Origin of the sequence: Stenotrophomonas maltophilia group sp. Smal32, from assembly GCF_030237085.1 — a bacterium.
Lineage (GTDB): Bacteria > Pseudomonadota > Gammaproteobacteria > Xanthomonadales > Xanthomonadaceae > Stenotrophomonas > Stenotrophomonas maltophilia_Q.
Genome location: NZ_JASJSI010000012.1, coordinates 1 through 53590 on the forward strand (window position 1 = coordinate 1; position 53590 = coordinate 53590).

Annotated in this window: 53 protein-coding genes and 1 pseudogene; 28 read left to right on the forward strand and 26 right to left on the reverse strand. The window is 65.1% G+C overall.

The annotated features are described in order from the left end of the window. From QRO91_RS04630 to QRO91_RS04645, 5 genes and pseudogenes are all read left to right on the forward strand, one after another. On the forward strand, positions 1 to 253 hold a 253-nt coding region (locus tag QRO91_RS04630), incomplete at its 5' end, for a hypothetical protein (RefSeq protein ID WP_285310296.1). Positions 254 to 257: 4 nt separating this feature from the next. Next, positions 258 to 1274: a TRAFAC clade GTPase domain-containing protein gene (locus tag QRO91_RS04635; protein WP_197650079.1), complete on the forward strand. Its 1017-nt coding sequence runs from the start codon at positions 258 to 260 to the stop codon at positions 1272 to 1274. Further along, a complete protein-coding gene (locus QRO91_RS04640; protein ID WP_197650080.1) occupies positions 1274 to 2137 on the forward strand; it encodes a TRAFAC clade GTPase domain-containing protein in 864 nt (287 codons plus the stop codon). Before QRO91_RS04635 ends, QRO91_RS04640 begins: the two co-directional genes overlap by 1 nt. After that, positions 2137 to 2436: pseudogene (locus QRO91_RS22565) on the forward strand (hypothetical protein); the annotation flags it as partial. The gene QRO91_RS04640 and the pseudogene QRO91_RS22565, both read left to right, overlap by 1 nt. A gap of 123 nt (positions 2437 to 2559) precedes the next feature. Continuing rightward, positions 2560 to 4143 carry a hypothetical protein gene (locus tag QRO91_RS04645; RefSeq protein ID WP_197650081.1) on the forward strand — a complete coding sequence of 528 codons (1584 nt, stop codon included), beginning with the start codon at positions 2560 to 2562 and terminating at the stop codon, positions 4141 to 4143. A 285-nt stretch (positions 4144 to 4428) separates the two neighbouring features. Here the strand turns inward: QRO91_RS04645 and QRO91_RS04650 are convergent, their stop codons facing one another. Beyond that, on the reverse strand, positions 4429 to 4785 hold the full coding sequence (locus QRO91_RS04650) for a hypothetical protein (RefSeq protein WP_197650082.1): 357 nt from the start codon (positions 4783 to 4785) through the stop codon (positions 4429 to 4431). Positions 4786 to 5329: 544 nt separating this feature from the next. Next, positions 5330 to 6247 carry a LysR family transcriptional regulator gene (locus tag QRO91_RS04655; protein WP_197650083.1) on the reverse strand — a complete coding sequence of 306 codons (918 nt, stop codon included), beginning with the start codon at positions 6245 to 6247 and terminating at the stop codon, positions 5330 to 5332. Between the two features lie 96 nt (positions 6248 to 6343). Between QRO91_RS04655 and QRO91_RS04660 the strand changes: the two genes are divergently transcribed. The 3 genes from QRO91_RS04660 (at position 6344) to QRO91_RS04670 (ending at position 8578) form a co-directional block, all read left to right on the forward strand. Next, positions 6344 to 7183 carry a type 1 glutamine amidotransferase domain-containing protein gene (locus QRO91_RS04660; protein ID WP_197650084.1) on the forward strand — a complete coding sequence of 280 codons (840 nt, stop codon included), beginning with the start codon at positions 6344 to 6346 and terminating at the stop codon, positions 7181 to 7183. A gap of 98 nt (positions 7184 to 7281) precedes the next feature. Beyond that, entirely contained in the window at positions 7282 to 8019 is a 738-nt protein-coding gene (locus QRO91_RS04665) for a hypothetical protein (protein ID WP_197650085.1), read from the forward strand. A 79-nt stretch (positions 8020 to 8098) separates the two neighbouring features. Further along, entirely contained in the window at positions 8099 to 8578 is a 480-nt protein-coding gene (locus QRO91_RS04670) for a hypothetical protein (RefSeq protein ID WP_285310297.1), read from the forward strand. A gap of 89 nt (positions 8579 to 8667) precedes the next feature. Here QRO91_RS04670 and QRO91_RS04675 read toward each other — a convergent pair whose 3' ends face one another. Together QRO91_RS04675 and QRO91_RS04680 are read right to left on the reverse strand one after the other, a co-directional pair. Continuing rightward, entirely contained in the window at positions 8668 to 11877 is a 3210-nt protein-coding gene (locus QRO91_RS04675) for a zeta toxin family protein (RefSeq protein ID WP_285310298.1), read from the reverse strand. Then, positions 11874 to 12215, reverse strand: coding sequence for a hypothetical protein (locus QRO91_RS04680; RefSeq protein ID WP_143572903.1), 342 nt, complete (start codon positions 12213 to 12215; stop codon positions 11874 to 11876). Before QRO91_RS04680 ends, QRO91_RS04675 begins: the two co-directional genes overlap by 4 nt. 229 nt (positions 12216 to 12444) lie before the next feature. Here QRO91_RS04680 and QRO91_RS04685 point away from each other — a divergent pair, with 229 nt between their 5' ends. Further along, on the forward strand, positions 12445 to 12924 hold the full coding sequence (locus QRO91_RS04685; protein ID WP_197650086.1) for a tetratricopeptide repeat protein: 480 nt from the start codon (positions 12445 to 12447) through the stop codon (positions 12922 to 12924). Between the two features lie 61 nt (positions 12925 to 12985). Next, entirely contained in the window at positions 12986 to 13768 is a 783-nt protein-coding gene (locus QRO91_RS04690) for a 3-hydroxybutyrate dehydrogenase (RefSeq protein WP_197650120.1), read from the forward strand. On the opposite strand, the gene QRO91_RS04695 is transcribed toward QRO91_RS04690, so the two are convergent. The 7 genes from QRO91_RS04695 to QRO91_RS04725 all read right to left on the reverse strand — a co-directional run bounded on the left by QRO91_RS04695 (position 13765) and on the right by QRO91_RS04725 (position 17663). Further along, positions 13765 to 14529: a hypothetical protein gene (locus tag QRO91_RS04695; protein WP_197650087.1), complete on the reverse strand. Its 765-nt coding sequence runs from the start codon at positions 14527 to 14529 to the stop codon at positions 13765 to 13767. The genes QRO91_RS04690 and QRO91_RS04695 overlap by 4 nt on opposite strands. A gap of 97 nt (positions 14530 to 14626) precedes the next feature. Then, positions 14627 to 15004, reverse strand: a complete 378-nt coding sequence (locus tag QRO91_RS04700; RefSeq protein ID WP_100443603.1) for a DUF4180 domain-containing protein — start codon at positions 15002 to 15004, stop codon at positions 14627 to 14629. Further along, the gene (locus QRO91_RS04705) at positions 14997 to 15863 is read right to left on the reverse strand and encodes an alpha/beta fold hydrolase (protein ID WP_197650088.1); all 867 of its coding nucleotides are present in this window, start codon (positions 15861 to 15863) and stop codon (positions 14997 to 14999) included. The genes QRO91_RS04700 and QRO91_RS04705 overlap by 8 nt, the downstream gene beginning before the upstream one ends. Further along, positions 15860 to 16279: a helix-turn-helix domain-containing protein gene (locus tag QRO91_RS04710; protein ID WP_049429144.1), complete on the reverse strand. Its 420-nt coding sequence runs from the start codon at positions 16277 to 16279 to the stop codon at positions 15860 to 15862. Before QRO91_RS04710 ends, QRO91_RS04705 begins: the two co-directional genes overlap by 4 nt. A gap of 141 nt (positions 16280 to 16420) precedes the next feature. Beyond that, complete coding sequence (locus QRO91_RS04715; RefSeq protein ID WP_049429143.1) at positions 16421 to 16879, reverse strand: SRPBCC family protein; 459 nt, start codon at positions 16877 to 16879, stop codon at positions 16421 to 16423. A gap of 2 nt (positions 16880 to 16881) precedes the next feature. Next, positions 16882 to 17196 carry a helix-turn-helix transcriptional regulator gene (locus QRO91_RS04720; protein ID WP_005416268.1) on the reverse strand — a complete coding sequence of 105 codons (315 nt, stop codon included), beginning with the start codon at positions 17194 to 17196 and terminating at the stop codon, positions 16882 to 16884. An 11-nt stretch (positions 17197 to 17207) separates the two neighbouring features. Then, positions 17208 to 17663: an SRPBCC domain-containing protein gene (locus QRO91_RS04725; protein WP_049429142.1), complete on the reverse strand. Its 456-nt coding sequence runs from the start codon at positions 17661 to 17663 to the stop codon at positions 17208 to 17210. A 206-nt stretch (positions 17664 to 17869) separates the two neighbouring features. Between QRO91_RS04725 and QRO91_RS04730 the strand changes: the two genes are divergently transcribed. The 3 genes from QRO91_RS04730 to QRO91_RS04740 all read left to right on the forward strand — a co-directional run bounded on the left by QRO91_RS04730 (position 17870) and on the right by QRO91_RS04740 (position 20905). After that, positions 17870 to 19639: an oleate hydratase gene (locus tag QRO91_RS04730; protein ID WP_197650089.1), complete on the forward strand. Its 1770-nt coding sequence runs from the start codon at positions 17870 to 17872 to the stop codon at positions 19637 to 19639. Positions 19640 to 19725: 86 nt separating this feature from the next. Then, complete coding sequence (locus QRO91_RS04735) at positions 19726 to 20313, forward strand: TetR/AcrR family transcriptional regulator (protein ID WP_197650090.1); 588 nt, start codon at positions 19726 to 19728, stop codon at positions 20311 to 20313. A gap of 91 nt (positions 20314 to 20404) precedes the next feature. Next, positions 20405 to 20905, forward strand: coding sequence for a membrane protein (locus QRO91_RS04740; RefSeq protein ID WP_049430739.1), 501 nt, complete (start codon positions 20405 to 20407; stop codon positions 20903 to 20905). Positions 20906 to 20916: 11 nt separating this feature from the next. Here the strand turns inward: QRO91_RS04740 and QRO91_RS04745 are convergent, their stop codons facing one another. The 3 genes from QRO91_RS04745 to ftrA form a co-directional block, all read right to left on the reverse strand. Continuing rightward, positions 20917 to 21384, reverse strand: coding sequence for a chemotaxis protein CheW (locus QRO91_RS04745; RefSeq protein ID WP_197650091.1), 468 nt, complete (start codon positions 21382 to 21384; stop codon positions 20917 to 20919). Positions 21385 to 21481: 97 nt separating this feature from the next. Further along, positions 21482 to 21925: a BLUF domain-containing protein gene (locus tag QRO91_RS04750; protein ID WP_049430735.1), complete on the reverse strand. Its 444-nt coding sequence runs from the start codon at positions 21923 to 21925 to the stop codon at positions 21482 to 21484. A 95-nt stretch (positions 21926 to 22020) separates the two neighbouring features. After that, positions 22021 to 23022 carry a transcriptional regulator FtrA gene (ftrA, locus tag QRO91_RS04755; protein WP_049430733.1) on the reverse strand — a complete coding sequence of 334 codons (1002 nt, stop codon included), beginning with the start codon at positions 23020 to 23022 and terminating at the stop codon, positions 22021 to 22023. Positions 23023 to 23360: 338 nt separating this feature from the next. On the opposite strand from ftrA, the gene QRO91_RS04760 reads away from it, so the two are divergent. The 9 genes from QRO91_RS04760 to QRO91_RS04800 all read left to right on the forward strand — a co-directional run bounded on the left by QRO91_RS04760 (position 23361) and on the right by QRO91_RS04800 (position 34019). Beyond that, positions 23361 to 25937 (forward strand): TonB-dependent siderophore receptor, encoded by a 2577-nt coding sequence (locus tag QRO91_RS04760; RefSeq protein ID WP_197650092.1) that lies wholly within the window; start codon positions 23361 to 23363, stop codon positions 25935 to 25937. A gap of 117 nt (positions 25938 to 26054) precedes the next feature. Further along, the gene (msuE, locus tag QRO91_RS04765) at positions 26055 to 26636 is read left to right on the forward strand and encodes an FMN reductase (RefSeq protein WP_197650093.1); all 582 of its coding nucleotides are present in this window, start codon (positions 26055 to 26057) and stop codon (positions 26634 to 26636) included. A 157-nt stretch (positions 26637 to 26793) separates the two neighbouring features. Next, on the forward strand, positions 26794 to 27156 hold the full coding sequence (locus tag QRO91_RS04770; protein WP_005416277.1) for a DUF3088 family protein: 363 nt from the start codon (positions 26794 to 26796) through the stop codon (positions 27154 to 27156). Positions 27157 to 27170: 14 nt separating this feature from the next. Beyond that, positions 27171 to 28148 carry an MsnO8 family LLM class oxidoreductase gene (locus tag QRO91_RS04775; RefSeq protein WP_197632280.1) on the forward strand — a complete coding sequence of 326 codons (978 nt, stop codon included), beginning with the start codon at positions 27171 to 27173 and terminating at the stop codon, positions 28146 to 28148. 18 nt (positions 28149 to 28166) lie between these two features. After that, the gene (locus QRO91_RS04780; protein ID WP_197619548.1) at positions 28167 to 29510 is read left to right on the forward strand and encodes an LLM class flavin-dependent oxidoreductase; all 1344 of its coding nucleotides are present in this window, start codon (positions 28167 to 28169) and stop codon (positions 29508 to 29510) included. Positions 29511 to 29514: 4 nt separating this feature from the next. Beyond that, on the forward strand, positions 29515 to 30735 hold the full coding sequence (locus QRO91_RS04785) for an amidohydrolase (RefSeq protein ID WP_197632279.1): 1221 nt from the start codon (positions 29515 to 29517) through the stop codon (positions 30733 to 30735). Continuing rightward, positions 30732 to 31283: a GNAT family N-acetyltransferase gene (locus QRO91_RS04790; protein WP_197632278.1), complete on the forward strand. Its 552-nt coding sequence runs from the start codon at positions 30732 to 30734 to the stop codon at positions 31281 to 31283. The genes QRO91_RS04785 and QRO91_RS04790 overlap by 4 nt, the downstream gene beginning before the upstream one ends. Next, positions 31280 to 33025, forward strand: coding sequence for an amino acid ABC transporter permease/ATP-binding protein (locus tag QRO91_RS04795; RefSeq protein ID WP_197650094.1), 1746 nt, complete (start codon positions 31280 to 31282; stop codon positions 33023 to 33025). The genes QRO91_RS04790 and QRO91_RS04795 overlap by 4 nt, the downstream gene beginning before the upstream one ends. 16 nt (positions 33026 to 33041) lie before the next feature. After that, positions 33042 to 34019, forward strand: coding sequence for an ABC transporter substrate-binding protein (locus tag QRO91_RS04800; protein WP_197650095.1), 978 nt, complete (start codon positions 33042 to 33044; stop codon positions 34017 to 34019). Between the two features lie 150 nt (positions 34020 to 34169). On the opposite strand, the gene QRO91_RS04805 is transcribed toward QRO91_RS04800, so the two are convergent. Then, positions 34170 to 37289: a discoidin domain-containing protein gene (locus tag QRO91_RS04805; RefSeq protein ID WP_197650096.1), complete on the reverse strand. Its 3120-nt coding sequence runs from the start codon at positions 37287 to 37289 to the stop codon at positions 34170 to 34172. Positions 37290 to 37514: 225 nt separating this feature from the next. Between QRO91_RS04805 and QRO91_RS04810 the strand changes: the two genes are divergently transcribed. Continuing rightward, on the forward strand, positions 37515 to 37811 hold the full coding sequence (locus QRO91_RS04810; protein ID WP_197632274.1) for a hypothetical protein: 297 nt from the start codon (positions 37515 to 37517) through the stop codon (positions 37809 to 37811). Between the two features lie 83 nt (positions 37812 to 37894). Here the strand turns inward: QRO91_RS04810 and QRO91_RS04815 are convergent, their stop codons facing one another. Beyond that, the gene (locus QRO91_RS04815; RefSeq protein ID WP_197650097.1) at positions 37895 to 38971 is read right to left on the reverse strand and encodes an MBL fold metallo-hydrolase; all 1077 of its coding nucleotides are present in this window, start codon (positions 38969 to 38971) and stop codon (positions 37895 to 37897) included. Positions 38972 to 39075: 104 nt separating this feature from the next. Here QRO91_RS04815 and QRO91_RS04820 point away from each other — a divergent pair, with 104 nt between their 5' ends. Beyond that, a complete protein-coding gene (locus QRO91_RS04820; RefSeq protein ID WP_049430713.1) occupies positions 39076 to 39687 on the forward strand; it encodes a TetR/AcrR family transcriptional regulator in 612 nt (203 codons plus the stop codon). Here the strand turns inward: QRO91_RS04820 and QRO91_RS04825 are convergent. Together QRO91_RS04825 and QRO91_RS04830 are read right to left on the reverse strand one after the other, a co-directional pair. After that, a complete protein-coding gene (locus tag QRO91_RS04825) occupies positions 39684 to 41630 on the reverse strand; it encodes an EAL domain-containing protein (RefSeq protein ID WP_049430711.1) in 1947 nt (648 codons plus the stop codon). The two genes, QRO91_RS04820 and QRO91_RS04825, sit on opposite strands and share 4 nt — an antisense overlap. Positions 41631 to 41725: 95 nt before the next feature. Next, positions 41726 to 42442: an SDR family oxidoreductase gene (locus QRO91_RS04830; protein WP_197619566.1), complete on the reverse strand. Its 717-nt coding sequence runs from the start codon at positions 42440 to 42442 to the stop codon at positions 41726 to 41728. Positions 42443 to 42662: 220 nt separating this feature from the next. Between QRO91_RS04830 and QRO91_RS04835 the strand changes: the two genes are divergently transcribed. Next, positions 42663 to 43466 carry an APH(3')-II family aminoglycoside O-phosphotransferase gene (locus tag QRO91_RS04835; protein ID WP_197650098.1) on the forward strand — a complete coding sequence of 268 codons (804 nt, stop codon included), beginning with the start codon at positions 42663 to 42665 and terminating at the stop codon, positions 43464 to 43466. On the opposite strand, the gene QRO91_RS04840 is transcribed toward QRO91_RS04835, so the two are convergent. Next, positions 43439 to 43864, reverse strand: coding sequence for a DoxX family protein (locus tag QRO91_RS04840; protein WP_197650099.1), 426 nt, complete (start codon positions 43862 to 43864; stop codon positions 43439 to 43441). The genes QRO91_RS04835 and QRO91_RS04840 overlap by 28 nt on opposite strands. A 143-nt stretch (positions 43865 to 44007) precedes the next feature. Between QRO91_RS04840 and QRO91_RS04845 the strand changes: the two genes are divergently transcribed. The 3 genes from QRO91_RS04845 (at position 44008) to QRO91_RS04855 (ending at position 46736) form a co-directional block, all read left to right on the forward strand. Beyond that, positions 44008 to 44598: a TetR/AcrR family transcriptional regulator gene (locus QRO91_RS04845; RefSeq protein WP_197650100.1), complete on the forward strand. Its 591-nt coding sequence runs from the start codon at positions 44008 to 44010 to the stop codon at positions 44596 to 44598. After that, the gene (locus tag QRO91_RS04850; RefSeq protein ID WP_197619570.1) at positions 44595 to 45629 is read left to right on the forward strand and encodes a DUF418 domain-containing protein; all 1035 of its coding nucleotides are present in this window, start codon (positions 44595 to 44597) and stop codon (positions 45627 to 45629) included. Before QRO91_RS04845 ends, QRO91_RS04850 begins: the two co-directional genes overlap by 4 nt. A gap of 99 nt (positions 45630 to 45728) precedes the next feature. Next, positions 45729 to 46736: an aminoglycoside phosphotransferase family protein gene (locus QRO91_RS04855; RefSeq protein WP_100443601.1), complete on the forward strand. Its 1008-nt coding sequence runs from the start codon at positions 45729 to 45731 to the stop codon at positions 46734 to 46736. Between the two features lie 181 nt (positions 46737 to 46917). Here QRO91_RS04855 and QRO91_RS04860 read toward each other — a convergent pair whose 3' ends face one another. The 7 genes from QRO91_RS04860 to QRO91_RS04890 all read right to left on the reverse strand — a co-directional run bounded on the left by QRO91_RS04860 (position 46918) and on the right by QRO91_RS04890 (position 53574). Next, positions 46918 to 47805, reverse strand: coding sequence for a DMT family transporter (locus QRO91_RS04860; RefSeq protein WP_049431043.1), 888 nt, complete (start codon positions 47803 to 47805; stop codon positions 46918 to 46920). Positions 47806 to 47837: 32 nt separating this feature from the next. Beyond that, complete coding sequence (gene murB / locus QRO91_RS04865; RefSeq protein ID WP_197619572.1) at positions 47838 to 48899, reverse strand: UDP-N-acetylmuramate dehydrogenase; 1062 nt, start codon at positions 48897 to 48899, stop codon at positions 47838 to 47840. A gap of 8 nt (positions 48900 to 48907) precedes the next feature. Then, positions 48908 to 49963, reverse strand: coding sequence for a quinone-dependent dihydroorotate dehydrogenase (locus QRO91_RS04870; RefSeq protein ID WP_099552874.1), 1056 nt, complete (start codon positions 49961 to 49963; stop codon positions 48908 to 48910). Positions 49964 to 49971: 8 nt separating this feature from the next. Then, positions 49972 to 50742 (reverse strand): class I SAM-dependent methyltransferase, encoded by a 771-nt coding sequence (locus tag QRO91_RS04875; protein ID WP_197650102.1) that lies wholly within the window; start codon positions 50740 to 50742, stop codon positions 49972 to 49974. Positions 50743 to 50747: 5 nt separating this feature from the next. Further along, positions 50748 to 51032 (reverse strand): DUF4190 domain-containing protein, encoded by a 285-nt coding sequence (locus tag QRO91_RS04880; RefSeq protein ID WP_049431031.1) that lies wholly within the window; start codon positions 51030 to 51032, stop codon positions 50748 to 50750. 159 nt (positions 51033 to 51191) lie between these two features. Then, a complete protein-coding gene (locus QRO91_RS04885) occupies positions 51192 to 52001 on the reverse strand; it encodes an SDR family NAD(P)-dependent oxidoreductase (protein ID WP_049431028.1) in 810 nt (269 codons plus the stop codon). 40 nt (positions 52002 to 52041) lie between these two features. After that, positions 52042 to 53574, reverse strand: coding sequence for an aldehyde dehydrogenase family protein (locus tag QRO91_RS04890; protein WP_005413146.1), 1533 nt, complete (start codon positions 53572 to 53574; stop codon positions 52042 to 52044). Positions 53575 to 53590 lie beyond the last annotated feature (16 nt).

Below are 53590 nucleotides of genomic sequence, written 5' to 3' on the forward strand. Positions count from 1 at the left end.
GGTCAGACTCATCGACGCTGTCAATACCGTGGACGCTGCATGGGCGAAGTCGGTATCTACTTCGCAGCTCGTATCACCTGCAACGACGCCGATCCATTTCGCACTGGAGCAGCGCTCTGAGATGGGTTCCACAGATGCATGGCAGGCCGGTTGGTCGAGTCTTACTGGGCTCTCACTGGAGGCTCAGCTTCCGTCTTCCAAGCTGGCAGAGCTTTTCTATCGTGAGCACATCTTCCTGAACGTGGAGTCCTGAGAAAATGTCGGGGCAAACTGCACGCTGCGCCAATGCCGAGTGCAAATTTGACGAGGATGGGCGCTGCGTTGAAGGCTTTGCGCTGGATGAGTGTCCTCACGTGTCGATGCTGGATGTTGAGGCTATTAAGGAAGTCTATGAGCCGGACTCTCGACGCGAAGAAGCGAAGGTCCTTCCACTCCCCCTTGGTGAGACGCTTGCCCGCACTGATGCTTCTAGTCTGCAGCGGCGGAGATCATCATGCGCTGTCGGCATCGTCGCGCCAAATGACGCCGGCAAGACGAGCTTAATTGCGAGCGTCTACGATCTTCTCCAGAGTGGCCCGATCGACGGCTTTGGTTTTGCGGGATCTTCGACATTGGTCGGCTTCGAGAAGGTATGCCACAACGCTCGAACCTCTTCGCGAAGAGACATGCCGCATATGGAGCGTACCAGTGCGGGCGCAGATGCAACGTTCTTTCATCTCGATCTCCGGCCCAAGGAGGGCGAGCTTGTATCGCTCTTCATCGCTGACCGCTCGGGCGAAGACTATCTGGCGGTAGCCGATGATCTTGGGCGTTCTTCGGGTCTCTTTGAACTTCGGCGCGCCGACGTGCTGACAGTACTTGTGAACGGTGAGCATCTCGCCTCTTCCGCGCATCGTCACGAGACAATGGCAATCACCTCGCAGATGGTTGGTGCACTTGTTGAGGCTGGTGCGGTTCGACGCGGGTGTCGGTTGGCTGTTGTCCTTACTAAGCAGGATATCGTGTTGGCATCAGCCCATTCGGCGCGGGTTAGTGGCGACTTCACCAATCTCTTCGATGGAATCATGGAAGACTACAACGCCTACTTCGGTGAGATTGAGTCATTTGTCATCGCGGCGTCTCCGCGGAACATTGTGGATGTCCAGAGAGGGTTGGGCGTAGACAGGCTCCTTCGTTTTTGGCTGCGCCCTGCCGTGAGCCCGCCACCGGCAGACCCGAGTCGGAACCAGAGCACTCGCTTGATGGACCTTCTCGACATCGTGGAGGCAAAGTAATGAACGAGGCGGCTTCTGACGTCGCGATTATTGGTCTGCCTGGATCGGGAAAGACCACTCTACTGGCCGCCGTATGGCACATGGTGCGGGAGAAAGGCGCCTCAACTAGTCTGACCTTCGCGGGCCTGAACCAAGGAAACTACGAACATTTGAATTCGCTCGCCAAACGATGGCGGTCGGGAAAGCGTCAGCAGCGGACCCAGCTTGCCGGCACAAGGTCCGTTAGCATGCGATTAAGTGACGGCGCCGGACGTATCGTCGAAGTTTCATTTCCTGACTCCCCGGGCGAAGAGTTTAGTCGCATGTGGGAGCGGCGGGAGTTAGATGAAATGATGCGTGCGACTTTGCTCGCACCAGCCATCGTGCTCGTCGTAAATGGGGACATGATCCGCTTCCCCGTGTGGATCGCCGAGCAGAACGCGATTCAGGCTAGGATTGGCCTTGCGCCTGAAGCAGCCGAGGCAGTCGACTGGAGGGCGGAACTTGCCCCGACGCAAGTCCAAGTCGTGGAGCTCCTTCAATTTCTTATGTCGGGTACCTTAGATGTCGGAGCTCGCAAGCTAGCCGTTCTAATTACCGCGTGGGATGTAGTGGAAGGAGAGGGCATGGAACCCGAGGAGGTGCTGAGTGTTCACTTGCCGCTTCTCGACCAATATCTGAGAAACGCTCGTGATCCGTGGACCTGGCGGGTGTGGGGATTGAGCGCGCAAGGGGGAGTATATGAGGACGCCGACTCTAATGAGGTATTGCCTGAAACCGAGGCTCTGCGTGAGCTCGGCAGGCCTTCTGACAGGATAAAGGTGACTGATGGGAAGGTAGCCAGCACCGATATCACGGCTCCATTGGACTGGCTGATCCGATAATGTCACGGAAGATTCACCAAGTTCTCCACGGCTACAGTGACGGACACAGGATGATCGCCGGCTCGATGTCACTGTCTAGTGCTGAAGCTCGCACTATGGTTGTGATGAGCGATCTCTCAGGTGCCGGCGTTCGGCCTGGGCCATCGGGCTATCTTACGGGCTACCCGCTGGACGGAAGCGGTCGTTACGTGCTGGCCAGGACTTGGGCTGCCCCAGAGATGCCGCGACCTGGCTGCGTCTGGACGCATTCGCTCATAGTCGAGAATACCGATCTCGCGACGCTCACCTCGAGTGACGACCTACTCGCGGCGTTTCGGCGCCCATCGAAGTTGGATTCTAAGGAAGGCTACGCGGCACCAATTGAATTGCCTGCAGGGCCGCTCCGGCCGCCGAAAGTACGCGGTCATCGCGCTCGAACTATCTTGAACGCCGTCTACGCTGCTTCTACACAGCAAGTAATAGCTATTGCAGAAGACACCGCCGAGGATGAAGATCTCCTCTTCGCGATATGGATGCAGCAATGGCCAAGACTGCGTCGAACTTTTGGCTTTTGCACGTTGGCCGGTATGGATCGCTCCAGCAAGGGAGTTCGACTTGACGTCCAGCTTGTCCCAGATCTCGATCGCAGCGCGAGATCTCGTTTTCCGGGAGCGGTTCTGCCGCAGGATATCGAATGCGAAAACGCGCTGGCTGTGCTCGTTCGTGATCTTGAAGGATTGGATGAGACGAAGTTGCGCGAGTTCCTGAGAAGGGCGGGCGGCGATGTTGATGGTGGCCGCCAGGCAATGCTCCCTCTCTGTCGCTTGCACAGCGCCCTTTTCTCAGGGGACCGCCCCGACCTCATAGCGGCGATCGATGCTCTTGATGGACTCGGCAAGAGTCAAGCCCGGTCCGTTCGCTCGATGGTGGTCAAGTACGCAATTGAAGAGATTGACCAGCTTGATGAGAAGGTCTTCGACTTTGTAGTTGAGGCGATGAAGGAAGGTGCGGTATCGAGGGACGCGCATGTGTCTGTTAATGCCTTCACCTCTCTCTGGCGCAGGTCACCAAGCAGATTCTTCACCATTATTGATGCGAAGGTCGATCTCACTGAGCAATTGATGGATTTACTACTTTCGATGACTGCGGAGGACCTTATCCTGGGCTTAGAGTCCAATCCGGAGCTCAGTTCGCGAGTAGCTTCCGTGCGGCCGGATTTAATGGAGAGCGCAGATTTCTGGCGTGGTAAACAGGCAGATTTGGATCTTCTTGAGCGAATTGGGGACGATCAGGTTCCTCTGGTAGTCCCTGCGCTGATCGAGGCCGGCATCGAGGCTGCCCCTTCGATCATGATCTCACGCATGAACAGCGGGACGCTGGCTTCCATTATCGGACGGATAAGCGGGCCATTGCTTGAGGTGTGGTTGAGAGAGCTCGCGAGCGATCCAGACAGAGTGGCGACAGTGCTGTCTTCGGGTGGAATATCGCGGCGTGAGGTGCTGGTAGCGCTTGCGAAGTTTCTTAATCCCGATTCTGTGCCGAACGAGCTCGGTGAAGATCCTTGGGTTATGGCAACGCGGGGCGCTCGCGGTCGCCTTGACCAAATCGAGGAAGACTTCTTCTCAGCTTTTCTCATGTCGAGAGCTCTCGGCCCCAGCTCTCGCTCCCGCTCCGAGCTTGTTCATCAATCCTATGAAGCTGTCTATCGTGCATTGGAGCGAGGGCGGCTGCCTTGGGAGGCAGAGAGGCTGGTGACCGATCGGTTAAACTGGGGGGGCTTGTTTGGCTGGAGCAATTGCTCGCGTTTGAGGGACACCGTTGTCGATCTGTTCGTCAGCAATCACCTAGATCCTGGTGTATTTGGGCGACTGGCAGACGAGGGACGCCTCGCGTTGTCGCTGATTGATGAGGCTGCCCGAAGTCCGCGCGGTCGACGATATCTGGACGAAGTCCGTAGTGCGCTAAAGGATGCGCAGGAAAAGGCGTTCAGGGCTCGGGCGGATTACATTTCAAAGAAACTAAACTAGTCTTCCGTTTCTGAGCGCGTAGCGCGGAATAGTTAAGGGGTATGCAGACGTTCGAAATTATTCGCGATCTGCAGAATAGAGGTTGGTTTCCGTAACGATCGCCGGCTGAGTGGGATGTCGAAGTCGTTGGCTGCAAGGGTAGGAAGCCTATGCGGTGCGGGCCGACGATGGAGAAAAACCATTGTGGATTTGCTGTTCGAGGTGTATTGGGCCGCCTAGCGTACGCGAATAGCTTATGTGGGGAAGGGCGGTGGTCAGTCGCCCTGTCTCGTGGGGCTTGCAGCCCTAGTCCGGCCTAACCTCCCGACACGCCCACTCAACCAGCCCCCGGCAAGCTAGGAACAGCCCATCGACCACCCCCTCATCCAAATGCCGCTCTGGCTCCGCTGCCACCCTGCAGCGGTCGGCGGCGTGCAGTAGTTCCAGCACTGTCAGCAGCCCCACCAACGCGCGCTCGGTCTTCGCAAGGCTCACGCGGCGGCCGGGTGACACATCGGTTTCTGGCCAGGGCAGCCCGTCGGCGCCCTCACCCGCGCGAATGCGCTTGAGGATGCCGAGCAGGGAGTTCAGGTCGGGCAGGGGAGTGTCGTCGTTGATGGGTTCAACAACGGTGTACGAAGAGAAGGTGTCGGATTCGTGCATGGCGTCGGCTTCCGTGGCTGTGCTTAACAGCGCCACCGCGAAGAGGTGGCGGACGGTGCGGGTTCCAAACCGGGACAGACAGTTGTCAATAACCGGCGGGTCCGAAGACCCCCACGCACCGCCCGCCATAAAGGCCGACGGATTGCCCGCCGGCACCGGTTAAGGACGGTGCCGACGGGCAAGCGTAAACAACTATCTGTCTCGGGTTTGGACGCCCGCTGCCACCCGTTGTCGGTGGCACGTCATGGTGTTTACGCAGCCGCTTCGAATGCCAATAGAAATTCGCGAAGGAATCGCGGAATCCGAGAGCGAAGAACTATTGTTGCACGCACCATTCATGCAGCACGCGACGCGAGCAGACGCATTCGCGCAGCTACTCTGCTGATGGCGAATCAAAGTGGCGCAATCGCCCACGCCACAAGCGAATAGGGCGACAGCCTTCTTTGCAACAGTTCTTAGTGAGCCTTGCCAAGCAACGGCGCGCGACCAGCCGCACACCCCGAAAATCGGTTCAATCCCGACAACGCCAGCGAGCCTTGGGGCTTCAGCCAGCGCGATCCTCACCCGCATTCCCCACCAACAACTCAATCATCGCCCGCGCCGCCGCCGACTGCCGCCGATGCGGCGCATAGATCACCGAGAACGGCCGCGACCGCCCCCGCAGCTGCGGTAGCACTTCCACCAGCTCCCCGCGCTGCAACCGCTCGCGCACGATGAACTCATAGCTCTGGCAGATGCCAATACCCTGTTCGGCCAGCGACACCACGCCCAGCACATCGTCGGAGGTCTCGATGGAGGAGCGCGGCAGCCAGTCCACGTCGTGACCGCCGTCGCGGAAGATCCACGGCGCAAGTCGCCCAGTTCGCGGCATCACGAACGGCAGGCACAGGTGCCGCTGCAGGTCGTCCAGCGTCTGCGGCGTACCCCGGCGCTGCAGGTACTCCGGCGCGGCCACCAGCAGCAGTGGGGCGTCCTCCAACTTGCGCGCCACCAGCCCGCTGTCCGGCAGCTGGCCCAGGCGGATGGCCAGGTCGAAGCCTTCGGCCACCAGGTCCACGTTGCGGTTGGTGATGTTCAGTTCCACCTGCACCTGCGGGTACTGCTGCGCAAAGCGCGCCAGCACGGGCGGCAGCCGGTAGTGGCCATAGGTGGTGGGCACGCTCAGGCGCACGCGGCCGGCCAGCGCACCATCCTGGGCCAGTACGTCGCGCTCGGCGTCGTCCAGCAGGCCGAAGGCGGTGCGCACCTGTTCCAGATAGAGCCGCCCGGCGTCGGTCAGACCCACGCGCCGGGTGGTCCGCTGCAGCAGTTGCCGGCCCAGCCGCGCTTCCAGGCGGGTGACCGCGCGGCTCAGCACCGAGGGCGTGGTGGACAGCGCCACCGCGCCGGCCGTGAACGAGCCGTGCTCGACCACCGCCAGGAACACCTCCACATCGCCCAGGTAGTCGAACTTGCGGCTCATTTGGCTCTCCGGGGAACAGATGTTTTGCGATGCGGCCAATTTATCGCCGCTGGGGCGATGAATAAAGTGGCGGCCATTCCCCGATAGGAGCTCCCCATGAACCTGATGACCCGGCTGGCCGCAGCGCTGGCCCTGACCCTGGCCGCCAGCGGCGCGCATGCCGCCAACGTGCTGGTGGTGCTGTCCGACGAAAACCACCTGGACCTGAAGGACGGCAAGGTGCTGTCCACCGGCTTCTATCTCAACGAGTTGATGCAGCCGGTCAAGCTGCTGCTGGACGCGGGCCACGAAGTGACCTTCGCCACGCCGCAGGGGCGGGCGCCGACCGTGGACGCGTCCTCGGTGACGCCGGCCTACTTCGGCAACGATGCCGCGCAGCTGCAACTGCACAAGGAACTGCTGGAGAAACTGGCGCTGACCTCGCCGACGGCCTCGCCGGTGGTCAGCCTGGCGCGCATTGAGCAGCAGGGCTACGCGCGGTTCGATGCGGTCTACATTCCCGGTGGCCACGCGCCGATGCAGGACCTGCTGAAGAGCCCGGCGCTGGGCCGGCTGCTGGCCGACTTCCACCAGCGCAACAAGACCACGGCGCTGGTCTGCCACGGGCCGATCGCGCTGCTGTCCACGCTGCCGGATGCGGGTGGTTTTGTGGAGAAACTGGAAGCGGGGGTGACGCCGGCTACGCCGAAGTGGATCTACAGCGGCTACCAGATGACGGTGATCAGCAACCAGGAAGAAGAGCAGGCCAAGCCAATGTTGGGTGGCGGTGAGATGAAGTTCTACCCGCAGACCGCGTTGCAGCGGGCGGGTGCGAAGTTCAGCAGCAACACCACGCCGTGGACCGGGCATGTGGTGGTGGACCGCGAGCTGATTACCGGGCAGAACCCGGCCTCGGCGTTGGAGGTGGGGCAGCGGTTGGTGGAGCGGTTGAAGTAGGGCGGGTTCTGCACCGCATGCGGCGCCGTGGCACCATGGCGGACTGGTTTCGTCCTTCGGGGCGGGGCCGGTTTTCCAGGGAAGCCAATCACTACGACATGCGAACGTCCATCCGCTTCATTCTCTCCGCCCTGTGCCTTGGCCTGCTGTCTGGCTGCGCCAGCGGGCCGGACTACCACCATTCCAATCGCGAGATTACCGGCGCGTTCGTGGCCAACGACGGCAAGCTGTACCTGCTGCCGGTCTATGACGAGCCGATGCGCTTCGACGCCGCGCCGTTCCGTGATTACCGCGCCTTGATGGACAGCCCGCTGCGCGAGGCGGTGGTCTGCGCGCAGCTGTACTTCCGTGAGGACTGGCGCGTGCCGGCCGACAGGACCAAGGTGCATGGCAGCTACGCGCTGCTGCTGCGGCCGGAGCAGGTGACGCCGGAACAGGCGGCGCAGTTCAAGCTGGAGCGGTTGGAGATCAGCCCGCGGGTGGCCAAGGCCATCGCTGCGTTGACGCGCCAGCCGTACATCCTTGAAGCCCGGACCCGCTACGAACTGGCGGCCAACCCGGACTGCAATCTTTCCAGGCAGGGCGGTAGCTACTACAGCGCGCTGTTCGAGAGTGACGGCGAACGGGTGACGTTGCCGGATGCCGCGGTGCTGGCCGCGAAGGCGAAGCTGCCGCAGTCGATCACCGCACGGGCTGAGCGGATCCGGCCGGACGATACGGACAAGCCGGGGGTTGGAACGGCGGCCGGGAAGGTGCTGGGTGCAGCGTTGGTGCCGGTGGCGGTTCCGGTGTTTGTGTTGAGCCTGCCGTTTTTGGGGCCGGATCATTGGAAGTGAAAGGGCGTTGAGGGAGAGTCATCCACGCACGGCGTGGATCTACTTGGGCATCGCCTGAACGTTCATCCTGGAGGTCTGTGTGCCAAGCACGCTGGAAACTGTTTTGAAGACTTTAGGCTTCATTGTCGTTGCGGCGCTTCCGTTGTTGACCCTTTGGTTCATCCTTCGGCGAATGTCAGCTAGCGCGCGTTCTGCGTTGGGATCAGAGCTGCGATTGAGTTCCCCTCGCCGGATTTCCGGCACGTCCATGACCCTGGTGATGGTGGATGGAAAAGAGGATCGGGAGCACTATTTCTTTGATACAGAATCCTTCTACCTGCGGCGTGGGCCGGTGCCTACGGCCGTTCCGCTCTCGCAGATCACCTCAGTCACACGAACGTCCGACAGGATCTACGGGCGCTATGTCTGGCAGGTGTGCTTCAGCAAGGCATCGGGCAGAAAGTGCGTTACGTTCACCAACAACCTGACGCTGTTCAACCGCGATTTCCTGCTCTTCCTGGAGGCGGTGCGGAAGGCCAATCCGCTGGCGACCGTTGAGCGGGCGGGTCTGTTCTTCTGATTGTGCGGCGATATCAGTGGCGCCGATTGGCAAACAGAGGGGCCAGGAGGGTGGGTTGTTGTGAATGATCTCGCACGTGTCTGACCCACTCAGCCCATGCTGGCGGCGCGGATCTGGATATCCTGCTGCACGCGCTGATCTTCCAGTTGCTGCTCAAGCTGGTTGGCGATGGCGCGCTGCTGCGCTTCGCGGCTGACGGCGTCGAACTGCTGCATGGATTCTTCCACCGTGGTCTGCGCAGCCAGTTCGGTCGGCATTGCTGCGCGCTGGTGTGCCGGGTCGCTGGGCTCGCCCTGCACCACGAACAGGGTGTGACCGGCCGGTTTGTCTGCCGTGGCGTTGCTCAGCAGTACGTGGTCCACGCGATCCAGATCGTTGTCCTTGGCCAACACCAGCAGGCTGGCAGTCATGCGCTCGCTGGCTTCGTCGAAGGTGCGGCCGTGCTTTGCATCCAACGTGGCTACGCCTTCGCGCACCTGCTGGTAGAGGGCGTGATCGGGATGCTCAGGCTGGGTAGGCAGCAGGGGTGCGGGCGGCGCTTCGGGTTCTTGCTGGGCCGTTGCGCTTGAGGGTGGTGCCTGCGGTGCTTCCACGGGTGGTGGCGCGTAAGGAAGCTCGTGCTCCGAAACCTTGGGCGCGGCGTCTGTTATCAGCGGGGGCGCAGCGGGCTCGGCTGCTGCGAGGGTGGCTGGAACGTCTGACTCCGGCTGGATCTGCGCTGGCGTCGCTTCGGCTTCGTGGAGGCGAGCAGCAACCGGCGCGGCTTCAGCCACTTCGGTCTGGATCGGCGGGGCCGGGGAGTGGGTGTGAGCCGCAACGGGCTCCTGCGCAGGAGCGGGATGCCCGACATCCGACGTAGGTAACGCACTCACTTCTGGCTGCGCGGGAGATCGCTCAGCGGAGGGAATGCCGGGTGACGGCACAGGGGCTGCCGGCATCGGGTGCGCAGGAGGATTTGCCTCGGTATGCGCTTGCCGCTCGCTTGACTCATCCGGTGCAGGTTGCGTTGCAGCGGCCGCGATCGGCTCCCGTCGTGGTGCTTCGCGGCGAGCCGGTTCCTGCACGGATTCCACACGATCCGAAGGCGTCGGCGCTGCAGGCGCAGGAGCGCGATGCTCCTGTACCAAGGGTGATGTGTTGGGCGACAGTGCAGCGCGTTCAACGCTGTGCGCATCGATCACGGCTTGTGGCGTCAGCCGTTCTTCGGCGTGCTCGCCGCGAACCTCAGCCACGGCAGCGGCGGCAACCTGCTGCGCTTGCGGTGCAGCGACACCCAGTCGATTGGCTTCCTGCATGGCCTGGTCACGGGCTTCGCGTTCGTTGACGGTCAGTGCCTCGATACTGCGTTCGTGGGCGCCGGGTACCGGCGCCTCCATCTGTTGGATGGCGCGGATCTGCGGATAGGTTCGGTTCAACTCGTCGCGGATGTTGCCCTCGGCGAGCGAATCGTAGATCCAGCCGTCATGCAGCCATTCGCCGTCGCCCTGTTGCTGATAGGTGCGTCCATCGGATGCCAGTACGTGATCGGGATGGTCTTGGGCCCAGATCACTTCATCCGGAATAGCTCCGTACTGGGACCAGCCTTGGGCGGTGTAGGCCTGCTCGTACTGCTTGGCAAAGGCCGCCGAGCTACGGGCGGCGTTGAAGGCCATGATGCCCTGTGCGGCGTCATCAAGCTGGGCAGCCTTGGTGGCGTCGGCTACTTCGACCGTGGTGTTCTTGATGCCGTGTTCGAGGACCTGATGGACGACCTCGCGCCGCCATTCGCCGGTTTCTGGATTGCGCTCCCAGGAGCGTGGCAGTGCGCTGGGCGTATCGCTGGCATCGCCGGCGATGCTGAAGGGATTGATCGGTTGATCCGGCGCGGACAGCCGCAGCCCGACGGCCCGGCTTGAGGCCTGGTAGTTCAGTTGCTGGGTCAATTCGGCGTCGGCCGTGAGCAGTGTAGACGCGCCGTAGATCGGGCGATCGGCCAGGGTGCCGACGGTGCCGATGATCTCCCGCTCGCTGTGCGTCCAGCCCTTTTCGGGATGCGCCGGGTCAAACGTCCAGACCCTACCGGTGCTGTCTGCCTGGTTGTTGATCTGGTACTTCTCGATCCAGTCGACGATCTCACTGCCACCCCAGGCGCCTAACCCGCCACCAATGATGCCGGTGACAATGGCACCAGGGCCGGATTCGATGCCCAGCAGCGTACCGACCTTGGCGCCCACCACTGCGCCGGTCCAACCGCCGACGCTGCGTGCTCCGAAGTCCAGCAGCGCGGCTTCCGCGCCCGTCCGGTTGTCGCGTGCGTACAGGTCGGCGATCCTTGTTCCTTCCGTCGCGGCTTCAACGACCGTCGCTGCGGCGCCACCGATGACGGCGCCCCGCACCATGTTTGGACGCACGCGGATGGTGTGGTCGATGACGCGTGCTTCCTGGATGTTGGGTGTAATGCCTTCAACAACCTTGAGCGTTGCGCGCTCATCGAAAACGGCTGCCGCTGTTGGTGGACTGACCTTGTCGTTGAGGGGCAGGGTGTCCCCAAGCTCGGCGTGCCAGCGGCCTTGTGCGCGCCAGCCATCGCGCAATGATTGGGTGATTCGAGGGTCTTTCAGCCGAGCTTCGCGTTCGGCTTCCAGTGCTGCGCCCGGCAGGCGGGTATCGGCATAACTGTCGTAGACCTGAGCGCCTTCGCGTCCGTAGAGCCGAATCTGGATGCCGGTCTCGGCCTGGACCTTGTCCAGATTGCCGGGCCGGGCATCGTAAACGTGTTTGCGTACATCTTCGGGGACGTAGCGGCCGAAGCCTTCGTCGTCCAGCTTGTCAGTAAACCTTCGGTCGACACCAAGCTCGCTTTCCAACCGATGTGCGACAACTCCCCGAATCTCCACTTCGTAGCCCTTGGCCTGGAGATTCTTGATCAGATTAACTGCGGCGTCGCCATTTCCTAGTGTCGTATCGAGGATGAGATTCCTGTGGCCCTCGACTGCCAGGGATCGCAGCTCTTTTGCCCATTGGCTGGCATCGCTGTGAGTATGCCCTGACCAGGTGTATGGGTGCTGCTGGACAAGCTGCGGAGCGTCACGGTGCATCTCCCGCAGCGCGTCGGGATCGATGGGAATGGCATCACCAGCAAGCTCTCGAATCGCAGCACCGGCAACCCCGCTCTTACCTGCGCCTGGCTGTCCAGCGAGTACAATTGCCTTGGGGCGCTCCTGAGGAGTGGTACTGTCCAGACCACTATGGGGAAGCACCTTTTCCGCAAACACCTGCGCATGCGCCTGGGGCGCGAGGCTCCAATCGGCTGAACTCAACGCTCTAGCTCCTGAAAATAGGAGTACATCGACTCATCTCCTATCCATTGGCTTTGTAGGCGCGCCCTAAGCATTAACCGTTCTTTTTCAAGTGCATTGGCAATATCCTGGGGATTCCCAGCCGCTTCGGCAGCGGCAAGCTCACTCCGTGCCTCCATGATGAACGTTCCGAGCCTGCCTTCCAATGCAGAGATCGCGTCGTCGAACGGCATTAAAGGAATCTGTCGTGATCGTTCGGCTGATCGATTCAGTACTTCCTGCAGTCGTTCGATATGTTCCGGATAGTCCTTGAGCATTTCCCGGAGTTTGGCTGGAACGGGCGGAGAGGAAAGGGTCAAGATTGTCACCTTTTGGGCAGATCCACGTAGATTCGAGAGTATCCCCACATGCCCTGGTGGGTCCAATGCTATTTGCGACAACGTATAAGCAAATGGGTTGTGTCGATTTGGCCCACGAGTCAGATCATTGGGTCGCCATTCCTCGTGGGCTGGAGGAATGTACGGCATTGCGCATGCATAATCCCAATGGGGCGAACGGATGCCCGCGAATAGGAAGGACACCTGCGCCATGACGAACATGCCAACCCAGCTCACGACCGACTTCGATGCGGTGCTCGACCGTGGTGACATTGCCCAGGCGCGGCGGCTGTTGGCCCCGCAGCTTGCACGCGGGTGCGCCGAAGCGTTGTTCCTCTCTTCTTCGATGCCTGTGGGGGAGGACGACGCACATGCCGAGGCTGACAGCTTTGCGACCCTCAAGCGAGCCGCAGAGAAGGGCTATATCCCGGCAATCTATGCGGTAGGGCTGTGCCTGCTGACCGGTGACCGCGTCGAGCAGGATGTCATGCGGGCGGCCGCGCATTTTGAGCGCGCATCGGAGGCCGGCTATCCGTCGGCCATGTACGAGTTTGGCCTGGCGTTGTTCCATGGCAAGGGAGTCGCCAGCGACGTGCCGCGTGCGGTGTACCTGATCCGCGCTTCGGCGCAGGGCGGGAATGAGTACGCCAGGGAGTTCCTGTTGGCGTATTCATTGGACGTTGACGCGTAGGAAGTGGGTGCGGCGGACGGTGACGCTACACTGGTGGCCCATGCCCGATGGAAGCTCCCCCATGTTCTCTGGAAAGGTTGCGGTGGTTACCGGTTCCACTAGTGGTATCGGTCTTGGCATTGCGACCGCGCTGGCGCGGCAAGGTGCCGATATCGTGCTGAACGGCTTCGGCGATGCGGCGGAAATCGAACGCATCCGTTCCAAACTGGAAGCCGAGTTCGGCGTGCGCGTGGCGCATGACGGCGCCGATCTTTCCCGTGGCGAGGCAGTGCGCTGGATGATTGAGCTTGCCGTCGCGACGATGGGGCGCATCGACATCCTGGTAAATAACGCAGGCATCCAGCACACGGCGTCGATCGAGGAGTTCCCGGTCGAGAAGTGGGATGCGATCCTGGCGCTGAATCTGTCGGCGGTGTTCCATGCCACGGCAGCGGCCTTGCCCCACATGAAGCGGCAGGGCGCCGGCCGCATCATCAACATTGCATCGGTACACGGGCTGGTAGGCTCGGTGAACAAGTCGGCCTATGTGGCAGCCAAGCATGGCGTGATCGGGTTCACCAAGGTGACCGCGCTGGAGAATGCGGGCACCGGCATTACCGCCAATGCGATCTGCCCGGGCTGGGTGCGAACGGCGCTGGTCGAGCAGCAGATCACCGCGTTGGCCGAGCGCGAGGGCACGGATCAGGAAACCGCCGCGCGCGCGCTGTTGGCCGAGAAGCAGCCGTCGTTGCAGTTTGTGACGCCCGAGCAGCTGGGCGGGATGGTGGTGTTCCTGGCCTCGGACGCTGCGGCACAGATTACCGGCACGGCGCTGCCGGTGGATGGGGGCTGGACGGCGCGCTAGTTTGCCGGCTGCGCTTTGCGCTGCAACATCGGCAGTGCCACCAGTGTGGCGAGAATGGTGAACAGCACCAGCGACGAGCCTACCGTGCCGAAGCCCAGGCCGCCCTTTTCCAGCGGCTTGGTGAGCAGGTCGCCGAAGGTGGCGCCGAACGGGCGGGTGAGCACGAAGGCGATCCAGAACAGGATGACCCGGTTGATGCCCTTGATGCGGCTGGCCAGTGCGGTGAGCGCGATGAGGCTGCCGATCAGCAGTGCGCCGCCGGTGAAGCCCAGCCCGGAATCGTCGGCGAGGAAGTCACCCAGCGCGGTGCCCAGCGTGTTGGAGAACAGCACGGCGGTCCAGTAGAAGCCTTCGGCGCGGCGCGATGCGATGTTGCTGACCGAGATCGACTTCTCCGACACGCGCCAGGCCAGCAACACCAGCGCCAAGCAGCCGGCCAGCAGGCTGGCGCCGGTGGCGTAGCCCAGGCCAAGCGTGCGGTCTAGCAGGTCGGAGATGGTGGTTCCAGCGGTGCTGGTCGCCAGCACCACCGACCAGAACAGCACAGGATGGAAGCGCCGTGCCGACAACTGCATGCCCAGCAGGCCGGCAAAGATCGTCAGCAGGATGGCCGAGCTGGTCACGTAGCCCAGGTTGAGCGTCATCGACAGCAGATCGCCCGCAGTCTCGCCGAGGGTGGTGGCGGCAATCTTCATCACCCAGAAGCCAAGGGTGACCGCCGCCACTTTGCTGTGCAGGGAATCTGCGTCTGAAGCACTCATCGAACGTCGCCTGGGGAGCCTGCCGGCGATGCTGTGGCGGGCGCCGTCGGAGTGCAGTCGGAACCGGGTTCGGTGAGGGTGAGCGTGGGGTTGGCGTTCAGCCCGCGCTGGCGGGGGCCGAAAGGCGAGCCAGCAGAGCATCCCAATCGGCCACGAAGCAGCCATCGCGACCACGGTTGCATTCGGTGATCCACGCGTCCAGCGATTCACTCTGTGCGCGGTAGCCGCTGACATCGCCCAGCACGGCGAAGCGCAGGCGGTAGTTCACCAGCATCTGCAGCCATTGCCCGGCCGTGCCGGAGCGCAGCTCGAAGAAGTCTGCCGAAAGGCGCTGCACCGGCACGGCAATCCACTCGGCCTGATGCCCAAGGGCGTCGCCGACCAGATCGCGCAGGCCGTTGGCATCGAGTGCGGGGCCCTGCGGCTCGATGCGCAGGAGGCGGGTGGTGCCGATGTGTTCAATGGAATCATTCATGCTGGAGGTTCTGCAGTTGACGCAGCCGGGCGAGGATGTCTTCGCGCAGGCCGGGGATGTAGTGATAGGCGTCTGCGAGCAGGGTGACATCCGCCGTCGGGACGAGCCGTTTCATGCGTTCGGCGGCGGCAGGGGTGTCGATGAGGGCATCACGCGCGCCCATGACAAGGGCTACCGGCGGATGCAACGCAGCCAGCCGCTCGTCGCTGATGGGGGGAATGCGCAGCGGACGTGGCCGAACCTCGGCACGGATCAATGCCAACAGGTCGAGCAGCGGCTGCGCACGTGCAGGTGCATGTAGTGGCGCGGGACCCATGACCGCACGGCGAAGGCGCTCGCGTCCCCATCGGCCAAGCAGCAACAGTGGCAGCGCCTTGAGCAGGAATGCACGCTGGCGCCCGATACCCGAGGGGCTGAACAGGACCAGTGCGTTGACCCGGGCAGGCCTTCGCAGCGCGTAGTCCAGTGCCAGGAAGCCGCCGAACGACAGGCCCACGAATGCTGCACTTTCCACGCCGAGTGCGTCGAGGACATCATCCAGCCATTGCGCATGCGCATCGCTGTCCAGCGCAGGTTGCGTGCCTTCGCTGAGGCCCGGTTCGCCAATGATGTCGACGGCATGCACGCGGTAGTGCTCGCTCCAACGTTCAGCATCGAACATCCAGCTGGCGGCATTGCTGAGGGTGCCATGCAGCAGCACCAGGGCAGGGCCGTGTTCCGGGCCGCAGCTGACCACAAATGTGGAACCGGCACGGGTGGCGAGATGGTGCGATTCGTGTGGTCCCGGCCAGTCCGAAAGCACCTGGCGGTAGGCGGCAAGTACGTGCTGCGTGGGAATGCCGGGGCGCTGCCGCTTCATGCGCTGCGGTCCTGCAGCAGACGCTGCAGGCTGACCAGCAGCGCCGTGGAACCTGCCAGGCCACCGATCACGATCAGCTTGAGCACATCGTGCTCAGGCGAATAGATCGTCTCCATGCGCAGCGGCTCATCGTCGGCCTCGCGGCCGGTGACGCGCGCATGCAGGGCACGGGCCAGGTCGGCGGCACGTGTCGCACCGCATCCGGGAATGTCCACCACGGTGGTGAGCTGTGGGCACGCAGCGGAGGGCTCACGCACGGTGCCGGTGAACACGTCGAGGTCTTCGGCGGTGATGCGATAGGACTTGCCGATGCGGGTCGCGCGCAGTTGGCCGCTACGGATATGCCGCAGGACGGTTTTGGGGTGCAGGCTGAGCTGCTGGGCAGCCTGATCGACGGTTAGCAACGCGGGGGACATAACGGAACTCGAGAACCATGTGCTCCCTATTGTTCCATGAAATGCAATTATTGGGAGCGATTTGGCGTTTTGCAGAGGCGGCGACAAGGGGGGGCTCTCCTCCCCCTCTGTGCCGCTCGCGCGGGCCAACCCTCCCGACGACTACGCCGGCTTCGCAAACACATCCAGCCCCTTGCCCGTCTCCAACAACGACTTCAGGCTGGACAGCACGATCGGCCAGCCCTGGCGGATGCCGGTATCCATGCCGCTGCCCGGTTCCAGCTCCTCATGGGTAACCGTCAGCCGCACCATGTCCTGGTAGGGCACGATCTCGAAGGTCACCCGGCTGTAGGCGTCCGGGTTGTCGGCCTGCGAGGCGGCGGCCCAGGTGATGACCAGCCGCGAGGGCGGGGTGCGCTCCACCACTTCGCCGACCAGCTCGACCGAGCGCGTTTCGTTGGCGCGCACATGCTGCCAGCGCGAGCCGGGCTTCCAGTCCGAGACGTTTTCATGGCCCCAGTAGCGGCTGGCGATCTCGGGCCTGGTGATGGCCTCGAACACCTTCTGTGGCGTGGAGGCGATATAGATCACGTGGATGAAGCGGGTGGTCTCTGCGGACATCGTCATTCTCCTTCCAGTTCTCGTTTCAGGTCATGCAGCAGGCTCAGGCGCTGCTGCTCGAACTTGCGTACCCAGCGCTCGTAGACTTCATGCAGCGGCACCGGGTTGATGAAGTGCAGCTTCTCGCGGCCACGGCGCACGGTGCTGATCAGGTTGGCGTCTTCCAGCAGGCCCAGGTGTTGGGTGACCGATTGCCGGGCCATGTCCAGGTGTTCGCACAGCTGGCCCAGGGTCTGGCCGTTGTCCTCGCAGAGCAGGTCCAGCAGCGTTCTGCGCGTGGGGTCGGCCAGGGCCTTGAACACCTTGTCTGCATTCATGCGGGGCGTCTTCAGTTCCAGTTGTCGATCCTGATGTCGTGTGGGTTGGGCTGGCCCTTGCCGGTTTCCAGCAGGGCTTTGAGGCTCATCAAGAAGACCGCCCACTTGGTGCTGCAGTGGGAGGTGAACTCGACGCGTTCCTTCCAGCCTTCGTGGGTGAACAGCACGATGCAGTAGTCGCCTTCCTGTTTCAGTGCGAAACGCGCATGCGTGCCGATCCATTCGGCAGGGCCGGCCAAGAACTTCCAGAGCACGAGTTCGCCGGGAACGAGCTGTTCCAGCTGCATTTCCATGGCGCCTATTTCCTGGCCGTTGTTGGTGAAACGGACCTTCACCGTGCCGCCGACGTTGCGGTCGCCGTGGGTGTCTTCGGCCCACCAAGCGGCGACGCCTTCGGGGGTCGCCAGGGCCTGGTACACCTGGCTTGCAGGGGCCTTGATGCCGACCCGATGTGCGATATCCACCATTGCAGATTCCTCGCGATGGGCGGGCAGGTGCCGTCCTTGGGAGGAATATATGCAGGCAAATGCCTGCATGTCAATCATCGGTGTGGAGGGGATCTGCCAGGCATGGTCTGGCACTACTGCGTCACTGGGTCGCAGGCGGGCTGAAGCATGAGGGACACGGGTTCGGCGCTAGAGTGGGGTGGACCCCCTCCAGGAAGGAGCAGTGCATGTACTACAGCAGTGGCAACTACGAAGCCTTCGCGCGCCCGCGCAAGCCGGCCGGTGTGGATGGCAAGAGCGCCTGGTTTGTGGGCTCGGGCCTGGCTTCGCTGGCCGGTGCGGCGTTCCTGGTACGCGACGGGCGCATGGCCGGTGAGCGCATCACCATCCTGGAGCAGCAGCAGATTGCCGGCGGCGCGCTGGATGGCCTGAAGGTGCCGGAAAAGGGTTTCGTGATCCGTGGTGGCCGCGAGATGGAGAACCATTTCGAGTGCCTGTGGGACCTGTTCCGCTCGATCCCCTCGCTGGAGATCGACGACGCCAGCGTGCTGGACGAGTTCTACTGGTTGAACAAGGACGACCCGAACTATTCGTTGCAGCGCGCCACCATCAACCGCGGCGAGGATGCGCACACCGACGGCCTGTTCACGCTGACCGAGCAGGCGCAGAAGGACATCATCGCGCTGTTCCTGGCTACCCGGCAGGAGATGGAGAACAAGCGCATCAACGAAGTGCTGGGCCGTGATTTCCTGGACAGCAACTTCTGGCTGTACTGGCGCACGATGTTCGCGTTCGAGGAATGGCATTCGGCGCTGGAGATGAAGCTGTACCTGCATCGCTTCATCCATCACATTGGCGGCCTGCCGGACTTCTCGACGCTGAAGTTCACCAAGTACAACCAGTACGAATCGCTGGTGCTGCCGCTGGTGAAGTGGCTGCAGGACCATGGCGTGGTGTTCCAGTACGGCACCGAGGTGACCGACGTCGACTTCGATCTGCAGCCGGGCCGCAAGCAGGCCACGCGCATCCACTGGATGCGTGATGGTGTAGCCGGTGGCGTGGATCTGGGCGCGGACGATCTTCTGTTCATGACCATCGGCTCGCTGACCGAGAACTCGGACAATGGCGACCACCACACTGCGGCACGCCTGAATGAAGGCCCGGCGCCGGCCTGGGACCTGTGGCGGCGCATTGCCGCGAAGGATGCAGCGTTCGGGCGCCCGGACGTGTTCGGCGCGCACATTCCGGAAACCAAGTGGGAATCGGCGACGGTGACCACGCTGGATGCGCGCATTCCGGCCTACATCCAGAAGATCGCCAAGCGCGATCCCTTCAGCGGCAAGGTGGTGACCGGCGGCATCGTCAGCGTGCGCGACTCGCGCTGGCTGATGAGCTGGACGGTGAACCGGCAGCCACATTTCAAGAACCAGCCCAAGGACCAGATCGTGGTCTGGGTGTATTCGCTGTTCGTGGATACGCCCGGCGACTACGTGAACAAGCCGATGCAGGACTGCACCGGGGAGGAGATCACCCGCGAGTGGCTGTACCACCTGGGCGTGCCGGTGGACGAAATCGACGAGCTGGCCGCGACCGGTGCCAAGACGGTTCCGGTGATGATGCCGTACATCACCGCGTTCTTCATGCCGCGCCAGGCCGGTGATCGCCCGGACGTGGTGCCGGAAGGTGCGGTGAACTTCGCCTTCATTGGCCAGTTCGCCGAATCGAAGCAGCGCGACTGCATTTTCACCACCGAGTATTCGGTGCGCACGCCGATGGAGGCGGTGTACACACTGCTGGATATCGAACGCGGCGTGCCGGAGGTGTTCAATTCCACCTACGACGTGCGCTCGCTGCTGGCGGCGACCGGACGCCTGCGTGATGGCAAGGAACTGGACATTCCCGGGCCAGCGTTCCTGCGCAACCTGCTGATGAACAAGCTGGACAAGACCCAGATCGGCGGGCTGCTTCGCGAGTTCAAGCTGGTGCAGGAAGACTGAGCGGGGTGTGGGTAGCGCCGGGTCGTGTCCGGCGAGTCCAGCAGCAGGGAGTTGACAGCGTGTCAACCTACTAGTAGGTTAGTGACATGAAAGAGTCGCTCTCGCCCAAGGCCCAGGAGATCCTGGCCCACGCCCGTTCGCTGCTGGAGGCCGGCGGCTACAACGGCTTCAGCTACGCCGACGTCTCGGCGCGGGTGAACATCAGCAAGGCCAGCATCCACCACCATTTCCCCAGCAAGGCGGATCTGGTGCGCACGGTGGTTGAGCTGTACCGGGCCGAGGCGCGTGAGGGCCTGGCGTTGCTGGACCGGCAGCTGGGCGATCCGCTGCAGGAGCTCAACGCTTATGTGGACTACTGGTCGAGCTGTATCGCCGGTGGCACGTCCTCGTTCTGCATCTGCGCGATGCTGGCGGCAGAGGCACCGATGATCCCTGCGGAGATTGCCGAAGAAGTACGCGGGCATTTCGAGGACTTGAGCGGGTGGTTGGCGCTTACGCTGGAAAAGGGCGTTGCCGTGGGCCAACTGCAATTGCAGGGCTCGGCGGCCGATGAGGCCAGGGCGTTCATGTCATCGGTGCATGGCGCAATGTTGGCGGCGCGCGGCTTCGGTGACGCGGCGACGTTTGCTGCGCTGGCACGGCTGGCCATTGCGCGGGTGAGCGCGGCTGCCTGAGAGTGTGTGGTGGGCCTGCGGCAACGTAGGCCCTTTTTTTGAATCAAAGGCCTACCTACTAGTAGGTTCAAATACTCCCTGGAGATGTTCCATGTCGCACTCTCTGTCCACGCTGGGCTTGATCCACACGGCCGTCAGTCTGGTACCGGCTATCGCCGGCCTTTATGCCCTCATTCGCCATCGCGCCATCGACCCCGCCACACGCTCGGGCAAGCTGTACCTTTTGGGATTGGTGCTGTCGGTCGCTACGTCATTGACCGTCTCCAGCACGGGGGGGCTCAATCCAGGCCATGCGTTCGGCGTGATCGTGCTGCTGGTGGCGTTCGGCGGCGTGCAGGCCGCCCGGCTGCGCTGGCTGGGTCGCGCAGCGCGCTACGTGTCGACATTTGCGCTGTCTTTCAGCTTCCTGCTGTCGCTGGTGCCAGGCGTGAATGAAACGCTGACACGTTTGCCGGTGAACCATCCCATTGCGGCTGCGCCGATGGCGCCGGTGGTGCTGCACACGTTGCTGGGATTGGCGGTGGTGTTTGTGATCGGCTTTGCCGCGCAGTGCTGGCGCATGCGGTTTCAAACGGTTCGCAGGCGCCCTTGAGCAGAGGCGCCTCAGTCCCGCACCGCGAGCGCAGCCAGCAGCGACTGCGGTTCGATCAGCGAAGCCGAACGTGTGGCATCCACCCGAACGTGCCGGCTGCAGAAGTTGAACGGTCGACTCTGGGCCGGCGAGGCTGCGTCTGGAGATGCGTCCGGTGTTTCGATCTCGAGCACTTCATCTACCGCCAGCGCCAGGGTTGCAGTGCCGGCGGTGATCAGCAGCATGGCTGGGCTGCCGCAATCGAATGCCGGTTGCCCGCTGAGCCTGCGCAGGTCGGCCACCGGCAACGGCTGCCCTCGTACCTCCAGGTTCCGCCTGCCATGTGGGTCTGCAGGGCCGAAGGTCTCGGGGCCGCGTATTTCCACGGCCACCTGTACGTCGATCGCGAACAGGGCCGTGCCTGCACGCAGGACGACGACCTCGAACAACTCGGCGGGCGAGGCACGTGTTTCCGTTGAAGGTTGAGCGGGTACAGGCATGCTGTGGATCTGGCAGGAACGATGGGTAACGCGGCTTGAATGATGACGTGTGCTCGGAGCACGCGGCCGCGTGGGAGTACGCGCGCAAGGCGGCGGTTCATCTGGATCCGACGGACGCATGGTGCGCACTGAGCGGGCCGATGCGCGGAAAGTGCGGACGCAGCAGGCCGACGAGCTGATCCATGCCCGGAACGGCATGGCCAAATTCGTCCCATCGCGCATTGACCAGGCCGGACACCATGATCTGCCCGGTGTCGATGCGGGTCATGGCCCAATAGGGAACAGCACGCGCGCTGATGGCCATGTCCAGTACCGGTACGACGGCAGCATGCGAGCGACTGTCATGGATGCGGCGCTTGACCGCCTCCAGGCCGTCGGGCGGGCCTTCGACGTACTGGAAAAACCGCTGCCCGTCGACGAGCAGTGCTCCGGTGACGTCCACCCGGCGATTGAACGCGGCAGAGCCCGAGACGATCTGGCGGAGGGTTTCATCGGAAAGCCCAGCCGATATGTGGCTGGAGTAAGCAAATGCGTGGAGCATGGAAGGGGCTTCGTGTGACGCCCATCACTATACGTGGGTCTCTACCGTCCGCCGTGAGCCTTTTCTCACGTAGCGCTGGGGAGCGCTGAGTTGGATCAGCAGCCCACCAACCGATCCGCGCCAATACCGCTGCGATGCTGGCTGCGGTACTCGGTGGGGCTCGCGTCGACCTGGCCACGGAAGTGGCGACGGAACGATTCCTGTGAACCAAAGCCGGCCTGCTCGGCGATCCACTGCAGCGGCCGGTCGGTGGTCTCCAGCAGCTCGCGGGCAAAGGCCACGCGTTCGCGGATCAGCCAGTCGATGGGTGACAGGCCGGTGGCTTCCAGGAACTGCCGCTGCAGTGTGCGCTGGCTGAGCGCGGCCTGCTCGGCAAGACTGCCCAGCGAGTGCGGCTCGCGCAGGTTGCGGCGCATCCATTCCATCAGTTTTGCCAGACGCGAGGGCTCGCCATTGGGAATGGCCCGGCTGACGCGCTGGCTGCGGCCGGCATCACGCCACGGTGCCAGCACCAGCCGCTCGGCCACCAGGTTGGCTACCCGTGCGCCGTAATCCTTGCGCACCATGTGCAGCATCATGTCCATGCCGGTGGCCGAACCTGCGGAGGTGATGATGCTGCCGGTGTCCACGTACAACACATCCTCGCGTACGTCGATGCGCGGGAAGTCACGCGCCAGCGCTTCGGTGAGGCGCCAGTGGGTGGTGGCCTGGCGGCCGTCGAGCAGCCCGGCCCAGGCCAGCACGAAGGCACCGGAGCAGATCGAGGCGATGCGCGCGCCACGTGCGTGGGCACGGATGAGGGCTTCGAGCAACGCCTGTGGTGGACGCTCGCTGGGCTCACGCCAGCCGGGAATGACGATGATGTCAGCGTCATCAACTGTGCTCAGATCGTAGGGAAGCTGCACCTGCGTGCCGCCGAGCATGCGCAATGCGCCGGGCTCGCCTGCGCAGAGCTGGGTGCGGTACCAGGCCACGCCGAGTTCCGGCCGCACGGGTGCGAACAGGCCAACCGCACAGCCGAATTCGAACAGCCCCTGGCCGTGGCAGGCGACGATGGCGACGAGCGGTGCGGCGGGATCGGCAGGTGGGCTGGGCATGGCCTGATGCTACGGGCGGTGATGCGCGGTGCGGAGTGGTGTACGGGCATGAGGTGATGCCGGGCAGGCATATGGAGCGGTCGTTCCCCTCTTGTAGAGCCGAGCCCACGCTCGGCTCAATACCGGCAGGGGGGATGCATCTGACGCCGTCACGAAGAGCAGCCGAGCGTGGGCTCGGCTCTACAGACAGCAGTGCACCGGCAATGCCGCCTAACGTCATTACCAGCAGTCATGTGGGTGGCCGGATGTTACGGCTGGGTGACGCGTTCATGCCTGTCGCGGTGGGTGAACAGGCCCTTGAATGGAAGCGTGTTTCCGGCCTACCCCCACGAGCCCCCATGCCTGCCGCCCACACTCCTGTCCTGAGCTCTCTTGCCGTCCTGATCGCGGCCACCCTGGCCACGTCGCCCAGCCATGCCGCTGAAGCCGATACGGATCCTGCCACCACGGCAGCAACCGCCAATGTCGCGGCATCCACGTTGGATGCCGTGGTGGTGACCGGCTCGCGCACCAGCACGCGTACGGTGAAGAACAGCTCCACGCCGATCGATGTGATCTCGGCCGAAGACCTCACCGCCACCGGCCAGGCCAACCTGCTGGAAGCACTGCAACGCGCGCTGCCGTCGCTCAGCCAGATCGGTGGCTACCAGAGCGACCAGGAGAGCCTGATCCGTGGCTACCAGCTGCGCAACCTGTCGCCGGGCTACACGCTGGTGCTGGTGAACGGCAAGCGCCGCAATGCCAGTGCCTATGTCAGTGGCGCCAACGGCGGTGGCTTCCCCGGCCATGCCTGGGCCGATCTGGCGTTGATTCCAGTCTCGGCCATCGACCATGTGGAAGTGCTTCGCGATGGTGCGTCGGCCATCTATGGTTCGGATGCAATCACCGGCGTGGTCAACGTGATCCTCAAGTCGCAGGCACAGGGTGGCGAACTGGCTGTGGAAAGCGGGCAGAGCACCGACGGGGATGGATCGCGCACCAGCGTGCGTGCCAACGTGGGCCTGCCGTGGGGCGCCGATGGCTTCGTCAACCTGTCCGGCGAGACCACGCGGCAGCACCACGCGATCCGTACCCGCCGCTACATCGATGGCTATCTGAGCTATCCGGCGGTAGATGCCAACGGCAATCTGGTCGCGCTGCGACCGAACAACCGGTTGCCGACCGGCGCATCGCCGAACCCGGCAGAAGCCGGCCGCAATGCCGAGGCCAACACGATCCTCAGTTCCCCGTCGTACGCGCTGAAGGCGTTTGCGGTGAACGTGGGCCATGGGCTGGGCGAGAGCGCACAGTTCTATGCCAATGCCACCGCCAGCGATCGCACCGCGCAGGCGATCCAGAACTTCCGCCTGCCGGCGACCATCTTCACCACCTACAAGGCCCCCGGCGTACTGAGCGTGTTTCCCGATGGCTTCCTGCCGGTGCTGGAAACCAAGGAGAAGCAGTACACGGGTACCGCGGGCGTGAAGGGACAGATTGCGGGATGGGACTACGACGCCAGCCTGACCGGCAACCGCAGCACGGTGCGTACCTACACCCGCAATTCGGTGAACTACTCGCTGCCGTACCCCGGTTCGCCCACCGACTTCTACGACGGCAAGCTGGACTACCAGCAGGGCATCGCCAACCTGGACCTGCGGCGCGGGTTCGAGGTGGCGGCGTTCGCCTCGCCCCTGGAAGTGAGCGCGGGCGCGGAGTACCAGCACGAAAAATACGAACGCGGGGCAGGGCAGTGGGAGTCGTACACTGGCTTCGGTGCGGCTGCCTTCGTCGGCTACTCCACCGCCGATGCGGTGAAGGCCACCCGCAACAGCAAGGCGGTGTACGTGGGTGCAGCCACCAACATCACCTCGCGCTGGTACCTGGATGCCGCCGCGCGCTGGGAAGACCATTCCGACTTCGGCAGCGTTTCCACGGGCCGCCTGACCACGCGCTTCGACTTCACCGATGCGCTGGGTGTGCGGGCCACGGTCAGCAACGGTTTCCATGCGCCCAGCCTGGGCGCGCAGTACTACCAGGCAACCGGCAGCTGCCCGTGCGGCACCACGCTGGTGGCACAGGTGTCTTCGCCGGCGGCGGTCGCACTGGGTGCCACGCCGCTGAAGCCTGAGAAGGCTACCAATTACAGCCTCGGCGTGACCTGGGACCCGAGCCCGGCCTTCCACCTGGCCGTGGATGCGTACCAGATCGATATCCGTGGCCAGCTCGGGCAGTCCAGCCAGATCGGCTACAACGCACAGGATCCGGCGCGCATCACCGACAACAGCGGCACGGTGCTGAGCGCGGTGCAGAAGAACACCATCGATGCACTGCTGGGTTCGGCCGGCATCAGCATCCTGCCGGGTGATGCGTTCTACGCGAGCTACTTCACCAACGTGGGCAACACCCGCACACGCGGCGTCGAATTGACCCTGGAAGCGAACCAGGAGACTGCGTGGGGCAAGCTGCGCTGGAGCTACGCGGCCAACGTGGGCCGCACCACCATCCAGAAGGTCAGCGACATTCCGGCGGCGCTGCAGGGGCTGCCGAACATCAACCTGCTGACAAAGAGCAGCGAGTACGCGCTGCGCTTCCGTACGCCGAGCTACACGCAGGTGGCCGGGCTGGGGTGGCAGAACGGGCGCTGGCGTTCGAATGTGGACTTCACGTATTACGGCCCGATCAAGCGCCTGAACAACGGCGTGGAGTACAAGCAGCCGCCGGTGCTGGTGACCAATCTTTCTGGTGCCGTGGAGCTGGGTGCGGGCTGGAGTGCAGCCCTGGGCATCAACAACGTGTTCGACAAGCGCACGCGCAAGGTGCCGGAGTACGCGCGCAGTGCCACCGATGTGGCCAGCATCGAAACGACCTGGGACAACGGCGATGTGCTGGGCAACGTTGGGGCGTACTGGTATGGGCGGGTCAGTTACCGGTTCTGACCTGGAGCAGTCGAGCATGGCTCGACTCTACAAGGGCGGGAAGCAGCCGAGCATGGCTCGGCTCTACAAAAGGCGAAAGGCGGCCGGACGTAGTCCGGCATCATCGAGGAGCAGTTCATGTCTTCTGCATTGAAGGTGGTTGCATTAGTGGGGTCGCCGACCAGTTCGGCGACGTCGCGGACGTTGCTGCTGGTGCGGCATCTGCTGGAGTCGTTGCAGCAGCGGGTGCATGCGAGTGTGGATCTGGTGGAGCTGGCGCCGATCGCGCGCTCGCTGGGGCAGTCGTTGTCGCGCGATGAAGCGGAGCCCGCCGTGGAGCAGGCGCTGCAGACGATCGAGGCGGCCGAACTGTTGGTGGTGGCTGCACCGGTCTATCGGGGGGCGTATCCGGGGCTGTTCAAGCACCTGGTCGATTTCATCGGGCTGGAAGCGCTGGTGGATACGCCGGTCTTGCTGGCGGCAACCGGCGGCAGCGAGCGCCACGCACTGGTGATCGATCATCAGCTGCGGCCGTTGTTCAGCTTCCTGCAGGCGCACACGCTGCCAATCGGGGTGTACGCCACGCCGGCCGACTTCGATGGCGAGCGTATCAACAGTGCGGCCCTGCAGGCACGCATCGCGCTGGCGACCGAGCGCGCGGCCGGGCATCTGGCTGTGCAGGCGCTGGCGGTACCGGCGCCGCTGCGACGGATCGCCTGACGGCATAACCGGCGGCGCTTTGCTTATGGCCAAGGCGCATCTGCATGGCCGGATCTGACCGCCGATTGTCGCCTGGCATCGCCGTCCCGGCGGCCGTCATCTCTAGCATCGATATCGAAGCGGCATCGCATTGCCGCCCCCCGATGAGGACGCCCCCGTGAGTCTGGACGCAACCGACAAGCCCATCCTGTTCCTGCTCGACCGTGAGTTCGAGGACGGACAGATTCCCGGCCAGCGCTTCTTCTGCCGGCACAGCCTGCTGCTGGAAGGGGCGCTGTCGAGCATCGACGGTCTGGACGCGCAGCTGGACGTGCGCCGCATCGGCTTCGCGCGGCCGCGCCGCGAGGTGATCGCCGAGATTGGCGAGCAGGACCAGTCGCTGCCCAAGCTGGTGCTGCCGCAGGGCGTGCGCAGCGAGCTGGCCAGCGGCGCGCACCAGGATCGCCAGTACATCTCCGGTGCCGAGCCGATCTTGGCCGCGCTGAACGGATTGCTCGGCATTCCCGTGGCCCACCCCTGAGCGAGGACGCGACGATGAGCTATCAGATCAGCGTGTTGGACAAGAGCCCGGTGGCCGAGGGCGCCTCGCCGGAGCAAGCGCTGCGCAACAGCCTGCAGCTGGCGCAGCGCGCCGAACAGCTGGGCTACCACCGCTACTGGTTTGCCGAGCACCATGCCACGCCGACGTTGGCGAGTCCCGCACCGGAGGTGATTGCGGCGTGGGTGCTGGCGCAGACCCGGCGCATCCGTATCGGCAGCGGCGGGGTGATGCTGCGCCACTACGCGCCGTACAAGGTGGCGGAGAACTTCAACCTGCTGGCAGCGTTGGCGCCAGGGCGCGTGGATCTGGGCGTGGGCAAGGCGCCGGGCGGCCTGCCAGCGTCGACTGCCGCGCTGGCGGCCGGGCGCCCGGCGTTCGCCGACTTCGACCAGCAGCTGCGCGACCTTGAGGGCTATCTGTCCGGCGCTGAAGCCGATGTGCTGGCGCGTCCGGTTCCGCAGCAGGCGCCGGAGCGCTTCCTGCTCGGTGCGAGCCCGCAGAGTGCGCAGCAGGCGGCCGAGCTGGGCTGGCGCTTCGTCTACGCCGCGCACTTCGATGGCGACCCGAAGCACATCGAGGCCGCGTTCGATGCCTACCGCAGCGTCTCCTCGCAGCCCCCTCTGTTGGCGACGGTGGCCTTCGCCGCACCTACGGCCGAAGCGGCTGCGCGGCACATCGGTGCGCTACGCGTCTACAAGCTGCACCTTGGTCCCGGGCAGGCGGTGAACCTGCCCAGCCCCGAGGCGGCTGCCGAGTACGCACGCCAGGTGGGCGTGGCGGACTTCCGCATCGAGGAAACGCGCCCCAGCGTGCTGTCCGGCGATGCGCAGCATGTGCGTGACGAACTGGACGCGCTGCACCGGCGCTTCGGCGTGGGTGAGTTCATTCTCGATGCGCCGGTGGCCGACCTCGACGCACGCCTGACATCCCTTGAACTGCTGTCGCCCGCGCCACGCGCGGCGGTGGCCTGACCTGCAGGAGCGATCCCCATGAGCACCACCCCGCGCCACATTCCGTTCGGCATCATGCTGCAGGGCCCTGGCAGCCACATGCATGCCTGGAAGCATCCATCCAATCCGGCCGATGCCAGCGTCAACCTGCAGTTCTACATCGACATCGCGCGCACCGCCGAGAACAACGGAATCGCCTTTGGCTTCGTGGCCGATGGGCTGTACATCAACGAGAAGTCGATCCCGCATTTCCTCAACCGCTTCGAGCCGATCTCGCTGCTCTCGGCACTGGCCACGGCAACGAAGAAGATTGGCCTGGCCGGCACGCTGTCGACCTCCTACAGCGACCCGTTCACCGTGGCCCGGCAGTTTGCCTCGCTGGATCTTCTCAGCGGCGGCCGCGCCGGTTGGAACGTGGTGACCTCACCGCTGGAAGGCTCCGGCCGCAACTACGGCCGCCCGCATCCGGAGCACGCTCTGCGCTACCAGATCGCCGATGAGTATCTGGACGTGGTGCAGGGGCTGTGGGATTCGTGGGATGACGATGCCTTCGTGCGCGAGCGTGACAGTGGCACGTTCTTCGCACCGGAGAAGTTCCGCCGCCTCGATCACAAGGGCCGCTTCTTCCAGGTGGAAGGCCCGCTCAACATCCAGCGTTCGCCACAGGGCCAGCCGGTGATCTTCCAGGCGGGTTCTTCCGATGATGGCATTGCGTTGGCCGGCAAGTACGCCGATGCGGTGTTCACCCATTCGCCGTCGCTGGAAGAGACCCGTGCATTCACCCAGAAGGTGAAGAACTCGGCGATCGCGCACGGTCGCAGCGGCAATGACGTGAAGATCTTCCCGGGCATCGGTCCCATCGTCGGCCGTACTGCCGAGGAGGCCGAAGCCAAATACCAGGCGATTGCCGCGTTGGCGACGCTGGAAGATGCGCTGGCCTACCTCGGGCGCTTCTTCGATCACCATGATTTCAGCCAGTACGACCCGGATGCACCGTTCCCGGCGCTTGGCGACATCGGCAGCAATTCGTTCCGCTCCACCACCGACCGCATCAAGCAGGACGCGCGCGAGAAGGGACTGAGCCTGCGCCAGGTGGCGCTGGAAGCGGTCAGCCCACGGCCAAACTTCATCGGCACACCGGAGCATGTGGCCGATGAGCTGATCCGCTGGTTCGATGCCGGTGCCAGCGATGGCTTCATTCTCGGCTTCGCCGCACAGCGCGAAGGCCTGGACGATTTCGTGACCCAGGTGCTGCCGATCCTGCAGGCGCGCGGTTACCACCAGCGCGAGCTGGAAGGACAGACCCTGCGCGGGCATCTGGGGCTGCCGTACAAGGCCAGCCGCTATTCGACCGATGCCGAACCGGCGCGGAAGGTAGGGTAGGGCGATGAGCGGAGAAAGCGCGGTAGCGCCGGGCCACGCCCGGCGGACTTCCCCAACAACCGGCGTGCTGCCTGAGATCGCAGCACGCGCCGAGGCCGCCATCGCGATCCGCCATGACCTGCATCGGCACCCTGAGCTGGCCTTCGAGGAGCATCGCACCAGCGCCCGCGTGGCCGAACTGCTGCAGCAGTGGGGTTATGAGGTGACCACCGGGCTCGGTGGCACCGGCGTGGTCGGCACGCTGCAGCGCGGGCAGGGCAGCCGTCGCCTCGGCCTGCGCGCCGACATCGACGCACTGCCGATCCATGAGGACTCCGGCCTGGCCTATGCCAGCCAGACCGAGGGCCTGATGCATGCCTGCGGTCATGATGGCCACACCGCCATCCTGCTGTCGGCGGCGCACTATCTCGCCCATCACGGCCGCATCGACGGCACCCTGCAGCTGGTGTTCCAGCCCGCCGAGGAAACCGGCTCGGGTGCATCGAAGATGATTGCCGACGGCCTGTTCGAGCGCTTCCCGGTGGATGCGATCTATGGCCTGCACAACTGGCCGGGCGTGCCGGTGGGCCACTTCGGTTTCGTCGATGGCCCGGCGATGGCGTCGGTGGATTGGGCACGGCTGAAGGTGATCGGCAAGGGTGGCCATGGCGCCGAGCCACAGGGCAGCGTCGATCCGATCCTGGTGGCGGCGCACATCATCACCGCGCTGCAGAGCGTGGTGTCGCGCAATGTCGATCCGCGGCAGATGGGCGTGGTCACCGTCGGTTCGATCCACGGCGGGCAGGCCGCCAATGTGATTCCAGACGTGGTCGAGCTGAAGCTGACCGTGCGCGCCTATCTACCGGAGGTGCGCGATACCCTGCGGCGCCGGGTCACCGAGATTGCCGAGCAGACCGCCGCCGCGTTTGGTGCGCGCGCCGAGATCGAATTCCCGCGCGGCTTCCCCAGCGTGATCAATCACCCGCAGCAGACCGCCTACATCCGCGAGGTGGCGGTGCAGGGCTTCGGTGCCGAACAGGTGGTGCCCGAATTCGCGCCACGCACCGCCAGCGAGGATTTCGCCTTCCTGCTGCAGGCGCGGCCCGGCAGCTTCGTGTTCGTGGGTAACGGTGACAGCGCCCCGCTGCACAGCCCGCGCTATGTGTTCAACGATGCGGCCATCGCACCCGCCGCCAGCCTGTGGGCGCGGCTGGCCGAAGACTATCTGGTGAAGGACGCGACATGAGCAGCAACGAACGCTTCCTCTATACCTCGGTGGATGATCCGCTGGCGCGGCCTTTGTTCGATGGCCTGGAGCAGGAGTACGACAGCCGCTACGCCGACGTGCGCCGCCGCATCGGCGGCAGCGCACGCGAGGAGCTGCAGCGCTATCCGGCGCAGGCCTTCGCCGCACCGGTAGGGGCGTTCGTGCTGCTGCTGCGTGATGGCGCTGCCATCTCGGGTGGCGCCTTCATGCCGCATCGTGATCCGGATACCGCCGAGTTCAAGCGTATCTGGACGCTGCCTGGGCTGCGCCGCCAGGGCATCGCGCGGCGCGTGCTGCAGGAGCTGGAAGACCAGGCGGCACGCCAGGGCTATCGGCGGGTGTTCCTGACCACCGGCTTCCGCCAGCCCGAGGCGGTCGGCCTGTACCTGAGCCATGGCTACACCGCGCTGTTCGATCTGGACGCGGATCCGGAAACCATCGCGCACCTCCCGTTCGAGAAGCTTCTTGGGCAACCGACGCCAGTGCTTTCGCCGTCCCAGACAGTGCTGCACGGAGCCCACGCATGAGTACGCCGTCGTCTGCGCTTGAGGGGATCACTGCGCGACCTGCGCCAGCGCCCGCGTTGAAGATCGTGCCGGCGCGCCATCCGCTGCAGGTGGTTGGCACTGTGCTGGCACTTGCGCTGATCCTGATCGGCCTTCAATCGGTGTTGGGCAATCCGCGTTGGGGCTGGGGCACCTTTGCCGAATGGTTCTTCGCACGCCCAGTGCTCGAGGGCCTGGGCCGCACGCTGCTGCTGACCGCGCTTGGCACCGGACTTGGTTTCGCATTGGGTACTTTGCTGGCGTTGGCCCGTGTGTCCGGCTCGCCGCTGCTGTCGGCGGTGTCGTGGGGCTACGTGTGGCTGTTCCGCTCGATCCCGCTGCTGGTGCTGTTGTTGCTGCTGAACAACCTGGGCTACCTGTACAGCACCATCGAGCTGGGCGTGCCGTTCACCGGCATCAGCCTGTTCTCGTACCCGACCACGCAACTGATCGGCGTGTTCACGGCAGCAGTACTGGGCCTGACCTTGAACCAGGCCGCGTTCTCGGCCGAGGTGATTCGCGGCGGCATTCTCTCGGTCGACCATGGGCAGTACGAGGCGGCCGCCGCGCTTGGCCTGCCGCGTGGCCGCCAGGTGCGCCGCATCATCCTGCCGCAGGCGATGCGTTCGATCCTGCCGGCGGCGTTCAACGATGTGATCGGCTTGGCCAAGAGCACCTCGGTGGTCTACGTGCTGGCGCTGCCGGAGCTGTTCTACACCGTGCAGGTGATCTATCGGCGCAACCTGGAAGTGGTGCCGCTGCTGATGGTGGCCACGGTCTGGTACCTGGTGATCCTGACCGTGTTGTCGCTGCTGCAGCGGCGCGTGGAACAGCGCTTCGCGCGCGGCCAGCTGCAGCGCGAGCGCTCGGTGTCGCGGGTGTCGTCACCGGTGCGGACATCCAGTGATGCTGCGCCGCGCGTGGCCAACCGCCCGCGCATCGCCACCCAGGTGGAAGCGGGCGAGGGTGCGGCGGTATCGCTGCATGGCGTGGGCAAGGTGTTCGGCGAGCAGCCGGTGCTGGAAGACGTGAACCTGGACCTGCGCGCTGGCAGCGTGACGGTACTGATCGGCCCGTCCGGTGCCGGGAAATCCACGCTGCTGCGGTTGATCAACCACCTGGAACGCGCGGACAGTGGTTACGTGACTGTCGGCGGCCAGCTGATCGGTTACCGCCGCGACGGTGACACCCTGTACGAACTGCCCGAGCGTGAGATCCGCCGTCGGCGTGCCGAGGTGGGCATGGTGTTCCAGGGCTTCAACCTGTTCCCGCACCTGACCGCGCTGGAGAACATCATCGAGGCGCCGATCGCCGTGCGCGGCGTACCGCGCGCGCAGGCCGAAGAGCAGGCGCGCACGCTGCTGGAGCGGGTCGGCCTGGCCGACAAGGCCGATGCGTTCCCACGCCAGCTGTCGGGCGGCCAGCAACAGCGCATCGCGATCGCCCGTGCCCTGGCGCTGCAGCCGAAGGTGCTGTTGTTCGACGAACCCACCTCGGCGCTGGACCCGGAACTGGTGGCGGAAGTGCTCAGTGTGATCGAAGAGTTGGCCCGCTCCGGCACCACGCTGGTGATCGTCACCCATGAGCTGAGCTTCGCCCGCCGAGTGGCCGACCACGTGGTGATGATGGACCAGGGCCGGGTGATCGAGCAGGGCACGCCCGAGGCGTTATTCGAGCGCCCGCGCCAGCAACGCACGGCCGATTTCCTGGCCAAGACCCTATAGCCCTGGAAGGAACACCATGAGCCCTGCAGCACCGCGTCGCCCCTCGCGCAGCACCCTGTTGATCGTGGGCGTGCTGGTCATCGGCATCGCCGGCATCGTCTATTCGCGCGTACGCCAGACACCGGAGGCTGCGGCGGTGGCCGCGAGCAGCCTGGCCGGTGCGAACACGGCCGCGCTGAAGGGTACGTTTGACCCGAAGGCTCAGGCGTTGATCCCGGCCGACTATCGCTTCGTCACCCCCGGCACATTCACCGTTGCCACTCATCCGGGGCAGCTGCCGCTGGCCGACTATGGTGCCGACAGCAAGGACGTGGTCGGCATCGAGCCGGACATCGCGCGGCTGATCGCCGATGGGCTGGGCCTGAAGCTGGTGATCGTGCCGGTGGCATGGGCCGATTGGCCACTCGGGCTGGAGTCGGGCAAGTACGATGCAGTGCTGTCGAACGTGACGGTCACCGAGGAGCGCAAGAAGAAGTTCGATTTCTCCAGCTATCGTTACGACCTGCTGGGCATCTACACGCGCACGGATGGGCCGATCCAGAAGATCGAGAAGCCGGCGGACGTGGCGGGGCTGAAGGTGGTGGTGGGTGCCAGCACGAACCAGGACCAGATCCTGCGCCAGTGGGACCAGCAGAACATCGCCGCGGGCCTGAAACCGGTGGAGTACCAGTACTTCGACGACGCGGTGGTCGGCCGTTTGGCGGTGATCACCGGCCGCGCCGATGTCTCGTTCGAGCCCAATGCCACCGGCGCGTACTCGGCACGCGATGGCAAGGTTCGGCGCGTGGGCCTGTTCCCCGGTGGCTGGCCGAACGCCGCGGCGATCTCGGTGACCACGCGCAAGGGCAGTGGCTTGGCCGAGGCGGTGACGCAGGCGCTGAACACCCAGATCGGCAGCGGCACCTATGCGCAGGCGCTGAAGCGCTGGAATGTGGCCGAGGAAGCGGTGCCGCAGTCGCAGACCAATCCACCGGGGTTGCCGACGCTGCAATGACGCCGGGCGTGGCCCGGCGCTACCTCCGTCTTTGTAGAGCCGAGCCATGCTCGGATGCGGTTCGCGCGGTTCGCGGCAGAAGCATCCACGCATGGCGTGGATCTACTGGCGGAATCTGCCTTCTGTAGAGCCGAGCCATGCTCGGCTGCTCTACCAACGCGCCTCCAGTGCCCGAAACGGCTTCGCCAACCGCACACCCTCGGCATCGAAGTCGGAAACGCTACGTCCATCCACACGCACCGTTTTCGGCATCGTGCGCGCCGGCCACCAGACCTTCACCGCCGTCCCGTTGCGCAGCCCCTCGCCAAGCGCCACCGTCAGCACGCCGTCGCGCTGCCGCGCCTGCATCTGCAACGTGCCATACGCGGTCGGCAGGCGTTCCACCGCCAAGCCATCGCCCGCCACCCACGACGGCGGCGTGCCTGGCAGCAGCGACAGCGCATCATTGTCTTCGCGCATCAGCATGCCGAACAGCGTGCGGCCGTACTCGGCGCCGATCCAGGTATGGGGCATATCGCCGAGATAGCGCGGGAACCGCAGCCGCGAATGCACCACTTCGGCCAGCACCTGCCACTCAAGCGGGCGCCGATCGTGCAGAAGCCCCTGCAGCAGCTCGTCGGCCACCTGTGGCTGGCCAAGGTGCACGTAGCTCAGCACGTTGCGGATCTCGTATGGCGTGTAGGCGTACAGCGCGCCGGGCTGGCTGCGCTTGCGCACGTCATCGAGATAGCGGGCGAAGGTGGTGCGCAGCGCTTCGGCGGGCAGCACGCTCTGTGCGCCGGTCGGATCCAGCGCGATCGATACCCCGGTGGGATCGCCATCGCCCAGGTCGGCCGAGGAGGGAATGAAGTCGATGCCCTTCCACGCCATCGTCGCCCGGATCGAGGCGTGCAGCGCGTCGTAAAGCAGTTTGTACTGTTCCCGTGCCCACATCGCAGTCTCGTGGTCGCCCAGCGATTCAGCCAGCCACGCGCCGTCGTGCCAGCCCTTCAGTCCCCAGTAGTCATCCCAGTAGCTGTGGGTGGGCGAGGGATAGCCCTCGTGGCTGATCGATGGCGCAAGAATGCCGGCGAAGCGCTCCGGCGCTGGCTGGTCGGCCATGTAGCCGGGCACCAGCGTGCGCTCGCGCAGTTCCTGCAGAAAACGCAGCGCCGCCTTCACTTTCGGCAGATAGGCACGCACCGACCCGGGCCCGCCGTCGAGGCGCGCGACATCGGCCACCAGCGCGACGTACTGGCCCTGGCTGTCGTACTCGATGTCCGAGCCGAAGCCGGTATTGACGCTGCCATCGTCGTTGAGGATGGGCGAGACCAGGCCGTTGGCATGCACTCCGTGTTTGCTGTACCAGGCCAGGTAGTCACGCGCTACGCGGGCTTCGCCCATGCGCAGCAGCACCGCCGAGGTGGCCATGCCGTCGCGGATGAAGGAACGGTTGTAGTTGCGCGGGCCAGGCTGCATGGCTGGGCCGGTCTGGTTGATCAGCATGTAGGCGGCCTGCGCGCGCAGCATGTCCACCAGTGAGGGATCGGGCAGGCGCAGGCCGACCTGGCCCAGCCGTGCCTGCCAGTCCGCAGAGGCCTGTGTGGCCAGGGTGTCGAATGCCGTGTTGGCGTCGCGCGGCAGCGAGGCCAGATCGAGCGGTGGTGCCTCGGGCAGCACACCCTTGGTATCGGCGGCGGCAGTACCCAGCGGGAAGGCAACCACGACGGCATCACTGGCACCCGGATCCAGCGAGATACGGTAGTCCATAGCGGCGGCGGCAAGACCCTGCTCATCGCGTGCCTGCTGGGTGGAAGGCAGCTTCCCAACGGCGAGGGCCGAGGTGATTTCCGTGGCCCCCTCCTTGCCGAAGGGCGCCGCACCAGACGCCCATACCGGCGTGAGCGAATACAACAACGTGCGGCCATTGATGCGCACGGCCTGACGGTCTACAGCAACGTCGCGGATCGGCGACAGGCCACCGTTCTGCCACGGCGGATTCATCTGCATCGGGCGCACGACCAGGCTGAGCGTGCCTTCGATCCTGGCGCTGCCCGTGTTGTGCAGGCGATGCCGCAACAACGTTACCGGCTGGCCATCACGTTCGATGGCGAACACTTCGCTGCGCAGTTCCAGCCCAGGCTGCGGCGACCAGGTGGCGGAGGGCATCGGCTTCCAGCCATCACGCAAAGCATGCTGCACGTTCTGCCCGGCGGCACCTGCAGTGCTCCCACTGGCGCTGCGCCAGATCGGCTGCACCAGCGGCGCGCCCTTGAACGCTTCCAGGTTGCCGTACTCGTCGAAGATCGATTTCTGTCGCCCGGCATGCACCCCAACAGCGGTCCAGTAGGTCTGCTGCATCTGCAGCGAGGCCGGGAACAACGCGCGTTGCGCACCGCTGGCGGCAATCTGGTACTGCTTCATCGGCGTCATCACCGCCTTCGGCCCGAGCAGGCGCAGGCGTGCCACCGTTGGTGCAGGACCCTCCACGCTCAGGCGGAATGCACGCACGGATTGCGCGGTATCGGCGGCGAGCCAGCTCTGCTTGTGATCTGCCGCCTGCGCATCGTGGGCCAGTTCCTGCCAGCGGCCTTGGGCGTCCTGTGCCTGCAGGCGGGCCGCACCGCGCGCGCCGTCGGCCCATTCCACTGCCAGGCCAGCCGTGGATTGCGTGCGCGGCAGCGTGATGTCGAGCGTGTGGCTGCCACCTTTCCCGGTCGGCAAGGCGACCGGACTGCCGCCTTGCCAGAGTGCGGCTGCCTGCGTCGCATCGACACCGCCGATGCGCGCGCTGAGTGTGCTGTCCAGTGGCTCCATCTCGAAGATCGACACGCCCCAGTCGGAGGTGCGCCGTGGACTGGCCAGCCGCAGGTAGCGTGCCTGGCGTGGTGCGAAGTACAGCGTTTCAACGTCGCCCAGCGAATCGGCCATGGTGTACGCGGTCTGCCACTGCGTGCCATCCAGCGAGGTCTGCAGTGAATAGCCTTCCGGATTGGAGACATCCCAGGTGAGGCGCGCGCCGGCCAGCAGGGTGGGCGCGCCCAGGTCGATCTGGAACCAGTGGCCGGGGCTGAAGGCGCCGCCGGTGACGGTCTTCGGGTCGCCGTCGATCAGGTGGCTGATCGCCATCGCCGGCACCTGCTGCGAGGAACTGCTGGCCTGCCATTGACTGCGGGGGGGAAGGGTCTGTGCCTGTGCGGCAGCGGCGAGGGCGGCCAACAGCAGGGTGGCGGCAGATTGCCACGGGAAGGCTGAGCGGGAGACCTTGGAGCGTTCGGCGCGCAACGTCATTACGGACAGCCTCGCAGGTTCGACCGGTATCGGGCGAGCGCTACGCTAGCAAGGTATGTAATCGGTTACATGACGCGCTGCAATAGGTTGCGGATGATCCCCGGTCGCCTCCTTCGTGGGCTTGAGTCACGATTCATCGATGGGACTGACGCATGTGGCTCTGGACGCCTGCCGGCTAGGTCATACGCTGATTGATAGCGACCTCAGGTCTGAAATGGATTGATGATGGAATTCAGCTTCACGCTGATGTATCGGGTGCCCGATACCGGAGAAGATCTCAGTGCATTTGAGCGATGTCTTGCAGAGTCGGGATGTGACGATGCATTGCTGGGCAGCGGTTTGCCGGGCATCTTGGCGTTGCGATTCTGGCGAGAGGGAACGGCCGCAAACGATGTCGCGCGTGACACATGCGCGCAGGTCCAGAAGGCGCTCCCGGAAGCCGAGTTGATAGCGGTGCATTCTGATGTCAGCAATGCTGCCAGCGTCTCTACCTGCAGTTTCGCCAGAGCTGAGCCTGCTTGACTTCCACTGAACACGTTTCAGAAGCAGCCGAGCATGGCTCGGCTCTACAGGGCCTTGGGATACATGACGCCCCGTCACGCCGGTTACAACTCCACCGTCTCCCACCAGCGCGTACCCGCCTGCGGCGCCTGCATGTCCAGTGCTTCGCCCATCATCGGCGTAGCCACCGGCACGTTCTTCGCGGCCGCCAATGCGGTGATGCGCTCGAACGGCTGCTGCCACGCGTGCAGGGCCAGGTCGAAGGTGCCGTTGTGGATCGGCAGCAGCCACTTGCCGCGCAGGTCCAGGTGCGCCTGCAGGGTCTGTTCCGGCTGCATGTGCACGAACGCCCATCGCGGGTCGTACGCACCGGTTTCGATCATGGTCAGATCGAACGGGCCATACTTTTCGCCGATGGCCTTGAAGCCGTCGAAGTAGCCGGTGTCGCCGCTGAAGAAGATGCGGAAGTCGCCGTCCTGGATCACCCACGACGCCCACAGGCTGCGGTCGCTGTCGCCCAGCCCGCGGCCGGAAAAATGCTGGCCCGGGGTGGCGGTCAGGCGCAGGCCGTTGGCTTCGGTGGATTGCCACCAGTCCAGCTGTTCGACCTTGGCGGCGTCCACGCCCCAGGCGATCAGCTGGTCACCCACGCCGAGCGGTGCGATGAAGCGCGCGGTCTTGCCGGCCAACTGCATCACGGCGGCGTGGTCGAGGTGGTCGTAGTGGTTGTGCGAGAGGATCACGCCGGCAATCGGCGGCAGCTCGTCGATGCTGATCGGCGGCGCATGGAAGCGGGCCGGTCCCATCCACTGGACCGGCGAGGCGCGCTCGGAAAACACCGGGTCGGTCAGCCAGTACTGGCCGCGAAGCTTCAACAGGATCGTGGAATGGCCGATGCGGAACAGGCTGCGGTCCGGCGCAGCGTCCAGCGTGGCACGGTCCAGCGGCTGCACCGGGATCGGATGATTGGGCACGGTGCCCTTGGGCTTGTTGAACAGGAAGGTCCACCAGATCTCCAGGCCGTCGCGCAGGCCCATTGCCGGCTTCGGCAGGGCGTTGCGGAACTTGCCGTCGCGGTACTGCGGCGAGTCGGGGAAGTCGGGGAGGGACCAGGACTTGCAGAAGGTGTAGGCGGTCACGGCGAGGATTCCAAGCAGGAAGACAAGGAGCAGGCGCTTCATGGGTGACGTCCGCTGAATACACTGCACAGTGTAGTTTCCGTTTTTTGAAAAGTACACTGACGGGTGTAAAATGTCGGTGTCCGTTCAGCTATCCGGTTTCCGCCATGCCCCGTGCCCCGCAACGCCTGACCGACCGCAAACGCGAAGCCATCGTGCGCGCGGCGGTGGAGGAGTTCCGTGCCTCGGGCTACGAGGCGACCAGCATGGACCGCATCGCCGAGGTGGCCGGGGTCTCCAAGCGCACCGTCTACAACCACTTCCCGAGCAAGGAAGCGCTGTTCTCGATGATCCTGGAGGAGCTGTGGGAACGCAGCGTAGCCAGTGATACGTTGCCGTACCGGCCTGACCAGACGCTGCAGGCGCAGCTGCTGCAGTTGGTAGGGCAGAAGCTGGAACTGCTCAGCGATGCCAACTTCATCGATCTGGCGCGGGTGGCGATGGCCGAGATCATCCATTCGCCGGAGCGCGCGCAGGCCATCGTCTGTCGCATGGGCGAGAAGGAAAGCGGCGAGAGTGCCTGGATCCGCGCGGCCATCGCCGATGGCCGGCTGCGCGAGGTTGATCCGGAATTTGCTGGCCACCAGCTGCACGGCCTGGTGAAGAGCTTCGCGTTCTGGCCGCAGGTGACGATGGGGCAGGCGCCGTTGAATGCGCATGAGCGTGCACGCGTGGCCGAGTCGGCGGTGGCGATGTTCCTGGGCTTCTACGCAGTCTAGTTGGCGGCGAAACGGCGGAACTCGTCGGCCGGCAGCGCTGCCGAGTACAGATAGCCCTGGCCGACATCCACGCCAAGTGCACGTAGTTGTTGTTCCTGCGCCAGGGTCTCGGTGCCCTCGGCCACGACAACCGCACCGCAGCGGTGCGCGACTTCGACGATGAAGCGCACGATCGACTGCGACTTGGCGTCGGACAGCGTGGCGATCAGCGCCTGTTCGATCTTGACCTCGGCAATGGCCAGCTGCGAAAGCAGGATCAGGGTTGAATAGCCGGCGCCGAAATCATCCAGCGACAAGGTGACCTCGGCCGCCAGCAACTGCGCGATGTTGGCATCGACCACGTCGCGCTCGACGATCTCGGTCCATTCGACAATCTCCAGGCGCAGCATCTCACCAGGCACATCGTGCAGCTGCAGCAGTTCCTGCAGGCGCTGGCCAAAGCCGGGCTGGCGCAGGGACTCGGCGGAAACGTTGACGGCAACGGTCAACGCTGTGGCATCACGCCGGCACTGCTGCAGGAAATGGATGGCCGACTGCAGCGTGGCCCATTCCAGTTCGGCCAACCGCCCATGCCGACGCAGCAGGGAGATCACGCGCATCGGTGCGATCATCCTGCCCTCGGTATCGCGCATGCGCAGCAGTGCTTCGGCGCCGACCAGCCGGCGATCCTGCAGGCGATGCTTGGGCTGGTAGCACAGCGGCGCATCCCCCTGCTGCAACCAGCGTTCGAGTGAGCTCTCGATCAGGGCGTCGATCTCGCTGTCGCGCTGGATCGGGTCATCAAAGAACACCACGCCCGATTCGATCGCGCTGAGCGCCAGGGTGATCGCGCGGAACGGCAGGTGGCCGTCGTCTTCAGGGGTTGGGGGCTTGAGCTCCACCACCGCGCAGCGGAACAACGGGCGGAAGCCCGGCCAGTCACGGCCGACCCGGTCAGCCAGGTTGCTGGCCAGCTCGGTGATCTGTGGTTGCGTGCGCAGTTCGGGCAGGGTCAGGTCGCGTACCAGGATCGCCAGCGCGGCGTCGCCGAACTGATGGATCTCCAGCTGTCCGGTCGGCAGCGCGGGCAGCAACCGATGCACCTCGTCGGTGGTGTCGCGCTGCCACAGGCCGTTGTCCTGCAGAGGACCATAGCGCAGGCGCAGATCGCGCAGGTTGCCCATCTCGGCCACGATCAGGCAGGCCTTGCCGATGCCGTCGTTGTCGCGCCAGAAGTGCTGCAGGCGTTCGCCGAGCGCGCGCATGTTGGGCAGGCCACTGATCGGATCGATACGCAGCCAGGCCTGTTCGCGTTGGCGCTGCACGTCGATCTGCGCATCGTTGTAGACCAGTGCGAACACCGCGCCCAGCATCAGCAGTGACAGCGGCAGCGCCAGCAGGCGCTGGATCGCCAGCTCTTCCACCGGCAGCAGGTCGGCGCCGATGATCGCCACGCCCAGGGCCAGGCCGAACGCGGTGACGGCGATGCGTACGCCCCAGGCCTGCAGGATCATGCGCAGCGAGAGTTCATTGAGCATGCGCGGGTGCAGGCGCCTGCGCAGCCAGACGCCTGCCAACATCTGCAGTGCGGCCTCCAGGCCAGCAGGCAGGAAGTACAGCGTGCCTGCGAACTGGTAGCGGGCCAGCAGGCTGGCGCCGAGGCAGGCCAGGCCGCCGCGCCAGCCGCCAAGCAGGCCACTGACCAGCAGGATGTCGAAGCCCAGATGGAGCTTGACCACCCCTTGCGTATAGCGGGCCACGAACCACGAGTTGAACAGGTAGATCAGGCCCAGCGCTACGCCTACGTACAGGCGGCGGCCTTCAATGGCGTGGCCGGCGCGACGGGTGGCGATCAGCAGCACGCCGATCATGCCGATCACCGCCGTGGCCTGCAGCAGGTACAGCGGCAGGCTGGGCAGGGCGCTGTCCAGGACCTGGGCCGCAACCCGTGAAAGCGCATCCATAGCAGGTTCCCGCCTGTGACCGACGGCCAGTGAGGAGCAGGGTAAACCACGGCCGCCTGTGCGGCCACCGCGAGTGCGCTGCGCTGCCCCTGGGGTCAGTAGCGCGGGTCGGCGATGGCGGGCAGTACCAGTTCACGTACGAAGCCGGACGGCGACAGCTGCAGCAGCGCACGCACCATGGTCACCACGTCGTGCACCGGCACCAGTTCGCCATCGCCGCGCGCTGCCGCCGCTGCCACGGGAACCGACAGTGCATCGTCGGTATTGAGATAACCCAGCTGCAGGCTGGTCACCGCCAGGCGTCGATCACGGAAGCCTTCGCGCAATGCGTCGGCGATGCCGTTGAGTGCGAATTTCGAAGCGCCGAACGCCACTTCCGGGCGGCCGCTGCGTGGCAGGGCCGAGGTTGAGCCGGTCAGCACCAGTTGCGGGCGCGATGCCTGCAGCACGCGAGGCAGCAGGCGGCGCAGCAGCATCAGGGTGGCGGTGACGTTGACGTCGATCAGCTGTGCGAGGGCACTGTCGGATTCATCGAGGAAGGCGTAATCGTCGCTGAAGGCGTTCGCTTCCCAGATGCCCAGATTGTGGATCAGCACGTCGATATCGGCTGGTGCCTGCGTCGCGATATGGTCGGCGGCCAGGGTTGGTTGGGCCAGGTCGGCTTCGATCCACTGTAGGGTGACGCCCGCAGGGCATTGGATGTCGCGCGGGCGACTGCGGGAGACGCCGACAACGGTATCGCCGGGTTGGCACAGGCCTTCAACGAATGCCCGCCCCAAGCCCCTGCTGGCGCCGATGACCATCAACTTCATGCTGCTTCCTTGTCGTTGGGAGTTGCAGCGGCCGCTGCTGCCTGTACGGGGCCGGCTACTGTGGACGGCGCGCGGCAATTCGTCCATTGCGTGCGCGTCGGCGTACTCATTCCGTTCAGCACGGTGCCACGCCAGGCGCACCTTTGCAGGGATGGGCGCGAACCGGAAGGGTGCGCGACAATCGGCAGTGCCATCCACCTGCCTGGGTCGTTGAATGCACATGGACGAAAACGAAGCGGTCCCCTGCGGGATGCAGCTGCCGCAGGCATGGCAGGAAATGCTGACCGACGCACACATCGAACGGCAGTCGATCGGTGTGTCGCGTGCCGACGTCGCCCGCGTCCATCGATCGGGCCAGGCGGATGCCTTCCTGAAATCGGAAGTGATCGATGCCTTCAGTGAACTGGGTGATGAGATCGCCCGGCTGCGTTGGCTGCAGGCGCAGGGGCAGTCGGCGCCGACGGTGATTGCCACGACCGAGGAGGGCGGTCGGCGCTGGTTGTTGATGAGCGCGCTGCCCGGCCGCGACCTGGCCTCCTCGCCGGAGCTCGCGCCGAGGCAGGTGGCAGAACTGCTGGCTGACGCACTGCGTGGGCTGCATGCCGTGCCTGTAGCCAACTGCCCGTTCGACCAGCGGTTGGCATCGCGCCTGCAGGCCGCACAGGTACGCGTCGAGGCGAGGCTGGTCGATGCCGATGACTTCGACGACGAGCGGCTGGGCCAGAGCCCGCAGCAGGTTTTCGCCGAGCTGCGCGCTACCCGGCCCGCTCATGAAGACCTGGTGGTCAGTCATGGCGATGCCTGCCTGCCCAACCTGATGGTGGCCGATGGGCGGTTCACCGGCTTCATCGATTGTGGCCGATTGGGCGTGGCCGACCGCTATCAGGACCTGGCCCTGGCCGCGCGCAGCCTGGTCCACAATTCCGGTGAGACCCGCTGTGTCGCCACGCTGTTCCGGCGCTACGGTGCGGTCCCTGATGAGCGGCGGCTTGCATTCTATCGGTTGCTTGACGAGTTCTTCTGAGACCGCGCACGGCTGGCGATGGCTGCGCAGATCAGGCCACCCACCACGCTCAGGTGTTCCAGCGCGAAGAACAGGGCCAGTTGCTGTTCTGCACCTTGCTTGGCCCAGAAGGTGTGCACGATGACGATGGTCAACAGCATGAACACCGCAAGTGCGCCGCTGCCCAGCCACAGCAGGCGATCGAGCAGCAGGCACAGTGAGCCGCCCAGCAGCACCATGGCGCTGGCGATGTTGAACAGCGCAGGTCGGTGCAGCCCGGCCGCCTGCATCTCGGCGACGCTGTTGTCCCACGCCATCAGTTTGGCCAGGCCCGAGGACAGGAACACCACGGCCAACAGCAGGCGGGCGAGGAACCACAGCGCGCGGCTGTCGAGCAGGGTGGAGATCATCCGTGGCATGCAGCAGCTCCGGGTTGAGCGTTGGGCAGGGCGGGCAGCATCGGGCCTCAACAGCGGTTGAGGTCAAGGCTGCCTGAACGAAGCCCGGTGGTGGCCGGGCTACCCTCTTCAAAAGGGACGAACGTTCGTTCACTATTTGTGACATGAGCAGAATCGACCGCAATGAGCAGCGCATGATCCTGATCCTGCAGGCGGCACTGCAGTGCTTCCTCGCAAAGGGATTTCACCAGACCAGCATGCGTGACATCGCGCAGGCGGCCGGCGTCAGCCTGGGCAATCTCTACAACCACTTTCCGGGCAAGGAAGCGATCATCCTCGCAGTGGCGGTGGCCGAGAGCGAAGAACTGGCACCGTTGCTGCAGCGACTGGTCGCGTCCAATGGCGAGCGTGCACAGGTACTGGTTTTCCTTCAGGACTTCCACGCACTGTGCCGCCAGCCGGAATGGGCGACGCTTGCCGTCGAAGTGCTGGCCGAGAGCGCACGCAATCCGGCCGTGGCCGAGGCATTTGCGGCCAATCGCAGGCAATTGCAGGCGACGCTGGCCGAAGCCCTGCAGCAGGTGGCTCAGCGCGAGCGGCGGCGTCCCGTGCTGGCAGCGGCACTGCAGGCGCAGGTGCTGCTGGATGCCATCGAAAGCGATGCACTACGTCGGGGGCTGGGCGAAGCCGATGGCACCGATGGGGCATCGCTGGATCTTGGCCTGCTCGCGCGGCTGCTCGGGGCACGCGCATGAGCGCCGATGACCGGCGCTTGCACGGCCTGGATCTGGCCCGCTATCTGGCGCTGGCCGGCATGGTGCTGGTCAACTTCCGCCTGGCGATGGCCTTGCCGGCGGAGGGTGAGGGTTGGTTGGCAGGATTCTTCCATCTGCTGGAAGGCAAGGCGTCGGCGACCTTCGTCACCCTGGCCGGTCTTGGCCTGGTGCTGGCTACGCAGCGGCAGCAATGGTGGCCAGCCAGCGTGCAGACCTGGCGGCGCGCGCTGTTCCTCCTGGTGCTGGGCCTGCTCAATCTGACCGTGTTCCCCGCCGACATCCTGCATTACTACGCGGTGTACTTCGCGCTGGCCGTGGTGTGGCTGCGCGCCTCCCCGCAGGTATTGCTGGCCAGCATTGTTGGCCTTGCCGCCTGTTCGTTCTGGGCGCTGCTGCACTGGGACTACAGCCAGGGATGGAACTGGCAGACGCTGGAGTACGCCGGCCTCTGGCAATGGCCAGGTGCCGCGCGCAACCTGCTGTTCAATGGCTTCCATCCGCTGCTGCCCTGGCTGTGCTTCTTCCTGCTGGGCATGTTGCTGGCGCGGCTGCAGTTGTCGCAACCGCGGGTGCAGCGTGCACTGCTGGTGCTGGGCGTGCTGTTGATCGGTGCCGGCCAGGGCGTGCAGCATCTTGCGCAGGGAACGCCATGGCAGGCGTGGCTGGGTACGCAACCGATGCCGCCGGGCCCCGCCTACGTGCTTACCGGTGCGGGCGCGGCCTGCAGTGTCATCGCCGCCTGCCTGTGGCTGGCACGGGTACATCCGGGCGACTGGCTGGAGCCGTTCACGGCGGCAGGGCGCATGACCCTCACGCTCTATGTCGGCCACATCCTGCTGGGCATGGGAACACTGGAAAGCCTTGGCCTGCTTGATGGGCGTGCTTCGCTTGCGTCGGTGCTGTTGTGGGCGCTGTTGTTCCTGATGCTGGCGACAGGCGCGGCGTGGCTGTGGTCGTGGCGGTTCGCACGCGGTCCGCTGGAAGCGATGATGCGGCGCATCGCGGGCTAGTCCTTTGGTCGCGCCGAGGTGATGTTGTGACGGACATGTCTGTGTCGCGGCGATCGCATCTGCGATAGTGGCGGCAGGTATTACTTTCCGCTTGCATCCATGTCATTCGCTTCGGCGCAGCATCTCGGCGAAGTCCTGCAACAATCCTATGGCATTACCGCCACCGCCGTGGTGCCGCGCCCGGTGGGCGCCGACGCCAATGCCAGCGTGTATCGTGTGGACGCGCGCCACGGGCAATGGTGGCTGAAATGCCGCACGTACCAGGTTGATCCGGCGGTATGGGACAGCCTGCACTGGCTGCGCGGTACGCTGGGCATCGATGAAATCGTTGCCCCGTGGCCGGCGTTGACCGGTGGCGCGTCGGTGCAGCGTTGGGGATTGCAGTTCACCCTGTTCCCTTACATCGAAGGCCAGTCCGGGTTCGAGGCGGCGTTGAGCCATGGGCAGTGGCGGCGCCTGGGCGAGGTGCTGCGGCGCCTGCACGCGTCTCAGCTGCCGACCGAACTGCAGGGTGCGCTTCCGACCACGCGGCTGGAAACTGCGGCACTTGAGACCGTTGGGCAGTGGCTGGCCGGCGAGGGCCTTGCGGCTGCAAAGGATGGACTGGGCCGTGCATTCGTTTCCGTATGGGACCGGCAGCATGCGCGCATCACCGCGCTGCACGCGCAGGCACTGCAGCTGCACGCGGCATTGCAGGAGGTTCCGGTTGACCTGCACCTGTGTCATACCGATCTGCATGCCGGCAATCTGCTGATGGGCAATGACGGTGGCCTGCACCTGATCGATTGGGACGGCCTGTCGCTGGCCCCGCGTGAGCGTGACCTGATGTTCATCGGTGCCGCGGTTGGCGGGCGCTGGGGGCGTGAGAATCCGCTGGGCTTCGAGGAGGGCTATGGCAGCGACCGCGGCGACCCGCGCTGGATCGCGTGGTACCGGCACTGGCGCATCCTGCAGGACCTGATCGAGTTCCAGCAGGTGTTGCTGGGCAGCGATGGAGAGGAGCGTTCGCCTCCATTGCGGCGGCAGTCGCTGCACTATCTGGGCGAACAGTTCGCGCCGGGCAATGTGTTCGATGCTGCGGAGCGTGCGTATCGCGCGCTGGCGTAGGTTCCGGGCCGTTGCCAGGATCGCCCCGGGTTGCCAGGATCGCCCGGGTAGAGTCGACTGTTAGTCGACTGCTCTTCGAATGAACCAGCAATGCCCGCGCTGCGCGCGATAGTCGACTAACAGTCGACTCTACCCGCAGCCTGTCCGTGCACGACCCATGGGTTGTCCATGCAGGTGGTTTTCATTCTGCGGGCTTGGCCGCTGCCGAGGCCGCCGCACTTGCGGCACGCCGCGACAACACCGCTTCGCGGTGGGCGATGTAGGCGTTCGCGGCGAGGATGATGCTGGCGCCGATGAGCGTCCAGCGATCCACGCTTTCGTTGAACAACAGCCAGCCGAAGAGTGTTACCAGCGGCAGCTGCAGGAAGCTGATCGGGGTCAGTGCCGAGACTTCACCGAGCCGCAGTGCCCGCGTCCACAGCAGCTGGCCGATAGTGCCGAGTACGCCGGTGGCCAGCAGCCACAGCCAGGCGATGCCGGTCGGCCAGACCCAGACGAACAGGGCCGGCACCAGCGACAGGGGTACCCAGAACACGTAGGTGTAGAGCACCACGGTGTCGGCGCTGTCGACGCGGGTCAGCTGCTTGATCTGGATCGCCACCAATGAGCTGAGCACGGCGGCAGCCACCGCCACCAAGCTGCCCGCGGTGAAGCCCGCGGTACCGGGCCGCACGATCACCAGCACGCCGATGAAGCCGACCACGACCGCAGCCCAGCGCCGCACGCGCACGGTTTCCCCCAACCACAGCACGGCGGCAATCGTGACGAACAGCGGCGTGGAATACGACAGCGAAACCGCCTGCGCCAAAGGCAGGTGGCCCAGCGCCCAGAACGCGCACAGCATCGAACCGAGGCCGATCGCACTGCGCACGAAATAGCGCGGCAGCTGCTGGGTCTTCAGCGGCGCATGGCCCGGGCGCAACAGCATCGGCAACAGGGCCAGCAGGCCGAAGGCGTTGCGGAAGAACGCTACTTCCTGGGTCGGCACGTAGCGCGTGGCATAGCGGATCGCCACCGCCATCAGGCCGAACGCCATCGTACTGCCGAGCATCAGCAGCGCCGCCCGCATCGGAGTGGCGCTTGGGGAGAGGGCGGGGGTGCTCACCACTGGGCGCCGAGCAGGCGGGGCTCCGGTTCGATCGGCACGCCGAACTTCTCCAGCACCGAGGCCGAGATGCGGCGTGCAAGTGCCAGCAGTTCAGCGCCGCTGGCGTTGCCATGGTTGACCAGCACCAGCGCGTGGCTGGCGGCCACGCCGGCATCGCCTTCGCGGAAACCCTTCCAGCCGCAGGACTCGATCATCCAGGCCGCCGAAACCTTGCGCTTGCCGTCCTGGTCGGACGGGAACACCGGCAGGTCGGGGAAGTGCTGCAGCAGCACGTCAACCTGTTCCAGCGGCAGCACCGGGTTCTTGAAGAAGCTGCCGGCATTGCCCAGCACGTCCGGGTCGGGCAGCTTGCGGCGGCGGATCGCGATCACCGCATTGGCTACGTCCACCGCACCCGGCAGTTCCACGCCCTGTGCCTGCAGTTCCTCGCGGATGCCGGCGTAGTCCATGCGCAGGTCATGCAGCAATGGCAGCTTCAGCTCGATGGCAGTGATCAGGTAACGGTCCATCTGCTGCTTGAACACGCTGTCGCGGTAGGCGAAGCCACACTGTTCGTTGTCCAGCCGCACCCAGGCCTGTTCCTGGCAGTCCCAGGCCTCGACGGCCTGGATGAATTCGCCAACCTGCGCGCCATAGGCACCGATGTTCTGGATCGGCGCGGCACCGGCGGTGCCGGGAATCAGGGCCAGGTTTTCCAGGCCGGACAGGCCTTCCTGCAGCGACCACATCACCAGGCCATGCCAGGGCACACCGGCGCCGGCGCGGATCACCGCATGGTCGGCGCGGTGTTCAAGGAAACTGATGTCGCGGTTGCCGAACACCAGCACGGTGCCGGGCAGGTCTTCTGCGATCAGTACGTTGCTGCCGCTGCCCAGCACCAGCAGTGGGCCGCTGGCCACTTCGGGCAGCGCCAGCACTTCCGGCAGCAGGGCAGCGTCGTGCAGTTCCAGCAGCTGTGCCGCGCTGGCCTGCACATGGAAGGTGTTCAGTGCCTGCAGGGGCGCATTGCGGGTGAGCGTCCAGCGCAGCGGTGCGGCTGCATCGGTGGTGTCCATGGGCGCGCTCACAGCGGCGCCACCGCGCCGCGGCTCGGCGCTTCGCGGCGGCGACGGATCGCCTCCACGCATTCGGAGACCAGGGCGGGGCCACGGAAGATCAGGCCGCTGTAGCACTGCACCAGCGCGGCGCCGGCGGCCATCTTGGCCACGGCATCGGCACCGGACAGGATGCCGCCGACACCGATCAGCGGTACCGATTCGGGCAGGCGCGAACGCAGGCGGCGCAGCACCAGCGTGGACTGCTCCAGCACCGGCGCGCCGGACAGGCCACCGGCCTCGTTGGCCAGCGGATCGCCGGCCACCTTGCTGTGGTCGATGGTGGTGTTGGTGGCGATCACGCCGTCCACCTGCAGTTCGCCCAGCACGCGCGCGGCGGCATCGATGTCGCGTTCACTGAGGTCCGGCGCCACCTTCACCAGCATCGGCACGCGGCGACCGTGCTGCGCAGCCAGGGCTTCCTGGCGGTCACGCAGCTGGCTGACCAGCTGGCGCAGTGCGGTCTCTTCCTGCAGCTCACGCAGGCCGGCGGTGTTGGGCGAGGAGATGTTGACCGTGATGTAGTCGGCCAGCGGATACACCTTGTCCAGGCAGGCGATGTAATCGTCCACGGCCTGTTCGTTGGGGGTGTCCTTGTTCTTGCCGATGTTGATGCCGAGCAGGCCGCGACGGTTGCGCGCGCGTTCGACATTCCGCACCAGCGCGTCCACGCCTGCGTTGTTGAAGCCCATGCGGTTGATGATCGCGTTGTGCTCCGGCAGGCGGAACAGGCGCGGCTGCGGGTTGCCGGCCTGCGGGCGCGGGGTGATGGTGCCGATTTCGACGAAGCCGAAGCCCAGCGCGAACAGCGCATCGATATGCTCGCCGTTCTTGTCCAGGCCAGCAGCGAGGCCGACCGGATTGGGGAACGTCAGCCCGAACACGGTGCTCGGCATCGGCGCGATGCGGGCGGCCAGCAGCGGCGTGGTGCCGGTGCGATAGGCCAGGTCCAGTGCGGACAGGCCGAGGCCGTGGGCGCGCTCGGCGTCGAGCGAGAACAGGAAGGGGCGGGCAAGCGAATACATGCGTCGGTTCAGTCCAGCGTGCCGAGGAAGGCTCGGGTTCGATATTCAAAAGCAACCTGGCCGTCGACCGCGTGGGCGGCGAACAGGTCCTGCAGAGCGGCGATCATCGGCGCATGGCGCGGGTGACCGGGTTGGGGGGCATAGGAGGAGGACAGCAGGCGCCCTTGCAGGGCATCCAGATCCAGGTACTGCACGTTCGGCAGCTGCACCATGCCGCGCAGCCCGGCGCCGAACCAGGCCTGCATGGTGGCGTCGTCCTGGTAGCGCTCGGCCACGGCGGTGTAGTCGGTGCCGTAGTCCAGCAGCAGCTGTTCGTAGCCGACCAGGAACGGGCTGGCATCGAGCAGGCGCGAGTTCCAGTAGATCAGTGCCTGGCCACCCGGGCGCAGGATGCGCTGCCACTCGGCGCGCACCGCTACGGTATCGAACCAGTGGAAGGCCTGCGCGACGCTGACCAGGTCAACGCTGGCATCGTCCAGGCCGGTGGCCTCGGCGCGGCCGTCGATAGCGCTGAATCGTGGGTACTGCGGTGCCAGCCACTGCTCGGACGCAGCGCGCATGGCGGCGTTCGGTTCCACCGCAATGACCGGATGGCCGGTGGCCAGGAACAGGCGGCTGGAAATGCCGGTGCCGGCGCCGATGTCGGCGACCACGGCCTCGTGGCTGACGCCCATGGGTCCATGCAGCCACTCCAGCAGGGCGGGCGGGTAGTCGGGCCGGTAGCGGACGTAATCGGCGACGCGACTGCTGAAGCGTTCAGTGCTGTCGGAAACGGTCATGGCGATCAGTTCGACATCGCGGCGAGCCAGGCCAGGCCGCCGAAGAACAGGATGAAGACCAGGATGGCGGCGACTACCGCGCCGACCATCACCCAGCCCAGCACAAGACCGGTGACGGCAAGGCCATCGCCTTCCAGTTCCTGCGGGCGGCGGCGGATCTCGGCGCGGGCCATGTGGCCGGTGACGATGGCCACGATGCTGGCCACGAAGGGCAGGACGGTCCAGCTGGCGATGCCCATGACCAGGCTGACTACGGCCAGGGCGCTTGTCTGTCGGGGTGCCACGCTCATCGGGGTCCTCCTTGGCAGTGTGCACATGATAGTGCCTCTGCCCGGGCAATCCCATGGGCAGCGCCCTGTAGAGCCGAGCCCATGCTCGGCTGGACCCTGGACAATGCAGTGTCGACCGCGCCTCGCGCGCTAGCCGAGCGTGGGCTCGGCTCTACAGATTCAGCCCATCAACACCTGGCCGCCGTCCACATTGAGCACATGGCCGGTGATCCAGCGCGCCAGCGGCGAGCACAGGAACAGGGCCGCGTCGGCAATCTCGCGCGGATGGCCGAAGCGGCCGAACGGGATCTTCGCCACGGTGCCGTGGTACAGCGCGGGGTCTTCGGTGCGGCGGCGATCCCACAGGCCATCGTCGAATTCGATGGAACCGGGTGCGATGGCGTTGACCCGGATCCGGTCCTTGGCCAGCGCCAGTGCCTGCGAGGTGGTGTAGTGCGACAGCGCGGCCTTGGCGGCGGCGTAGGGTGCGCCGCCGGGGCGTGGCTGCTGTGCGGCGATCGAGGACAGGTTGAGGATGCAGGCATCGCTGGATGCGCGCAGCCAGGGCAGTGCCAGGCGCGAGGCCCGCACCGCCGCCATCAGATCGATCTGCAGGCTGGCGGCCCAGCCATCTTCGTCATCGGCCATGCCGTAGCCGGTGGCGTTGTTGACCAGCACATCGATGCCGCCGAGTGCGTTGGCGGCAGCGTCCAGCCACACCTGGATCTGGCCAATGTCGGCCAGATCGGTGGCAAACGTGTGCAGCGACGTGCCTTGGGCATGGGCGTCGGCCTGCAGGGCGTCCAGCCCGGCCTGTCCGCGGGCGCAGGCCGATACCTGCGCACCGGCAGCAGCGAATGCCAGCGCCATTTCACGGCCAATGCCCTTGCTGCCGCCGGCGATCAGCACGCGGCGGCCGGTGAAATCAATCACCGGCTTGCGACCTTGTAGAGCCGAGCCATGCTCGGCTGCATTTCCAACGGTGTTCATGGCGCATCCTGCCGAGCATGGCCTGGCACTACAGAAGGCATCACAGATCGAACTTGATGCCCTGGGCCAGCGGCAGCGAGTCCGAATAGTTGATGGTGTTGGTCTGGCGGCGCATGTAGACCTTCCAGGCGTCCGAACCGGACTCGCGGCCACCGCCGGTGTCCTTTTCGCCACCGAAGGCGCCGCCGATCTCCGCACCGGACGTGCCGATGTTGATGTTGGCGATGCCGCAGTCGCTGCCAGCGGCCGACAGGAACTTCTCGGCAGTCTTCAGGTTCTGCGTGAAGATCGAGGACGACAGGCCCTGCGGCACGCCATTCTGCATGTCGATGGCTTCATCGAGGGTGTCGTACGGCATCACGTACAGGATCGGCGCGAAGGTCTCGTGCTGGACCACGGCATCGCTGTTCTTCAGGCCGGAGACAATCGCCGGCAGCACGAAGTTGCCGGCGCGGTCGATGCGGGTGCCGCCGGTTTCGATGGTGCCGCCGGCAGCCTTGGCCTGGGCGATGGCATCGAGGAACTGCTGCACGGCGCCGTCGCTGTTCAGTGGGCCCATCAGGTTGGCCGCATCGGTCGGGTCGCCGATCTTGCCTTCGACCTGCTTGTAGGCCTTGACCAGGGTGGCCAGCACGTCGGCGTAGATCGAGCGGTGCACGATCAGGCGGCGGGTGGTGGTGCAGCGCTGGCCGGCGGTGCCGACGGCGCCGAACACGATGCCCGGCACGGCCAGCTTCAGGTCGGCGGTTTCGTCCAGGATGATGGCGTTGTTGCCGCCCAGTTCCAGCAGGCAGCGGCCGAGGCGGCGCGCGACCTTCTCGTTGACGGTGCGGCCGACCTGGGTCGAGCCGGTGAAGCTGATCAGCGGCACGCGACGGTCATCGACCATCTTTTCCGACAGCGCGGTACCAGCGTCGTTGATCAGGAAGAAGATGTCCGGGAAGCCGGCTTCGCGCAGGGCATCGTTGCAGATCTTCAGCGAGGCGATGGCGGTCAGCGGGGTCTTGTTCGACGGCTTCCAGATGCACACGTCGCCACAGATGGCGGCCAGGAACGAATTCCAGCTCCACACCGCGACCGGGAAGTTGAAGGCCGAGATGATGCCGACCAGGCCCAGCGGGTGGTACTGCTCGTACATGCGGTGGCCGGGGCGCTCGGAATGCATGGTGTAGCCGTACAGCATGCGGCTCTGTCCCACGGCGAAATCGGCGATGTCGATCATCTCCTGCACTTCGCCATCGCCTTCCGGCTTGCTCTTGCCCATTTCCAGGGCGACCAGCGAGCCCAGCGCATCCTTGTGCTTGCGCAGCGCTTCGCCGCACAGGCGCACGGCTTCACCGCGACGCGGCGCCGGCGTGGTGCGCCAGACCTTGAAGGCTTCCTGGGCGCGGGCGACGACAGTCTCGTACTCGGCCTCGGTGGTCGCGCGGACCTGCGCGATCGGCTCGCCGGTGGTCGGGTTGACCGGGGTGATCAGCTCACCGCTGGTCGCGCTCGACCACTCCCCGTTGCCCAGGTACGTGCCAGCGTTGATCGCGTCCAGGCCAAGGGACTTGAGCAGCTCGGAAGACATGCAGACTCCTGTGTTT

What these genes read in the sequence shown, in the direction of transcription:
- QRO91_RS04790 (WP_197632278.1), top strand. Translation starts at nt 30,732, where the DNA reads ATGAGCAGCAACGAACGCTTCCTCTATACCTCGGTGGATGATCCGCTG.
- ftrA (WP_049430733.1), bottom strand. Translation starts at nt 23,022, where the DNA reads ATGCCCAGCCCACCTGCCGATCCCGCCGCACCGCTCGTCGCCATCGTC.
- QRO91_RS04840 (WP_197650099.1), bottom strand. Translation starts at nt 43,864, where the DNA reads ATGCCACGGATGATCTCCACCCTGCTCGACAGCCGCGCGCTGTGGTTC.
- murB (WP_197619572.1), bottom strand. Translation starts at nt 48,899, where the DNA reads ATGGACACCACCGATGCAGCCGCACCGCTGCGCTGGACGCTCACCCGC.
- QRO91_RS04815 (WP_197650097.1), bottom strand. Translation starts at nt 38,971, where the DNA reads ATGAAGCGCCTGCTCCTTGTCTTCCTGCTTGGAATCCTCGCCGTGACC.
- QRO91_RS04740 (WP_049430739.1), top strand. Translation starts at nt 20,405, where the DNA reads ATGTCGCACTCTCTGTCCACGCTGGGCTTGATCCACACGGCCGTCAGT.
- QRO91_RS04870 (WP_099552874.1), bottom strand. Translation starts at nt 49,963, where the DNA reads ATGTATTCGCTTGCCCGCCCCTTCCTGTTCTCGCTCGACGCCGAGCGC.
- QRO91_RS04800 (WP_197650095.1), top strand. Translation starts at nt 33,042, where the DNA reads ATGAGCCCTGCAGCACCGCGTCGCCCCTCGCGCAGCACCCTGTTGATC.
- QRO91_RS04705 (WP_197650088.1), bottom strand. Translation starts at nt 15,863, where the DNA reads ATGAAGCGGCAGCGCCCCGGCATTCCCACGCAGCACGTACTTGCCGCC.
- QRO91_RS04690 (WP_197650120.1), top strand. Translation starts at nt 12,986, where the DNA reads ATGTTCTCTGGAAAGGTTGCGGTGGTTACCGGTTCCACTAGTGGTATC.
- QRO91_RS04640 (WP_197650080.1), top strand. Translation starts at nt 1,274, where the DNA reads ATGAACGAGGCGGCTTCTGACGTCGCGATTATTGGTCTGCCTGGATCG.
- QRO91_RS04650 (WP_197650082.1), bottom strand. Translation starts at nt 4,785, where the DNA reads ATGCACGAATCCGACACCTTCTCTTCGTACACCGTTGTTGAACCCATC.
- msuE (WP_197650093.1), top strand. Translation starts at nt 26,055, where the DNA reads ATGTCTTCTGCATTGAAGGTGGTTGCATTAGTGGGGTCGCCGACCAGT.
- QRO91_RS04685 (WP_197650086.1), top strand. Translation starts at nt 12,445, where the DNA reads ATGACGAACATGCCAACCCAGCTCACGACCGACTTCGATGCGGTGCTC.
- QRO91_RS04655 (WP_197650083.1), bottom strand. Translation starts at nt 6,247, where the DNA reads ATGAGCCGCAAGTTCGACTACCTGGGCGATGTGGAGGTGTTCCTGGCG.
- QRO91_RS04845 (WP_197650100.1), top strand. Translation starts at nt 44,008, where the DNA reads ATGAGCAGAATCGACCGCAATGAGCAGCGCATGATCCTGATCCTGCAG.
- QRO91_RS04665 (WP_197650085.1), top strand. Translation starts at nt 7,282, where the DNA reads ATGCGAACGTCCATCCGCTTCATTCTCTCCGCCCTGTGCCTTGGCCTG.
- QRO91_RS04745 (WP_197650091.1), bottom strand. Translation starts at nt 21,384, where the DNA reads ATGCCTGTACCCGCTCAACCTTCAACGGAAACACGTGCCTCGCCCGCC.
- QRO91_RS04715 (WP_049429143.1), bottom strand. Translation starts at nt 16,879, where the DNA reads ATGTCCGCAGAGACCACCCGCTTCATCCACGTGATCTATATCGCCTCC.
- QRO91_RS04860 (WP_049431043.1), bottom strand. Translation starts at nt 47,805, where the DNA reads ATGCGGGCGGCGCTGCTGATGCTCGGCAGTACGATGGCGTTCGGCCTG.
- QRO91_RS04750 (WP_049430735.1), bottom strand. Translation starts at nt 21,925, where the DNA reads ATGCTCCACGCATTTGCTTACTCCAGCCACATATCGGCTGGGCTTTCC.
- QRO91_RS04660 (WP_197650084.1), top strand. Translation starts at nt 6,344, where the DNA reads ATGAACCTGATGACCCGGCTGGCCGCAGCGCTGGCCCTGACCCTGGCC.
- QRO91_RS04780 (WP_197619548.1), top strand. Translation starts at nt 28,167, where the DNA reads ATGAGCACCACCCCGCGCCACATTCCGTTCGGCATCATGCTGCAGGGC.
- QRO91_RS04830 (WP_197619566.1), bottom strand. Translation starts at nt 42,442, where the DNA reads ATGAAGTTGATGGTCATCGGCGCCAGCAGGGGCTTGGGGCGGGCATTC.
- QRO91_RS04635 (WP_197650079.1), top strand. Translation starts at nt 258, where the DNA reads ATGTCGGGGCAAACTGCACGCTGCGCCAATGCCGAGTGCAAATTTGAC.
- QRO91_RS04810 (WP_197632274.1), top strand. Translation starts at nt 37,515, where the DNA reads ATGGAATTCAGCTTCACGCTGATGTATCGGGTGCCCGATACCGGAGAA.
- QRO91_RS04795 (WP_197650094.1), top strand. Translation starts at nt 31,280, where the DNA reads ATGAGTACGCCGTCGTCTGCGCTTGAGGGGATCACTGCGCGACCTGCG.
- QRO91_RS04735 (WP_197650090.1), top strand. Translation starts at nt 19,726, where the DNA reads ATGAAAGAGTCGCTCTCGCCCAAGGCCCAGGAGATCCTGGCCCACGCC.
- QRO91_RS04835 (WP_197650098.1), top strand. Translation starts at nt 42,663, where the DNA reads ATGGACGAAAACGAAGCGGTCCCCTGCGGGATGCAGCTGCCGCAGGCA.
- QRO91_RS04890 (WP_005413146.1), bottom strand. Translation starts at nt 53,574, where the DNA reads ATGTCTTCCGAGCTGCTCAAGTCCCTTGGCCTGGACGCGATCAACGCT.
- QRO91_RS04875 (WP_197650102.1), bottom strand. Translation starts at nt 50,742, where the DNA reads ATGACCGTTTCCGACAGCACTGAACGCTTCAGCAGTCGCGTCGCCGAT.
- QRO91_RS04720 (WP_005416268.1), bottom strand. Translation starts at nt 17,196, where the DNA reads ATGAATGCAGACAAGGTGTTCAAGGCCCTGGCCGACCCCACGCGCAGA.
- QRO91_RS04805 (WP_197650096.1), bottom strand. Translation starts at nt 37,289, where the DNA reads ATGACGTTGCGCGCCGAACGCTCCAAGGTCTCCCGCTCAGCCTTCCCG.
- QRO91_RS04850 (WP_197619570.1), top strand. Translation starts at nt 44,595, where the DNA reads ATGAGCGCCGATGACCGGCGCTTGCACGGCCTGGATCTGGCCCGCTAT.
- QRO91_RS04880 (WP_049431031.1), bottom strand. Translation starts at nt 51,032, where the DNA reads ATGAGCGTGGCACCCCGACAGACAAGCGCCCTGGCCGTAGTCAGCCTG.
- QRO91_RS04695 (WP_197650087.1), bottom strand. Translation starts at nt 14,529, where the DNA reads ATGAGTGCTTCAGACGCAGATTCCCTGCACAGCAAAGTGGCGGCGGTC.
- QRO91_RS04885 (WP_049431028.1), bottom strand. Translation starts at nt 52,001, where the DNA reads ATGAACACCGTTGGAAATGCAGCCGAGCATGGCTCGGCTCTACAAGGT.
- QRO91_RS04710 (WP_049429144.1), bottom strand. Translation starts at nt 16,279, where the DNA reads ATGTCCCCCGCGTTGCTAACCGTCGATCAGGCTGCCCAGCAGCTCAGC.
- QRO91_RS04855 (WP_100443601.1), top strand. Translation starts at nt 45,729, where the DNA reads ATGTCATTCGCTTCGGCGCAGCATCTCGGCGAAGTCCTGCAACAATCC.
- QRO91_RS04725 (WP_049429142.1), bottom strand. Translation starts at nt 17,663, where the DNA reads ATGGTGGATATCGCACATCGGGTCGGCATCAAGGCCCCTGCAAGCCAG.
- QRO91_RS04700 (WP_100443603.1), bottom strand. Translation starts at nt 15,004, where the DNA reads ATGAATGATTCCATTGAACACATCGGCACCACCCGCCTCCTGCGCATC.
- QRO91_RS04820 (WP_049430713.1), top strand. Translation starts at nt 39,076, where the DNA reads ATGCCCCGTGCCCCGCAACGCCTGACCGACCGCAAACGCGAAGCCATC.
- QRO91_RS04785 (WP_197632279.1), top strand. Translation starts at nt 29,515, where the DNA reads ATGAGCGGAGAAAGCGCGGTAGCGCCGGGCCACGCCCGGCGGACTTCC.
- QRO91_RS04730 (WP_197650089.1), top strand. Translation starts at nt 17,870, where the DNA reads ATGTACTACAGCAGTGGCAACTACGAAGCCTTCGCGCGCCCGCGCAAG.
- QRO91_RS04825 (WP_049430711.1), bottom strand. Translation starts at nt 41,630, where the DNA reads ATGGATGCGCTTTCACGGGTTGCGGCCCAGGTCCTGGACAGCGCCCTG.
- QRO91_RS04775 (WP_197632280.1), top strand. Translation starts at nt 27,171, where the DNA reads ATGAGCTATCAGATCAGCGTGTTGGACAAGAGCCCGGTGGCCGAGGGC.
- QRO91_RS04760 (WP_197650092.1), top strand. Translation starts at nt 23,361, where the DNA reads ATGCCTGCCGCCCACACTCCTGTCCTGAGCTCTCTTGCCGTCCTGATC.